The organism is Janthinobacterium sp. UMAB-60 (genome assembly GCF_900095235.1).
Lineage (GTDB): Bacteria > Pseudomonadota > Gammaproteobacteria > Burkholderiales > Burkholderiaceae_D > Janthinobacterium.
In genome coordinates, this window is sequence record NZ_LT607483.1 from 333,449 (window position 1) to 387,201 (window position 53,753).

62 protein-coding genes and 1 other RNA gene (1 of these 63 cut by a window edge) are annotated in these 53,753 nt (G+C 62.5%); 34 read left to right on the plus strand and 29 right to left on the minus strand.

All coding sequences use genetic code 11. The features are described 5' to 3' along the window. The 6 genes from K0F86_RS27355 to K0F86_RS04800 form a co-directional block, all read left to right on the plus strand. On the plus strand, window positions 1-320 hold a 320-nt coding region (locus K0F86_RS27355; protein WP_257571987.1), incomplete at its 5' end, for a general secretion pathway protein GspB. A 100-nt stretch (window positions 321-420) separates the two neighbouring features. Then, the gene (locus tag K0F86_RS04780; protein ID WP_219133215.1) at window positions 421-1,878 is read left to right on the plus strand and encodes an alkaline phosphatase family protein; all 1,458 of its coding nucleotides are present in this window, start codon (window positions 421-423) and stop codon (window positions 1,876-1,878) included. 82 nt (window positions 1,879-1,960) lie between these two features. After that, the gene (mobB, locus tag K0F86_RS04785) at window positions 1,961-2,497 is read left to right on the plus strand and encodes a molybdopterin-guanine dinucleotide biosynthesis protein B (RefSeq protein WP_219133216.1); all 537 of its coding nucleotides are present in this window, start codon (window positions 1,961-1,963) and stop codon (window positions 2,495-2,497) included. A 57-nt stretch (window positions 2,498-2,554) separates the two neighbouring features. Next, on the plus strand, window positions 2,555-2,755 hold the full coding sequence (locus K0F86_RS04790) for a YjfB family protein (RefSeq protein WP_219133217.1): 201 nt from the start codon (window positions 2,555-2,557) through the stop codon (window positions 2,753-2,755). Between the two features lie 241 nt (window positions 2,756-2,996). After that, a complete protein-coding gene (locus K0F86_RS04795) occupies window positions 2,997-3,299 on the plus strand; it encodes a DUF2282 domain-containing protein (protein WP_219133218.1) in 303 nt (100 codons plus the stop codon). A gap of 17 nt (window positions 3,300-3,316) precedes the next feature. Continuing rightward, a complete protein-coding gene (locus tag K0F86_RS04800) occupies window positions 3,317-4,939 on the plus strand; it encodes a DUF692 family multinuclear iron-containing protein (protein WP_219133219.1) in 1,623 nt (540 codons plus the stop codon). Between the two features lie 8 nt (window positions 4,940-4,947). Here K0F86_RS04800 and K0F86_RS04805 read toward each other — a convergent pair whose 3' ends face one another. The 3 genes from K0F86_RS04805 to fumC all read right to left on the minus strand — a co-directional run bounded on the left by K0F86_RS04805 (window position 4,948) and on the right by fumC (window position 7,069). Next, window positions 4,948-5,232, minus strand: coding sequence for a hypothetical protein (locus tag K0F86_RS04805; protein ID WP_035825472.1), 285 nt, complete (start codon window positions 5,230-5,232; stop codon window positions 4,948-4,950). 125 nt (window positions 5,233-5,357) lie between these two features. Continuing rightward, window positions 5,358-5,579, minus strand: a complete 222-nt coding sequence (locus K0F86_RS04810; RefSeq protein ID WP_071079051.1) for an RNA-binding S4 domain-containing protein — start codon at window positions 5,577-5,579, stop codon at window positions 5,358-5,360. Window positions 5,580-5,674: 95 nt separating this feature from the next. Then, window positions 5,675-7,069 carry a class II fumarate hydratase gene (gene fumC / locus K0F86_RS04815; RefSeq protein WP_219133220.1) on the minus strand — a complete coding sequence of 465 codons (1,395 nt, stop codon included), beginning with the start codon at window positions 7,067-7,069 and terminating at the stop codon, window positions 5,675-5,677. 172 nt (window positions 7,070-7,241) lie between these two features. Between fumC and K0F86_RS04820 the strand changes: the two genes are divergently transcribed. Beyond that, window positions 7,242-8,369, plus strand: a complete 1,128-nt coding sequence (locus K0F86_RS04820; RefSeq protein WP_219133221.1) for a FimV family protein — start codon at window positions 7,242-7,244, stop codon at window positions 8,367-8,369. A gap of 155 nt (window positions 8,370-8,524) precedes the next feature. On the opposite strand, the gene K0F86_RS04825 is transcribed toward K0F86_RS04820, so the two are convergent. The 3 genes from K0F86_RS04825 to K0F86_RS04835 form a co-directional block, all read right to left on the minus strand. After that, a complete protein-coding gene (locus tag K0F86_RS04825; RefSeq protein ID WP_157750943.1) occupies window positions 8,525-8,677 on the minus strand; it encodes a hypothetical protein in 153 nt (50 codons plus the stop codon). A gap of 116 nt (window positions 8,678-8,793) precedes the next feature. Further along, window positions 8,794-9,045: a flagellar protein FliT gene (locus K0F86_RS04830; RefSeq protein ID WP_306823178.1), complete on the minus strand. Its 252-nt coding sequence runs from the start codon at window positions 9,043-9,045 to the stop codon at window positions 8,794-8,796. A 224-nt stretch (window positions 9,046-9,269) separates the two neighbouring features. Next, window positions 9,270-10,097 (minus strand): HDOD domain-containing protein, encoded by an 828-nt coding sequence (locus tag K0F86_RS04835; RefSeq protein WP_219133223.1) that lies wholly within the window; start codon window positions 10,095-10,097, stop codon window positions 9,270-9,272. A 150-nt stretch (window positions 10,098-10,247) separates the two neighbouring features. Between K0F86_RS04835 and K0F86_RS04840 the strand changes: the two genes are divergently transcribed. The 3 genes from K0F86_RS04840 (at window position 10,248) to K0F86_RS04850 (ending at window position 13,360) form a co-directional block, all read left to right on the plus strand. Next, on the plus strand, window positions 10,248-12,311 hold the full coding sequence (locus tag K0F86_RS04840; protein WP_219133224.1) for a M13 family metallopeptidase: 2,064 nt from the start codon (window positions 10,248-10,250) through the stop codon (window positions 12,309-12,311). Window positions 12,312-12,378: 67 nt separating this feature from the next. Further along, on the plus strand, window positions 12,379-13,020 hold the full coding sequence (locus K0F86_RS04845; RefSeq protein ID WP_219133225.1) for a bifunctional 2-polyprenyl-6-hydroxyphenol methylase/3-demethylubiquinol 3-O-methyltransferase UbiG: 642 nt from the start codon (window positions 12,379-12,381) through the stop codon (window positions 13,018-13,020). Between the two features lie 154 nt (window positions 13,021-13,174). Then, on the plus strand, window positions 13,175-13,360 hold the full coding sequence (locus K0F86_RS04850) for a CsbD family protein (protein ID WP_071079044.1): 186 nt from the start codon (window positions 13,175-13,177) through the stop codon (window positions 13,358-13,360). A gap of 77 nt (window positions 13,361-13,437) precedes the next feature. Here K0F86_RS04850 and K0F86_RS04855 read toward each other — a convergent pair whose 3' ends face one another. Both K0F86_RS04855 and K0F86_RS04860 read right to left on the minus strand, forming a co-directional pair. Beyond that, entirely contained in the window at window positions 13,438-15,648 is a 2,211-nt protein-coding gene (locus K0F86_RS04855; RefSeq protein ID WP_219133226.1) for a S9 family peptidase, read from the minus strand. A gap of 215 nt (window positions 15,649-15,863) precedes the next feature. After that, entirely contained in the window at window positions 15,864-17,258 is a 1,395-nt protein-coding gene (locus K0F86_RS04860) for an MATE family efflux transporter (protein WP_219133227.1), read from the minus strand. 209 nt (window positions 17,259-17,467) lie between these two features. On the opposite strand from K0F86_RS04860, the gene K0F86_RS04865 reads away from it, so the two are divergent. The 4 genes from K0F86_RS04865 (at window position 17,468) to K0F86_RS04880 (ending at window position 20,307) form a co-directional block, all read left to right on the plus strand. Beyond that, window positions 17,468-18,199 (plus strand): beta/gamma crystallin-related protein, encoded by a 732-nt coding sequence (locus K0F86_RS04865; protein ID WP_219133228.1) that lies wholly within the window; start codon window positions 17,468-17,470, stop codon window positions 18,197-18,199. Window positions 18,200-18,376: 177 nt separating this feature from the next. Next, window positions 18,377-18,976, plus strand: a complete 600-nt coding sequence (locus K0F86_RS04870; protein WP_257571988.1) for a beta/gamma crystallin family protein — start codon at window positions 18,377-18,379, stop codon at window positions 18,974-18,976. 95 nt (window positions 18,977-19,071) lie between these two features. Next, window positions 19,072-19,992 carry a DnaJ C-terminal domain-containing protein gene (locus K0F86_RS04875; RefSeq protein WP_219133229.1) on the plus strand — a complete coding sequence of 307 codons (921 nt, stop codon included), beginning with the start codon at window positions 19,072-19,074 and terminating at the stop codon, window positions 19,990-19,992. 3 nt (window positions 19,993-19,995) lie between these two features. Continuing rightward, complete coding sequence (locus K0F86_RS04880) at window positions 19,996-20,307, plus strand: chaperone modulator CbpM (protein ID WP_219133230.1); 312 nt, start codon at window positions 19,996-19,998, stop codon at window positions 20,305-20,307. 11 nt (window positions 20,308-20,318) lie between these two features. Here the strand turns inward: K0F86_RS04880 and K0F86_RS04885 are convergent, their stop codons facing one another. Continuing rightward, complete coding sequence (locus K0F86_RS04885; RefSeq protein WP_070345622.1) at window positions 20,319-20,546, minus strand: hypothetical protein; 228 nt, start codon at window positions 20,544-20,546, stop codon at window positions 20,319-20,321. A 150-nt stretch (window positions 20,547-20,696) separates the two neighbouring features. Further along, window positions 20,697-21,611 carry a LysR family transcriptional regulator gene (locus tag K0F86_RS04890; protein WP_219133231.1) on the minus strand — a complete coding sequence of 305 codons (915 nt, stop codon included), beginning with the start codon at window positions 21,609-21,611 and terminating at the stop codon, window positions 20,697-20,699. 135 nt (window positions 21,612-21,746) lie between these two features. On the opposite strand from K0F86_RS04890, the gene K0F86_RS04895 reads away from it, so the two are divergent. The 4 genes from K0F86_RS04895 to pncB all read left to right on the plus strand — a co-directional run bounded on the left by K0F86_RS04895 (window position 21,747) and on the right by pncB (window position 25,285). Beyond that, window positions 21,747-22,352, plus strand: a complete 606-nt coding sequence (locus K0F86_RS04895; protein ID WP_219133232.1) for an FMN-dependent NADH-azoreductase — start codon at window positions 21,747-21,749, stop codon at window positions 22,350-22,352. A gap of 430 nt (window positions 22,353-22,782) precedes the next feature. Next, a complete protein-coding gene (locus tag K0F86_RS04900) occupies window positions 22,783-23,037 on the plus strand; it encodes a hypothetical protein (RefSeq protein WP_219133233.1) in 255 nt (84 codons plus the stop codon). Between the two features lie 116 nt (window positions 23,038-23,153). Continuing rightward, window positions 23,154-24,017 carry a cysteine hydrolase gene (locus K0F86_RS04905; protein WP_219133234.1) on the plus strand — a complete coding sequence of 288 codons (864 nt, stop codon included), beginning with the start codon at window positions 23,154-23,156 and terminating at the stop codon, window positions 24,015-24,017. Between the two features lie 77 nt (window positions 24,018-24,094). Beyond that, window positions 24,095-25,285, plus strand: coding sequence for a nicotinate phosphoribosyltransferase (gene pncB / locus K0F86_RS04910; protein WP_219133235.1), 1,191 nt, complete (start codon window positions 24,095-24,097; stop codon window positions 25,283-25,285). A gap of 130 nt (window positions 25,286-25,415) precedes the next feature. Here pncB and K0F86_RS04915 read toward each other — a convergent pair whose 3' ends face one another. Further along, window positions 25,416-25,715, minus strand: a complete 300-nt coding sequence (locus K0F86_RS04915; RefSeq protein WP_219133236.1) for an antibiotic biosynthesis monooxygenase — start codon at window positions 25,713-25,715, stop codon at window positions 25,416-25,418. 66 nt (window positions 25,716-25,781) lie between these two features. Further along, entirely contained in the window at window positions 25,782-26,123 is a 342-nt protein-coding gene (locus tag K0F86_RS04920; RefSeq protein WP_219133237.1) for a hypothetical protein, read from the minus strand. A 171-nt stretch (window positions 26,124-26,294) separates the two neighbouring features. Here K0F86_RS04920 and K0F86_RS04925 point away from each other — a divergent pair, with 171 nt between their 5' ends. The 4 genes from K0F86_RS04925 to K0F86_RS04940 all read left to right on the plus strand — a co-directional run bounded on the left by K0F86_RS04925 (window position 26,295) and on the right by K0F86_RS04940 (window position 29,710). Further along, window positions 26,295-26,876 carry a DJ-1/PfpI family protein gene (locus K0F86_RS04925; protein ID WP_219133238.1) on the plus strand — a complete coding sequence of 194 codons (582 nt, stop codon included), beginning with the start codon at window positions 26,295-26,297 and terminating at the stop codon, window positions 26,874-26,876. Between the two features lie 64 nt (window positions 26,877-26,940). Further along, window positions 26,941-28,173: a GAF domain-containing protein gene (locus K0F86_RS04930; RefSeq protein WP_219133239.1), complete on the plus strand. Its 1,233-nt coding sequence runs from the start codon at window positions 26,941-26,943 to the stop codon at window positions 28,171-28,173. Between the two features lie 38 nt (window positions 28,174-28,211). After that, complete coding sequence (locus K0F86_RS04935; RefSeq protein WP_219133240.1) at window positions 28,212-28,859, plus strand: response regulator; 648 nt, start codon at window positions 28,212-28,214, stop codon at window positions 28,857-28,859. Window positions 28,860-29,014: 155 nt separating this feature from the next. Beyond that, entirely contained in the window at window positions 29,015-29,710 is a 696-nt protein-coding gene (locus K0F86_RS04940; protein WP_219133241.1) for a Crp/Fnr family transcriptional regulator, read from the plus strand. Here the strand turns inward: K0F86_RS04940 and K0F86_RS04945 are convergent. Continuing rightward, a complete protein-coding gene (locus K0F86_RS04945; RefSeq protein WP_219133242.1) occupies window positions 29,707-30,897 on the minus strand; it encodes an MFS transporter in 1,191 nt (396 codons plus the stop codon). The two genes, K0F86_RS04940 and K0F86_RS04945, sit on opposite strands and share 4 nt — an antisense overlap. Window positions 30,898-30,988: 91 nt before the next feature. Here K0F86_RS04945 and K0F86_RS04950 point away from each other — a divergent pair, with 91 nt between their 5' ends. Next, complete coding sequence (locus tag K0F86_RS04950) at window positions 30,989-31,441, plus strand: helix-turn-helix domain-containing protein (RefSeq protein WP_219133243.1); 453 nt, start codon at window positions 30,989-30,991, stop codon at window positions 31,439-31,441. Then, window positions 31,438-32,649, plus strand: coding sequence for a D-amino acid dehydrogenase (locus tag K0F86_RS04955; protein ID WP_219133244.1), 1,212 nt, complete (start codon window positions 31,438-31,440; stop codon window positions 32,647-32,649). Before K0F86_RS04950 ends, K0F86_RS04955 begins: the two co-directional genes overlap by 4 nt. On the opposite strand, the gene K0F86_RS04960 is transcribed toward K0F86_RS04955, so the two are convergent. From K0F86_RS04960 to K0F86_RS04970, 3 genes are all read right to left on the minus strand, one after another. Then, a complete protein-coding gene (locus K0F86_RS04960) occupies window positions 32,646-33,725 on the minus strand; it encodes a hypothetical protein (protein ID WP_219133245.1) in 1,080 nt (359 codons plus the stop codon). The two genes, K0F86_RS04955 and K0F86_RS04960, sit on opposite strands and share 4 nt — an antisense overlap. A gap of 67 nt (window positions 33,726-33,792) precedes the next feature. Then, window positions 33,793-34,827 carry a MerR family transcriptional regulator gene (locus K0F86_RS04965; protein WP_219133246.1) on the minus strand — a complete coding sequence of 345 codons (1,035 nt, stop codon included), beginning with the start codon at window positions 34,825-34,827 and terminating at the stop codon, window positions 33,793-33,795. A gap of 79 nt (window positions 34,828-34,906) precedes the next feature. Then, window positions 34,907-35,821: a LysR family transcriptional regulator gene (locus tag K0F86_RS04970; protein WP_219133247.1), complete on the minus strand. Its 915-nt coding sequence runs from the start codon at window positions 35,819-35,821 to the stop codon at window positions 34,907-34,909. A 97-nt stretch (window positions 35,822-35,918) separates the two neighbouring features. On the opposite strand from K0F86_RS04970, the gene K0F86_RS04975 reads away from it, so the two are divergent. Further along, a complete protein-coding gene (locus K0F86_RS04975; RefSeq protein ID WP_219133248.1) occupies window positions 35,919-36,986 on the plus strand; it encodes an SDR family oxidoreductase in 1,068 nt (355 codons plus the stop codon). Window positions 36,987-37,049: 63 nt separating this feature from the next. Here K0F86_RS04975 and K0F86_RS04980 read toward each other — a convergent pair whose 3' ends face one another. The 3 genes from K0F86_RS04980 to K0F86_RS04990 form a co-directional block, all read right to left on the minus strand. Then, window positions 37,050-37,994, minus strand: coding sequence for an SMP-30/gluconolactonase/LRE family protein (locus K0F86_RS04980; RefSeq protein ID WP_219133249.1), 945 nt, complete (start codon window positions 37,992-37,994; stop codon window positions 37,050-37,052). A gap of 63 nt (window positions 37,995-38,057) precedes the next feature. Continuing rightward, window positions 38,058-38,300 (minus strand): hypothetical protein, encoded by a 243-nt coding sequence (locus tag K0F86_RS04985; protein ID WP_219133250.1) that lies wholly within the window; start codon window positions 38,298-38,300, stop codon window positions 38,058-38,060. A 43-nt stretch (window positions 38,301-38,343) separates the two neighbouring features. Then, window positions 38,344-38,742: a hypothetical protein gene (locus K0F86_RS04990; protein ID WP_219133251.1), complete on the minus strand. Its 399-nt coding sequence runs from the start codon at window positions 38,740-38,742 to the stop codon at window positions 38,344-38,346. Window positions 38,743-38,978: 236 nt separating this feature from the next. Between K0F86_RS04990 and K0F86_RS04995 the strand changes: the two genes are divergently transcribed. Both K0F86_RS04995 and K0F86_RS05000 read left to right on the plus strand, forming a co-directional pair. After that, complete coding sequence (locus K0F86_RS04995) at window positions 38,979-40,349, plus strand: hybrid sensor histidine kinase/response regulator (RefSeq protein WP_257571989.1); 1,371 nt, start codon at window positions 38,979-38,981, stop codon at window positions 40,347-40,349. Between the two features lie 233 nt (window positions 40,350-40,582). After that, window positions 40,583-40,825 carry a hypothetical protein gene (locus tag K0F86_RS05000; protein ID WP_035825558.1) on the plus strand — a complete coding sequence of 81 codons (243 nt, stop codon included), beginning with the start codon at window positions 40,583-40,585 and terminating at the stop codon, window positions 40,823-40,825. 33 nt (window positions 40,826-40,858) lie between these two features. On the opposite strand, the gene K0F86_RS05005 is transcribed toward K0F86_RS05000, so the two are convergent. Next, a complete protein-coding gene (locus K0F86_RS05005; protein WP_219133252.1) occupies window positions 40,859-42,013 on the minus strand; it encodes a sensor histidine kinase KdpD in 1,155 nt (384 codons plus the stop codon). 184 nt (window positions 42,014-42,197) lie between these two features. On the opposite strand from K0F86_RS05005, the gene K0F86_RS05010 reads away from it, so the two are divergent. Then, a complete protein-coding gene (locus K0F86_RS05010) occupies window positions 42,198-42,527 on the plus strand; it encodes a type II toxin-antitoxin system PrlF family antitoxin (RefSeq protein WP_219133253.1) in 330 nt (109 codons plus the stop codon). Then, a complete protein-coding gene (locus K0F86_RS05015; RefSeq protein ID WP_219133254.1) occupies window positions 42,524-43,030 on the plus strand; it encodes a type II toxin-antitoxin system YhaV family toxin in 507 nt (168 codons plus the stop codon). The genes K0F86_RS05010 and K0F86_RS05015 overlap by 4 nt, the downstream gene beginning before the upstream one ends. Before the next feature lie 42 nt (window positions 43,031-43,072). Here the strand turns inward: K0F86_RS05015 and K0F86_RS05020 are convergent, their stop codons facing one another. Together K0F86_RS05020 and K0F86_RS05025 are read right to left on the minus strand one after the other, a co-directional pair. Continuing rightward, window positions 43,073-43,441, minus strand: coding sequence for a hypothetical protein (locus K0F86_RS05020; protein WP_219133255.1), 369 nt, complete (start codon window positions 43,439-43,441; stop codon window positions 43,073-43,075). Window position 43,442: 1 nt separating this feature from the next. Further along, entirely contained in the window at window positions 43,443-43,907 is a 465-nt protein-coding gene (locus K0F86_RS05025; protein WP_219133256.1) for a penicillin-insensitive murein endopeptidase, read from the minus strand. A gap of 240 nt (window positions 43,908-44,147) precedes the next feature. Here K0F86_RS05025 and K0F86_RS05030 point away from each other — a divergent pair, with 240 nt between their 5' ends. The 3 genes from K0F86_RS05030 to K0F86_RS05040 all read left to right on the plus strand — a co-directional run bounded on the left by K0F86_RS05030 (window position 44,148) and on the right by K0F86_RS05040 (window position 47,186). Continuing rightward, a complete protein-coding gene (locus K0F86_RS05030; protein ID WP_219133257.1) occupies window positions 44,148-45,749 on the plus strand; it encodes a sensor domain-containing diguanylate cyclase in 1,602 nt (533 codons plus the stop codon). Between the two features lie 128 nt (window positions 45,750-45,877). Next, window positions 45,878-46,723, plus strand: coding sequence for a hypothetical protein (locus K0F86_RS05035; protein ID WP_219133258.1), 846 nt, complete (start codon window positions 45,878-45,880; stop codon window positions 46,721-46,723). A 13-nt stretch (window positions 46,724-46,736) separates the two neighbouring features. Further along, window positions 46,737-47,186: a GTP pyrophosphokinase gene (locus tag K0F86_RS05040; protein ID WP_219133259.1), complete on the plus strand. Its 450-nt coding sequence runs from the start codon at window positions 46,737-46,739 to the stop codon at window positions 47,184-47,186. 46 nt (window positions 47,187-47,232) lie between these two features. On the opposite strand, the gene K0F86_RS05045 is transcribed toward K0F86_RS05040, so the two are convergent. Beyond that, the gene (locus K0F86_RS05045) at window positions 47,233-47,652 is read right to left on the minus strand and encodes a hypothetical protein (protein ID WP_219133260.1); all 420 of its coding nucleotides are present in this window, start codon (window positions 47,650-47,652) and stop codon (window positions 47,233-47,235) included. A 287-nt stretch (window positions 47,653-47,939) separates the two neighbouring features. On the opposite strand from K0F86_RS05045, the gene K0F86_RS05050 reads away from it, so the two are divergent. After that, entirely contained in the window at window positions 47,940-48,209 is a 270-nt protein-coding gene (locus tag K0F86_RS05050; RefSeq protein WP_219133261.1) for a hypothetical protein, read from the plus strand. A 97-nt stretch (window positions 48,210-48,306) separates the two neighbouring features. Here K0F86_RS05050 and K0F86_RS05055 read toward each other — a convergent pair whose 3' ends face one another. The 6 genes from K0F86_RS05055 to K0F86_RS05080 all read right to left on the minus strand — a co-directional run bounded on the left by K0F86_RS05055 (window position 48,307) and on the right by K0F86_RS05080 (window position 52,081). Beyond that, window positions 48,307-48,609, minus strand: coding sequence for an HNH endonuclease (locus K0F86_RS05055; RefSeq protein ID WP_219133262.1), 303 nt, complete (start codon window positions 48,607-48,609; stop codon window positions 48,307-48,309). Window positions 48,610-48,938: 329 nt separating this feature from the next. Further along, window positions 48,939-49,299: a transfer-messenger RNA gene (gene ssrA, locus K0F86_RS05060) on the minus strand. An 83-nt stretch (window positions 49,300-49,382) separates the two neighbouring features. Continuing rightward, entirely contained in the window at window positions 49,383-50,087 is a 705-nt protein-coding gene (locus tag K0F86_RS05065; RefSeq protein WP_219133263.1) for an HAD family hydrolase, read from the minus strand. Between the two features lie 68 nt (window positions 50,088-50,155). Further along, the gene (gene ubiG / locus K0F86_RS05070) at window positions 50,156-50,851 is read right to left on the minus strand and encodes a bifunctional 2-polyprenyl-6-hydroxyphenol methylase/3-demethylubiquinol 3-O-methyltransferase UbiG (RefSeq protein WP_219133264.1); all 696 of its coding nucleotides are present in this window, start codon (window positions 50,849-50,851) and stop codon (window positions 50,156-50,158) included. A gap of 127 nt (window positions 50,852-50,978) precedes the next feature. Next, a complete protein-coding gene (gene ompA, locus K0F86_RS05075) occupies window positions 50,979-51,689 on the minus strand; it encodes an outer membrane protein OmpA (protein ID WP_219133265.1) in 711 nt (236 codons plus the stop codon). A 164-nt stretch (window positions 51,690-51,853) separates the two neighbouring features. Next, entirely contained in the window at window positions 51,854-52,081 is a 228-nt protein-coding gene (locus tag K0F86_RS05080; protein WP_219133266.1) for a hypothetical protein, read from the minus strand. Between the two features lie 264 nt (window positions 52,082-52,345). On the opposite strand from K0F86_RS05080, the gene gyrA reads away from it, so the two are divergent. Beyond that, a protein-coding gene (gene gyrA, locus K0F86_RS05085) for a DNA gyrase subunit A (protein WP_219133267.1) crosses the window boundary here: on the plus strand, window positions 52,346-53,753 show its 5' portion. It continues 1,271 nt past the right edge of the window; 1,408 of the gene's 2,679 nt are visible here — the first part of the coding sequence; it begins with the start codon at window positions 52,346-52,348; its stop codon lies off the right edge, out of view.

The window sequence follows — 53,753 nt, forward strand, 5'->3', positions numbered from 1 at the left end:
CGGAGCCGAAGCAGGAGACGCCCGGTCAGGCCGTGTCGCCGCCCGTTGCGGCCCCGGCGCCTGCAGTGCCGCCCACGCCCGCCGCCGAGGAAACCGTACCCGGCATGCGCGACCTGCCCGAGCCGATACAGCGGCAAATTCCCGCCATTGCCATCGGCGGCTATATCTATTCGAAGAATCCGGCCGACCGTCTGTTGCTGATCGACAAGGTGCTGCGCCACGAGGGCGAAGAGCTGGCACCGGGTCTGGTGCTGGAAAAGTTGCAGCCGAAGGCGGCCATCTTCAGTTTCAAGGGTTACCGCTACCGCGTGCCGTATTGACTTGTTGCGCATCAAGGCCGGGCCGCCATAGCTGAACCATACTGACCTGGCCTGGTCGAACCAGGGTCGCTGCGCCCGTGTGCGCGGCCGGGGAGTTCCCATGATTGCTGCCGCCAGTGAAGGCGTGCTTGATGCGGATGTGCCGGAAAACCTGGCGCGCATCGAGCATATCGTCGTGCTGATGATGGAAAACCGCTCGTTCGACCACATGCTGGGCTACCTGAGCCTGGAAGGAGGGCGCACCGACATCGACGGCTTGCAGGCCAGCCATGCCAATGTGCATGCGGGCGTGACGTATCCCGTGCACCATTTGCGGCGCACGGCCTTCGGCCCGCAACAAGACCCGTCGCATACGGGCCTGTCGGTGGCGCAGCAATTGCAAAACAATAACGGCGGCTTCGTCGACGACTATGCGCAAACGCATCCGGGCGACCCCGACATCGACCTGGTGATGGGTTACTACAATGCGGCCGACTTGCCCATGTATGATTTCCTGGCGCAGCAGTTCTGCGTCTGCGACCGCTGCTACAGTTCCGTGCCGGGCGCCACCTGGCCCAACCGCCTGTATGCCATCAGCGGCAAGGCGGCCGGCAGCTGCGACAGCAAGCGCGTGCCCCTGTATGCGAACAAGTCCTTCGTGCGCCACCTGGACCGGGCCCAGGTCGGCTGGAAATTCTATTCCGCCTGGAAACCCTGGAGTTTGGCCTTCAGCGACGACCATTACCGCTCGTCCGAGTGGTATGAGCCCTTCGGCTCCAGCGGTCGCCGCTATGGCTTCATCGGCGATGCGCTGGCGGGCACCTTGCCCCCGGTCAGTTGGATCGATCCGCATTTCTTCGACAATGACGACCACCCTCCGGCCGATATCCGCGCCGGCCAGGCGCTGGTGGCGCAGGTCTACCAGGCCCTGTCGCGCGGTCCCGCCTGGGCGCGCACCTTGCTGATCCTCAGCTATGACGAACACGGCGGCTTTTTCGACCATGTGCCGCCGCCCGCCGCCGCCGACGACGACCCCGCGTTTCGCCAGTACGGCGTGCGCGTGCCCATGCTGCTGGTGTCGCCGCTGATCGCGCCGGGCAGCGTCAGCCATCAGGTGGTCGATCACACGTCGATCATCAAAACCATCCTGCAGCGCTTTTGCCGCGCCGCCGATGGCGGCTTGCCCCAGATGGGCGCGCGCGTGGCGGCCGCCAGCGGCCTGGGCGCGGCGCTGACCCTGGCGCAGCCGCGCGCGGCACCCGTCGTGCCCTTGGCTGTGCTGGCGCAGCGGGCCGCTTGGGAAGCGGATGTGCGGGCGCACGACTTCGCCCCGCTGGAGCCAGCCGGCGAGATGGCTGCCGTTGCCGCCGTGCCCGTGCAATCCGATGCCGAGGCGGGCGCGATCGCCGCCCACCGGCAATTGGCGCGCATGGCCAGGAATGCGCAGGCGGTGAATGATAAAAAAGCGGGCAAACCAGCGGGCAAGACGGCGCCGAAGTCGGCGGGCCGGCGCGCGCGACAGGGCGGCAAGCCGGTGCCGTCCGACGCCAGGAATGGCGGGAAATCCGGCAACGCTTGACCTGTGTGACGAGCTGGGCAATGTCAGGCACTGGCGCCGGTAGGGCTGCGTATAATCACTGCTTCTCAATCAAGGAGTGATCATGCACGATGCGATGCCCGCCCACCCGGTACTGGGTGTGATCGGCCGTTCCGGTAGCGGCAAGACGACCCTGCTGGAATTTGTGGTGAAGGAACTGGCGGCGCGGGGCTTGCGCGTCAACCTGGTCAAGCACAGCCACCATGACCTGGCGCTGGAACCGCCGCAAAAAGACAGCGCCCGGTTGCGCCTGGCAGGAGCGGCGGAAGTGCTGGTGGCGTCGCCGTATCGCTTTGCCATCGTGCATGAACTGCGCGGCGCGCCGGAACCGAGCCTGGCGCAGCAATTGTCCCGCATGGGGCCGGCAGACCTGACTCTGGTCGAAGGTTTCAAGACGGACCCCATTCCCAAGCTGGAAGTATTTCGCCCGGAAGTGGGGCAGGCGCCCCTGTATCCGCATGACCCGCATGTGATCGCCGTTGCCTCCGACAGCCCGGCACCGGCCGACCTGCGCGAGGGCGTGCAATGGCTGGACTTGAATGCGCGCGAGCACGTGCTGGCCTGGTTGCTGCTGCAGTTGGAAAATAAGCTGGAAAAATAAGCTAAAGGTTTGCCGCGGCCATCCGTTAATACTGGTAGAACCTCATTGGAGAAACGTATGGACGTCGCAAGCATTGCTCAACTGTCAACCACGATGGCGGAGACAGGCACGCGGCAAGCCGTCGGTTTGACTGTCCTGAAAAAAGCTCAGGATATTCAAAGTTCGACCGCCACGGCCTTGCTGGAAGCGTTACCACCGGTACAGTCGGCGCCAAGCCTGCCGGCTCACCTCGGTAACCGCATCAACACGACAGCCTGAGCGCAGATCTGTAGCGCCCGTCTGGCGCTCGCACTACTTACGCCCACACCACCGCGTCATCGACGGTGGCGAGTGGGCGTTTTTGTCTGCCGTTTCGTCTTCCTTTTCGCCTTCCCTCCGTCTCCGTTCGCCATGACTCGGCCGATTCAGTAGAATGACGTCCATCACTTCGTGTTGCGCATGGCGCAGCCCGGGGCGTGCCCACTTATCGATTACATTGACTCATGCAAGAGGAATCCCCATGAACAAACGTCAAGCTCTCATCGCCGCTGCCCTCGCGGGCCTCTGTGCCGGTACCGCCGTCAACGCGGCCGCCCACGATGGTCCCGCCCCAGGCGACAAGGAAAAATGCTACGGCGTCGCCAAGGCGGGGCAGAACGATTGCGCCTCGTCCGACGGCGCGCATTCCTGCGCGGGCCAGGCGGAGGCGGACAACTTGCCCGCGGAATGGACCTATGTTGCCAAGGGCACGTGCGAACAGGCAGGCGGCTCCGTCAAGCCCATCAAGGCCGGCAAGCCAGCCACGCCAGCCACGCAGCCGTAAGCTGTCGCCGCTTGCCCATGCCGCAGCCACTTCGAGCGCTTGCCGGCGTCGGCTTGCGCGCCGCGCACTACCGCGACTTCCTGGCGCGCCGGCCCAAGGTCGGCTGGCTGGAAGTGCACACTGAAAATTATCTGCAGCCTTCGGGCTGGGATAGTCATGTGTTGTACGCCCTGCGCCAGGATTACCCGCTCAGCCTGCATGGCGTGGGCCTGGGCCTGGGTTCCGCGCGCGGCTTTTCCGAGACCCATTTGCAGCGCGTGCGCGCCGTGGTTGAGCGCATCGAGCCGGCCCTCGTGTCGGAGCACCTGTGCTGGGGTGCCGTGGCGCAGCAGCAACTCAATGATCTGTTGCCGCTGGCCTTGAATGGCGCGGCTCTCGACTTGTTATGCGCAAGAGTGGGGAGGGTGCAGGAGGTGCTGAAAAGGCCGATCTTGCTGGAGAATGTCTCCACTTACCTGCGTTTTGCCGACGATGCCATGAGCGAGGCGCAATTCCTGGCGGAACTGGCGCGCCGCAGCGGCTGCGGGCTGCTGCTCGATATCAACAACTTGTATGTGAACCAGTGCAACCACGGCGAAGATGCCTTGACGGCCATGCAGGCCATCGCGCCGGGCAGCGTGGGTGAGCTGCACCTGGGCGGCCATCTGCTGACGCCGCACGCCGTGATCGACCACCATGGCGCCGCCGTGGCCGAGCCCGTCTGGGACTTGTATGCGGCCGCCTTGCTGCGCTTTGGTGCCGTGCCCACCCTGGTCGAATGGGACACGGATTTGCCGCCGCTCGCTATCCTGCTGGGCGAAGCGGACAAGGCACAAGCCATGCTGGCGCAACACGAGCAACATTCGCCGTGGCGAGCTGTGCCGGTGCCGCCACCGCCACCGCCCGCGTCGCTTGACGCGCTGGCGGCTGGCCAGCAAACATTTGCCACGGCCTTGCTCGATACTGCGGCAACGTTGCCATCGTTCGCGGGAGAGGCGGTGCCGCAGCGTTTCTCTTTGTACCGCGGCAATCTGAGTGCCACCTGGCGCCGCAGCTTGGCGCAAGCCTATCCCGTCGTGCTGGCGCTGGTGGGCGCGGATTTCTTTGGCGGCCTGGCGCGCGCGTACGGCCGCCACTATCCGTCAGATAGCGCCGATCTGAACCAGTTTGGCGCCCGTTTCGCGGATTTTATGAGCAGTTTTCCGCCTGCGGCCGAGTTGCCGTATCTGCCGCACATGGCGCGTCTGGAATGGGCCGTGCACCTGGCCCATTACGCGGCCGATGCGCAGGGCCTGGCGCCCGAGGCGCTGGCCGCCCTGCCTCCCGATCAACTCGAAGCGCGGCGTTTTATCCTGCATCCCGCTTGCGCCTTGCTGGCATCCGACTGGCAAGTGGCGGCCTTGTGGCAGGCGCATCAGGATGGTGATGGGGAGAGAAGGTTTCCGCAAGAGATGCAATTGGCCAGCTGCGCGCTGGTCTGCCGGGCGCGCTGGAAGGCGCAGGTGCTGGTACTGGATGCGGCCGCGCACGCGGCCTTGCTGGCCTTGCAGCAAGGACAAACGTTTGGCGCCGCGCTCGATGCGGCGTTCGAGCGGGACCCTGCATTCGACCTGGCGGCACACTTGCGTCAGTGGCTGGCGCATGCGGTGTTGACGGCGTGACGGTTTTTTTATTCAAAGGCCCGCAGCAAGCGCGCTTCGCCCGTCTGATCGCGGTACAGGGCGTTCGCCGCCAGGGTGGCGTCCATCATGCGCGTCACTTGCTCCTCTTCAAAGCGGGCCAGTTCGGCCGTGGCCGCGACGAGGGCCAGTTCCAGCCTGGCGCGCGCGCTCTGGTACAGGCTGCTGGTGTATTTGTCTGTGTTACGCAGTAATTCTTCCGCGTTTTCTATTACCTGGCGCAAGTCGCCGATCAGGCGCTCCTGGCTGCGCGTACCTTGTTCGGGCTGGTCCATGGCGCTTCCCTTCCGCAATCGATATTTATCTGACAATAACGACGTGTTGCAGCTTGACTAGGGCAGCCGGGCTGGCAGCGGTGCTGGCTGGAAGCATGGGGCTGCTTTCGCGCCCCATGCCGGGATCAGGCGGGAGCGACGACCGTGATACGGATATCGCCCACGCTGACGACCTGGCCGGCGCGGATCTTGGCGGTCTTGCGCAATTCCTTCTTGCCATCGACCTTCACCACGCCGCTATCGACCATGACCTTGCCTGCGCCACCGCTGTCGCACAAGCCGACCAGCTTCAATAGCTGGTTCAGCTCGACGAACTCGGATGTTAAATCAAAGCTTACTTTTTGCATTGTATCCCTTATTGCAACGATGTGTTTTCAACACTTGATGACGACCTCAACTAATCCATAGTTTACCTGAAGCCGCCAGCAATGCAGGGTGTAAGTCAGCTTTTGTTGGGCCGCGTCATCTCCAGCGGCACGATCCACGCACCGAATTGCTCTTCCGTCACATAGCCCAGGGCCAGTGCCGCTTGCTTCAGGGTCGTGCCTTCATGCTGGGCCTGCTTGGCGATTTGCGCCGCCTTGTCGTAGCCGATGTGGGGCGCCAGCGCCGTGACCAGCATCAAGGAGCGCTCCATCAGTTCGGCGATGCGACCACGGTTCGGCGCGATACCGTGCGCGCAATGCGCGTCGAAGCTGCGCATGCCGTCGCCCAGCAGGCGCGCGCTTTGCAGGAAGTTGTGCGCAATCAAGGGCTTGAAGACGTTCAGCTCGAAATTGCCCGAGGCGCCGCCCACCGTGATGGCGACGTCGTTGCCGAACACCTGGCAGCACAGCATGGTCAGTGCTTCGCACTGGGTGGGATTGACCTTGCCCGGCATGATGGAACTGCCCGGCTCGTTTTCAGGGATGGTGATTTCACCGAGGCCGGAACGGGGACCGGACGCCATCCAGCGCACGTCGTTGGCGATTTTCATCAGCGCCGTGGCCAGGGTTTTCAAAGCGCCATGGGCGGCGACCAGCGCATCGTGGGCGGCCAGGGCGGCAAACTTGTTGCTGGCCGTCTCGAACGGCTGGCCCGTCAGGCGTGCCAGTTCTAGCGCGATGCGGCCGGCAAATTCCACGTGGGCATTCAAGCCCGTGCCGACGGCCGTGCCGCCGGCGGCCAGTTGCAGCAGCGGCGGCAACGCTGCAGTGATGATGTGCTCGGCAAAGTCCAGCTGCGCCACATAGCCGGAAAATTCCTGGCCCAGGGTCAAGGGCGTGGCATCCTGCAAATGCGTGCGACCGATCTTGACGATGTCGGCAAACTCCGTGGCTTTCGCGTCGAGCGTGGCGCGCAGCTGGCGCAGCGGCGGCAAGACCGTGTTGGCGACGCCCAGGGCGGCCGCCACATGGATGGCGGTGGGGAAGATGTCGTTCGAGGACTGGCCCAGGTTGACGTCGTCGTTCGGGTGCAGCAGGCGCTCTTCTCCCCGCAAGCCGCCGATCAGCTCGGAACCGCGGTTGGCCAGCACTTCATTCATGTTCATATTGCTTTGCGTGCCAGAGCCCGTCTGCCAGACGGCCAGCGGGAATTCTGCGTCATGCTTGCCGGCCAGCACTTCGTCGGCCGCCTGCGTGATGGCGATGGCTTTCTTGCCATCCAATAGGCCCAGGTCCAGATTGACGTGGGCGGCCGCGCGCTTGACTGTGGCCAAGGCTGCGATCAGTTCAGGCGGCATCTTTTCCGTGGAGATATGGAAGTGCTCAAGCGAGCGCTGCGTTTGCGCTCCCCAAAGCCGGTCGGCGGGTACGTCGATCGGGCCGAAACTGTCGCGTTCGATTCTGCTACTCATGGCATCCCTTTCATCGATGGAGGTGGATCGAGTGTACTCCAGACGTCAAAAAGACACAGGATGATGCTGTATTGCATCATTTTTACCTTGGCCCATCTATATTTTTGCGATTTCCTGCCGTTAAAGACAGACGAGTTCCCCTTATTTATCTTGTTATCAAAGCGATCAGTCCATGCAAAGCAGCATTGTTACCCGTTGGTCCCTGATCGCGTGCGCCGCCGCCAGCCTGGCCTTGCCGCCCGTGATGGCGGCCGAACTGGGCGAGACGGCGGTGCTATCGCATGTGGGGCAGCCCTTGCTGGCCGAGATTGAATTGACGGCGCTGGCGCCCGAAGATGTCAGCGGCGTAAGCGTGCGCCTGGCCTCGCCCGATGTGTACCGGGGCGGCGGCATCGGCATGGACCCGGCCTTGCAAACCTTGACGATCAGCCCGTTTGAGCGCGGTGGGCGCCACTATGTGCGCGTGGCCACGCGGCAAGCGATCCAGGCGGGTCATGTACATTTGTATTTGTTATTAGGCAATGGTAGCGGCGCCGTCGTGCGCCTCGCTACCTTGTGGCTGACGCCGGCACCGCCCGCCGCTGTTGCTACCGCCGCCGCTGCCAGTGTGCCGGTCCGGCCCGTCATTCCGGCGCCCGTGCCCGTGCCCGTGCCGCTGCCGCGCGCTGCGCCCGGCGCGCCGCCGCCCGATGCCGCCGTGCTGGCGGCCCGCGCGCGCGCCGAGGGTTTGGTGCGTCCGGCGCGCGTGTTCGTGCCGCCGCCCGCCGCGCCGAAGCCGGCCACCGCCGCGTTGCGCCCGCCGCGCCGCGCCACGGCACCCGTGGCCGCCTGCGCGCCCCAGGCGGATGCTGGGCAGGCGCAAGCGTGCGCGGCGCTGGATGAGAAAAACGCGGCCCTGAATGAAAAGCTCGGTGAATTGGAAGGCAAGATCGGCGCCCTGCAAAAGGCGCTGGCGCTGCCTGCCGCCGCGGCCGTGCCACCTGCCGCAGCGCCAGCCGTGGCGGAAGCGCCGCATGCCAGGCCCAAGCCCCTGACGCCGGCGGCGGGCGACAAGGAAAAGAAAGCGGGCGGCAATGGCTTGCTGTGGCTGGGGTTTGGCACCATCGCCTTCCTGCTGTTGACGGCGCTCATCGTGTATGTCGTGCGCAAGCGCAGGCAAGCGACGGGGCCGGGCGGGCCGTCGAAATACTGGGTCCTGCTGCGCAAGCCGTTCGGCCGCAAGAAAGAGGTGCCGGTGCTGACGGAGGCGGTGGAGGAGGGGCCGGACGCCGAGCCGGAAGCGGAGCCGTTCTCGCGTTAATGATGTTGTCAGGCCGCGCCCAGATTTGATATGAAAAAAGATATTTAAAAAATACATGAAAATGCATGTGTATCGCGTTGCCTGTTTTTCAAAGATGGTGATATGATTAACTCAGTGGACTTGCTCTACGACAAAACAGCCCCAGCCTGTCGCAGTCACCAACGATAGTGTGGCGCGGCAAAACAGGTGTAGCGTTGCATAAACGCCTGGGTCTGGAAGCGGTTTGCGATGCCGACGATGTGCTCGCGAACGCCGGATGCAACCGGCAGCGAGGCGACGCCAGGAGATACCTGGGGTTCGCCTTCCAAATTTCCCCTCCTTGCTTTTTGAGTGCCGCAGATGGCGCGCTCCCTGGCACGGCGGCAGACGTAAAAAAAGCACCCTCGGGTGCTTTTATCGTTTCTGGCATGGCAAGCTTGCTTATTTACATGCGGGCGCGCGATCCCGGCATGATGTTCGACAGCTGCGTCATCCACGGTTCCGTGATGGCGCGGATTTCGCGGTCATTGGCCAGGATTTGCTTGAGCAAGTCGATCTTGCGCAGGCGCGAGGCGCCAGCCTGGGCAGGCATGCTGCCCGTCATGGTCGCGCTGGCGGCGCTGGCGCACTGGTTTTCCAGGGTATTCAAGCCATCCCAGTCGCTCGAACGTGCGGCCACGACCATTTTGTTGGTCATTCCTGCAATATTTTCATACATCGAGAGAACGTCGTTGGAGGTCATGAGCACACCCGTAACTAGTGAATGGATTACCGCTTGTCCAGATTAGCGGCAGGTTCAGCGGGAACTTGAGGGTGTTTTTGAAAAAAAAGTGAAAATAATGTGCATGGTTTGGTCTGGCCGCCGGAATCGCCCGCCAAACCCGCATGGATGCTGGGATGACGATTCCGGCCGCGATCGGTTTATTTGACGAGTTCTTCCAGCCCCGCGCTCAGTTCGGCAGGCGGCGGCATCCTGTCCACCAGCACGGACGGCGGTAAACCGAGCGCTTCAGCCACTTCATTGGGGTAGCAGGCGATGATTTCTTCATTGCTCAACGCATTTTCCTCGATGCGCGCGCGCCAGGAAGCCAGGTGCACGATGGCGGCCAGGCGGTTCAACGGCGCCTTGGCCAGCGGATCGGGAAAGGCGGCGATGGCCTCGGCAAAGGCGGGCGGAAACTTCCAGCGGCGCGCCAGTTCGGCGCCCACCTGCGCATAATCGTAGCCCAGCGACACCCGTTCCGCATCGAGCCGGCGCGCATCGAGCGGCGGCGCGATCTTGTCGAGCTGCATGGCTTGCTCGGGCATGGCGGCATGGATCACCAGTTGGCCGATCGCATGCATCATGCCGATGGTGAACGCCAGGTCCTGGTTGTCGCCCGTCTGCCTGGCGATCCAGCGGGCAGACACGGCGCTGTGCAGGCTGTAGCGCCAGAACTGCGGCAGATTCAGGCCGGGTACGGCCTTGTATCCGCTGACCAGGCCCGAGCTGATGACGAGGGTGCGCACGGTAACAAAACCGAGCATCAGCACGGCGTCTTCGACCGTGCCGACGCTGCGTGAAACGTGGTAATAGGCCGAGTTGGCCAGCCGCAGCAGCTTGGCGCTCAGCACCGGGTCCGCTTCCAGCTGGCGTGCGATGTCCTCGGTGGCAATGGCGGGGTTATCGAAACTGCGCACCAGCTCATTGACGATCTTCGGGGCGGCAGGCAGGGCGTGGGGTTGCTGGAACAGCGCTTCCAGTTGCATGGCAATCTCCTTGGCGTACACGCGGCACGGGGTCGTGAAACTATAGGCCGATTTATTGTCCGCATGCAAAAAAGTTTGGGGACGGTTTTTTGGCCAAAAAAAGGTATGATTTCAGGCTATGATTTTCTTGTTTTCATCGAAAGGATCGCCATGCACGGTTTGCGTTTTTCCTGGTCCCGGACGCCAGTCCAGGCTGCCATCGTCCTCGCCCTGGCCGGCGCCTCGCTGGCCGGTTTGCCGGCCCGGGCGCACGGCCAGGCCACCGGTGCCACTGCCGTTGTCCCCGTCAAAGTCTTGCCTGGTGACGATTTCTATGACTACGTGAATGGCGACTGGCTGCGCAGCACGGAGATTCCCGCCGACCGCAGCAGCTGGGGCTCGTTCGCCATGCTCGCCAACGCCACCAACGTGCGCATCATCGGCCTCGTCGAAGGCCTGGCGGCGGTGCCACAGGCGGATGCCTCCGCGCGTCAGGTCAGCGATTTTTACCGTTCCTGGATGGATGAAGCGGCTATCGAAGCGAAAGGCTGGGCGCCGATCAAGCCCTTGTTGACAAAGATCAATGGCATACGCGACCAGGCAGGCCTGGCCCGCGCGTTGGGCGAGAGCCTGCGCGCCGATGTCGACCCGCTCAACGCCACCAATTTTTATACGGAAAACCTGTTCGGCCTGTGGGTGGCGCAAGACTTGAACGACACCACGCGCAATGTGGCCTACCTGCTGCAGGGCGGGCTGGGCTTGCCCGACCGCGCCTTTTACCAGGGCGACAGCGCCCGCATGCAGGGCTTGCGCGCGGGCTACCAGGCGCATATCGCCGCCATGCTCAAGCAGGCCGGCTACAGCGATACGGCGGGCCGCGCCGCGCGCGTGTTTGCGCTGGAACAGCAAATTGCCGCCAGTCACGCCAGCCGCGAAGATTCGGCCGATGTTGCCAAGGGCAATAATGCGTGGCGCGCCGCCGACTTCGCCAGCAAGGCGCCGGGCCTGGACTGGCAAGCCTTCTTCCAGGCGGCCGGGCTGGGCCAGCAGACGGATTTCATCGTCTGGCATCCGTCGGCCATGACGGGCAGCGCCGCGCTGGTGGCGAGCGTGCCGCTGGCCACGTGGAAGGATTTCCTGGCCTTCCACGCCATCAACCATTTCAGCACGATTCTGCCGAAGGCGGCCGCCGAGCAGCGCTTCGCCTTCTACGGCAGCACCCTGAGCGGCACGCCGCAGCAGTCGCTGCGCAGCAAGCGGGCGCTGGCCGCGACGAATGCGGCCCTGAGCGACGCCGTCGGCAAGCTGTACGTGGAACGCTTTTTCCCGCCGGAATCGAAAGCCCGCGTGCAGGATATGGTGACGAATATCGTCGCCGCCTTCTCGCGCCGTATCGACAAGCTGGACTGGATGGCGCCCGCCACCAAGGCGCAGGCGCAGGAAAAACTCAAGACCCTGTATGTGGGCGTGGGTTACCCCGAGCGCTGGGACAGCTATGCGGGCTTGCGCGTGGTACGCGGCGACGCGCTGGGCAATGTGCAGCGGGCCGAGCAGTTTCATTATCGCCAGGAACTGGCCAAGCTGGGCCAGTCGCCGGACCGCAAGGCCTGGGCCATGCCGGCGCAGCTGGTCAACGCCGTCAACCTGCCGCTGCAAAATGCGCTCAATTTTCCCGCCGCCATCCTGCAGCCGCCATTCTTCGACCCGCAGGCATCCGATGCGGCCAACTATGGCGGCATCGGCGCCACCATCGGCCACGAGATCAGCCACAGCTTCGACGACCAGGGCGCGCAATTCGACGCCCAGGGCAAGCTGCGCGACTGGTGGACGCCGGCCGACCTGGCGCATTTCCAGTCGGCATCCCAGCAACTGGTGGCGCAGTTCGCGGCCTACAAACCGTTTCCCGACCTGGCCGTGAATGGCCAGCTGACCCTGAGCGAAAACCTGGCCGACCTGGCCGGCGTGGCGGCCGCGCATGATGCGTTCACCCTGTCGCAACAGGGCAAGCCGGCGCAGGCGGACGCGGACCGCGAGTTCTTCATCGGTTACGGCGTCAGCTGGCGCAGCAAGGCGCGCGAAGCGGCGGCGCGCCAGCAAATCCTCACGGATGGCCATGCGCCGGCGCCATACCGCGCCGCCACCGTGCGCAACCTCGACGCCTGGTATCCGGCCTTCGACGTCCAGCCGGGGCAGCAGCTATACCTGGCGCCGGAGCAGCGCGTGCGCGTCTGGTAGTCATAAGCGGTGCCGGACGCTCAGCGCGCCGGCAGCGTAAAATGCGCGCATCGATGACAGGAGCGCCATGAAGCCGACCCCACCGCAAGACCCCATCCACGCCATCACCGGGCGCACCCTGGCCCATTACGACGCCAGCGCCGAGCAGTTTTTTGAAGGCACGCGCGACCACGACGTCAGCCAGAACATCGCCGCGCTGCTGAGCGCCATCGGCAAGCCGGCACCGCTGGAGATTCTCGACCTCGGTTGCGGCCCCGGCCGCGACCTGAAGGCGTTCACGGCCCTGGGCCACCATGCCACGGGCGTCGATGGCTGCCCCCGCTTCGTCGAGATGGCGCGCGCCTACAGCGGCTGCACCGTGTGGCAGCAGGATTTCGTCGACCTCGATTTACCCGCCGCGCACTTCGACGGCGTATTCGCCAATGCCGTGTTGTTCCACGTGCCCAGCGCCGCCTTGCCCGGCGTGCTGCGCGCCCTGTATGCCTGCTTGAAGCCTGGCGGCGTGCTGTTCAGCTCGAATCCGCGCGGGCAGAACCAGGAAGGCTGGAATGGCGCGCGCTACGGCAGCTATCACGACGAAGCGACGTGGGCCGCGTACGTGCAGGCCGCCGGTTTTACCTTGATCGAGCAGTACTACCGTCCGCCCGGCTTGCCGCGCGACCAGCAGCCGTGGCTGGCCACCGTCTGGCGCAAGGATTTGACGGCCTGATTGACGATGCTGGCACTGTGTTAGGAACCGTACAGAGCCTTTGATCCCCACTGCGTATTATGGACACATCGACACGCAACAAGCAGCGTGTGAGCCGCAGTACCGGCCCTTGCGGGCTGGATAACAGATGTACCAACTACAGTGAGGATTTATCATGAACAAAGATCAAGTCGAAGGTAAACTGAAGGAAGTCGGCGGTAAAATTCAGGAAGCCGCTGGCAAAGTCGTCGGCAACGAAGAACAGCAAGCCAAGGGCCTGGCAAATCAGGTTGAAGGCAAAGTGCAGAAGAAGGTTGGCGACGTCAAGGATGCAGTAGAGACCATCACCCGCAAGCCGTAATTCTTGCTGCAGTAATGTAAAAAAACCGCTGCCTGTCGCAAGACAGGCGGCGGTTTTTTATTGGATGCAGCGCAAGCTTACTGTGCTGGCTGCATCAGGTTCTGCTTGAAGAACATCTCGATTTTCCTGTACACGTGGCGCTGGCCCGCGCGCGACGAGATGCCGTGCTTGGCGCCCGGATACGTCATCAGGTCGAACTGCACGCCACGGTTCACCAGCGCGTCGATCAGTCGCGTGCTGTTGCTGAACAAGACGTTGTCGTCGGCCATGCCGTGCACCAGCAGCAGCGGCGACTTCAAGCCGTCCAGATGGGCGAACACGGTGCTGGCCTTGTAGCCGTCCACGTTTTCCTTCGGCATGCCGAGGAATTGTTCCGTGTAGTGGGTGTCATACAGCGACCAGTCGGTGACGGGCGCCACCGACACGCCCATGGCGATCTTGTCGGATGCTGCCGACAGCAAACGCAGGGTCATGAAACCGCCGTAGCTCCAGCCGAACACGCCGATGCGTTTCGCATCGACGAAGCTTTGCTTGCCCAGCCAGGCTATGCCCACCAGTTGATCCGCCACTTCGGCTTCGCCCAGCTTGTGATAGATGGCGTCCGTGAAGGCGCGCTCGCGACGCGACGAACCCCGGTTATCGAGGCGGAAGACGACAAAACCCTGCTGCGCCATGTACTGGTCGAAGTTGTTGCCCCAGCGGCGAGCCACGTGCTGCGAGTGCGGGCCGCCATACGTCGACAGGTAGACGGGATAGCGTTTGCTGGCATCGAAGTTCGACGGTTTCACCAGCGAGTAGTGCAAGGTCTGGCCATCGTTGGCTTTCAGGGTGCCGTACTGCGTCGGCAGGTGATCGGCCTTGTACTTGAAATACGGATGGCTGGCGTTGAGCGCGTTTTCTTCCAGCCAGCCCACCATGGCGCCGTCCGGACGGTGGATGCTCACTTGCGGCGGCGTGGCCGGGTCGGAATACGTGTCGACGAAGACTTCGCCATTGCGCGAGAACGTCGTGTCGTGCCAGCCGTCCGCTTTCGTCACGCGCTGCGGCTTGTCGGCCGTGCTGCCATCGAGGGCCAGGACGTAGGTCTGCTTGTCGATCACGGCGTCGCGGTTCGACGACACGAACACTTTACCCGCCTTCTGGTTCACGGCCAGCACGCTGTCGATGCCCCACTCGCCGGAAGTGACGGGGTGCAGCAGCTTGCCGCCCATGTCGTACAGGTACAGATGATTGCGGCCCGTGCGCTCGGACGACCACAGGAAGGTGCCGTTGGCCAGGAAGCGCAGGTCGTCATGGATACTGACCCAGGTTGTCGACGTTTCCGTCAGCAGGGTGCGCTGCGCCAAAGTGGCGGCATCGACGGCGACCAGGTCCAGCGTTTTCTGGTCGCGCGACTGGCGCTGGTAGACGAGCGACTTGCTGTCCGCACTCCAGTCGGCGCGCACCAGGTAGATGTCCGGGTTCGTGCCCAGGTCCACCTGGCGCTGCGCGCCCGTTTCCGGCGAGACGATCAGCAGTTGCACCAGCACGTTCGGATCGCCCGCGGCAGGGTAGCGCTGCTCGACGACGTCGGTGCGGTCGGCGAAGATTTCGAAGCGGCGCACGACGGGCACGGGCGCTTCGTCATAGCGTTTATAGGCGATGGCGGAATCGTCGGGCGCCCAGTAGTAGCCGGTGCGCTGGCCCATTTCTTCCTGCGCCACGAATTCGGCTTCGCCATTGTGGATCGTGCCCTTGCCGTCGGTGGTCAGCTGGCGTTCCTTGTCCGTCCTGAGGTCGATCACATAAATGTTTTGATCGCGCACGAACGAGACGTAGCGGCCTTTCGGCGAAATTTTCGGGTCCAGCACATTGCCCTTGGCGACCAGGCGCGCCTTGTCCGGGTGGGCCGCGTCGACCAGGTACAGATTGCCGGCCAGCGGCACCAGCAGCTGCTTGCCATCGGGCGACCAGCTGTAGCTGAGAATGCCGTTCAGGCTGGCCGTGCGCTCGCGTTCGCGGCGCGCCTGCTCTTCGGGCGAAATCGTTTCATTCGGCACCAGCGCCTTCGAGTCGACCAGGCGGTGCGTGCTCTTGTCCTTCAGCTTGAATTCCCACAGGTCGAGCTGGAACTGGTTGTCGGCGCGGCCGCGCAGGAACGTGACGCGCTCGCCGTCGGGCGAGACCTTCAGGTTGCGCACGCCGGGGCCGGCCAGCGCCGGATCGGCGTGGATGCGTTCCAGAGTCAGCTTTTCAGCCGAAGCGGGGACGCTGGCCATCGCGGCCAGAAAACAAAGAAGAAAACGCATGGATGTCTCGGTGATTGTAAAAGGATGGTCAAGCAGATGCTTGACGGCAAACGATACCAGAGCACGGCGTTTAATGCGATAGGGTCAGCCACGGAATAATCCGGCAATTGCCTTCTTTACTTTGGCGTAAAGAGTTGACTGGTGGTCCTTTGTATGGCGAAGCAGGGAAGGCGGCATGCATAAATTGTGTGCCGCCCTGTGTTCAATGCATTGTTTCAATACGTCATGCGCAGGCGCTGCAGCGACAGGCGGTTCAGATACCAGGTCAGCAGCACGGCGGCCACCGTCAGTCCCGTGACGAGGCCGATCCAGAAGCCGGCGGCGGCCATCGGCTCGGCCGGCGACCAGATGAAGCCTTGCGGCGCCAGGCCCAGCACGTAGCCGATCGGCAGCGAGAAGCCCCAGAAGGCCAGCAGCTGGATCAGCATCGGCTGGCGCGTCACCTTGTAGCCGCGGATGGCGCAGGAAGTGGCCACCTGCGTGGCGTCGGACAGCTGGAACAGGGCGGCGAACAGCAGCAGCTGCGCGCACAGTTCCTGCACCTGCGGATCGGACGTATAGGCTTGCGCGATCTGGTGGCGGAACACGGTGATGACGGTGGCCGAGACGATGGCCGCCGTCAGCGACATGGCCACGCCCACCCACGAAATGAAACGGGCGCGGCGCAGATTGGCTTCGCCCACGGCATGGCCCACGCGCGTCACCAGCGCGATGCCGAAGGTGAGCGGCACCATGAAGACGACGGACGAAAAATTGAGGGCGATCTGGTGCGCCGACACCTGGATCACGCCGAAGCGCGCCACCAGCAGGCTGATGACGCCAAAGGCGCTCACTTCGGCAAAGTAGGTGACGCCGATGGGCAGGCCCAGGCGCAGCATGGGGCCGATGGACGACGGCTGCGGCCATTCCCAGTGCGTGAACGGATACGTGGCATGGTAGGCGGGCGCGATCCGGATCCAGGCCAGCATGGCCAGCAGCATCATCCACACGCAGCAGGTGGTGGCCACGGCGCAGCCCACGCCGCCCATCTTCGGCATGCCCCAATGGCCGTAGATCAGCAGGTAGTTGACGAGAATATTCAGCGCCAGCGCGGCCAGCGCGATGACCATCACGGGCTTGGTCTGGTTGATGCTGGTGCTGTAGCCGTACAGCGCGCGGTAGGCGGCGAACGGCGGCAGCGCGCAGCTGATGATGTGCACGAACAGCTTGGCCTTGGATGCCACGGCGGGTTCGAGCATCAGGTGGTCGAACACCAGCGCCGCCATGTTCGTCAGCAGGCAGGCCACCAGGCCCACGAGCAGCGCCTTCCACAGCGACTGGCGCACGATGTGCGGCACCTGGTCGTGGCGCGCGGCGCCGATTTCATGCGCTACCAGGGTATTGATCGCCATCATGATGCCGCTCACGGTGACCAGCACGATGGACCAGATGGCCGCGCCCAGCGACACGGCCGCCAGTTCCTCGGGATTCGTATGCCCCGTCATCGCCACGTCGGCCGCGCCCATGCCGACGGTGGCCAGCTGGCCAATCAGGATGGGCCAGGCCAGCTTCCATAATGAAGACACTTCGGTGCGGACGGCGGGCAAGGTGAACGAGGTCGTGTGTGGCATGGGTGGCAAACGTGGCTAAACACGCGATTCTACTGATAATGTGCCAACTTGTCCGCGCGCCACGGGCAGCAGGATGGTGTTGCACGGGGGCATTTTCTTTCTTTTGGTAACAATTTATTGTTTTTTTCCGTATATTTGTTACACCGTTTTTTTGTCTGGCCGCTACACTGATAACTATTGATACCGACTATATCCACGGAGACTTTCCCATGAACCGCCCGCTTACCCACGCCCTGCTATGCGCAGCCTCACTCTTCATCCATGTTGGCGCGCAGGCCGGCGAGATCACGCTGTTCAAGGACGACAATTTCCGCGGCCCGTCGCTGACTTTGCGCGAACCGGCCGAGTATCTTGTCAACCAGGGCTTCAACGACAAGGTATCGAGCATCATCGTCCATTCCGGCACCTGGCAAGTGTGTGTCGATGGCGCCTTCCGCGGCACCTGCCGCGTGCTCGAACGCGGTGAATATCCGTCGATGCCGGGCATGAACGATGCTATTTCCTCGGTGCGCGAAGTGCCGCGCGGCAGCGGCGGCTACAACCCCGGCTATCCGGGGCGCGATCCCGGGCGCGATTCAGGCCGCAACCCGGGGCGCGATCCCGACCGTGGCCATGGTGGCTATGGCCGTGGTTCGACTCTGGAGATGTACACCAGCGACGGCGCCGCCGTGCGCATCAACCGCGATATCGAAGCCTTGAGCGATATCGGCTTCAATGACCGCGCCACCGGCATCTACATCGACCGCGGCTACTGGCAGCTGTGCAGCAACTGGCGCTACCAGGGCACTTGCCGCATCTTCGGGCAGGGGCGTTTTGAAAACCTGGGACGCGGCCTCGATGGCCAGGTGTCGTCGGTGCGCCAGGTCGATCCGCGCGATGCGCGCCGCCAGGAACACTTCACGGACCAGCGCGAGCCGTCGCAGGACGATTATTACCGCTGATGTACAGAGCGAGTGCCCGCACGGGCCAGTCGCGCGCAGCCGCCTGCCGGGAGTTTCCCGCCGGGCGGTTTTTACATGGGCAGGCGTGCGCTGACATTTGCTTGCCCTTTGTTACAGTCGCGTCCCGCCGTCCGCACTACACTGTCGGCCATGTCATGAAATTATCAGGAGTTTGCCATGTTGTCCCCGCTGAACACCGCACTGCTGTGCACCGCCGCCCTGCTGGCCCATGCCGGCGCCAGCGCCGGCGAAATGACGCTGTTCAAGGATTCCAGCTTCCGCGGGCCCGCCGTCAGCGTGCGCTCCGACGTGGTCGACCTGTCGCGCCTGGGCTTCAATGACAAGACCTCGAGCATCATCGTGCGCTCGGGCACGTGGGAAGTGTGCCAGGACGCGGGCTATCGTGGCCAATGCCGTCTGCTGCGCCCGGGCCGCTACAGCAGCATGCCGGGCATGAACGACGCCATCTCCTCGGTGCGCGAAATGAACCGGCACGGCCATGGCGGCGGACACCGTCCCGACATGAATGGCGCCGTGCTGCTGTTCCCCGATGCCGGCATGCGCGGCCGGCCCGTGCGCCTGGACCGCGAAGTGCGCGACTTGAGCCGCTATGGCTTCAACGACCGCGCCGAATCGCTCGTCGTCAATTACGGACGCTGGGAATTCTGCGTCGATGCCAACTTCCGTGGCCGCTGCGTGGTGATGGGCCCAGGCAGCTATGGCCGCCTGCACGGTGGCCTCGATCGCCGCATTTCCTCGCTGCGCCGCGTGCGCTGATACGCCGCCGGGCAGCGTTGTATTGTGCACACGCTGTCTGCCGCCTAATTCGTGTACTCTTCCCATAGGCAGTTCAACCATGGGGAGCAAGCGCGGTGGAATACAAGGACTATTACAAGGAGCTTGGCGTCGAGAAAACGGCGACCGAGGCCGAGATCAAGAAGGCGTACCGCAAGCTGGTACGCAAATACCATCCCGACGTGAGCAAGGAACCGGACGCCGACAAGCGCACCAAGGCCCTGAATGAGGCCTACGGCGTGCTGGGCGACGCGGAAAAGCGCGCCGCCTACGATGAACTGGGCCGCAACCAGGGCGCGCAGGGCCAGCCCTTCCGGCCGCCGCCGGACTGGGGTTCGGGCTACGAATCGTCGGGCGCCGACGACAGCGACTTCTTTGCCGACCTGTTTGCCCACGTGGGCGGGCGCCGCCGCGCCGGCGGCAGTTTCCAGATGCAGGGCGAAGACAGCCACGCCGCCATCACCATCGATTTGCACGACAGCTACCACGGCGCCAAGCGCCACATCGTCATGCGCGTGCCCGAAGCGGATGCGCAAGGCCACGTGGTGACGCGCGAGCGCACGCTGGAAGTGACGATACCGAAAGGCGTCACGGAAGGGCAGCAGCTGCGCATGAAGGGGCAGGGCAATCCCGGCAGCGGCGGCGCGCCCGCCGGCGATTTGTACCTGGAAATCCGCTTCCAGCCCGATGCGCGCTACAAGGTGGAAGGGCGCGACGTGTTCGAGACGGTGCCCGTCACGCCATGGGAGGCGGCGCTGGGTGGCGACATCGACGTGCCCACGCCATCGGGCACCGTGAGCGTCACGGTGCCGCCCAATTCGCAGACGGGGCGCAAGCTGCGCCTGAAGGGGCGCGGTATTCCCGCCGCCCAGTCGGGCGACCTGTATCTGCTGCTGGAAGTGGTGCTGCCGCCGGCGAACGATGACAAGGCGCGCGAATTGTATGCAACCATGGCGCGCGAGATGGCTTTCAATCCGCGCCAGAAGCTGGGAGGGTAAATCATGACAAACAAGGTAATTGGCGAACTGCTCGAAGACCGGGCCCTGAGCCTGGAGGAACTGGCGCGCGCCTGCGCCGTGGAGCCGGACTGGGTGGTGCGGCATGTGCAGACGGGCGTGCTGCTGCAGGACGGCCCGCCGCCCGGCCAGCTGACGGCCTGGCGCTTCACCAGCCTGGACCTGGTGCGCGCGCGCCGCCTGCACGAAATCGAATCCGTGTTCGATGCGAACGCCGAACTGGCCGCGCTGGTGGTCGATCTGTCGGAAGAAGTGGCGCGCCTGCGGCGCCGCCTGCACGTGCTGGGCGTCGATTAGACCATTAGCCCTTATGCCGGCTCGCCGTGGCGTGTCACGGTGAGCCTGGCTATATAAAACTGCCCGTCGACGACCACCCGGTGCGGGATGCCGGCCACGTCGAAGCCGGGGCCGCCGTCTTCCATCCATTCCTGCGCCACGCTGTCGAACTGCTGCGGCGTCATGCGCAGCATCTGCGCCGTGATGACGAAGCGCGCGCCTGGTTTCTGTTTGTTGACGAAGTCGTCGATGCCGGCCATGGTGAATCCTTGTAATTGAAAGTTGACCCAAGTAAAGGCCGGGGTCGGACCCTCAGGGGCAGCCCGTCCCAATGGGACGGGTTGCGATCCCGCAGGGACTGACCCCAGTGTCTGCCGTTGGGGGCTAATCATACCTGTGGCTCACTTTTTCTAGAAGCCCTGCGTCAGCAGCGGCAACTGCTCCGCAAACCGTTCCGTCAGCCACTTGCCCGCCTGGCCGGGCGGCGTGTCGGCGCGCTGGATCAGGTAAATCGGGTAATTTTCGCCCTTGTCGACGGCCAGCGGCAGGTGCACCAGCCGTCCCTGCGTCACATCTTCGCGCACCATCGCTTCGGGCATGTTGCCCCAGCCCAGGCCCGCGCGCAGCAGCGCGTGCTTGGAACCGAGGTCGCCCAGGCGCCAGTTGCGCAATCCCAGCACGCCGAAATCCTGGCCTTGCGTCAGGTCGCTGCGGTCGCTGAGCACCAGCTGCACGTGTTCGCGCGCCACGTTGGACGCTATCGGCCCTGCCAGCTGCGCCAGCGCGTGGCTGGGCGCGGCCACGGGAATCAGGCGCACGTGACCGACGGCCAGGCGCTCGAAGACGCTGGCCGTGGCCGTCATCCAGCCACCGAGGCCGATGTGGCAACTGCCATCCATCACCAGCTGCGCCACGGCGCCCATGGCTTCGATGCGCAGGCGCAGGGCGACGGTGGGGAACTGCGCCTGGAACGCTTCCAGAATGCGCACCAGCACGCAGGTGGGAAACATCACGTCGACCACCACCGACACTTCCGCCTCCAGCCCGCCGGCCAGCGCCTTCGCGCGCGCGCGCATGCCATCGACCTTCAGGGCCACGGCGCGCGCATCGGCCAGCAGGGCCTTGCCCGCGTCAGTCAGGGTGGGCTTGCGCTTGCCGCGGTCGAGCAGCACCACATTCAGTTGTTCTTCCAGGTTGGCGATGGTGTAGCTGATCACCGACTGCGTGCGGTGCAGCTGGCGCGCCGCGTGGGCGAAGCCGCCCGCGTCGATGACGGCGACAAACACGCGCAACTGGTCGAGCGAAGGCTGGCCCGGTTCTCTCATGACAACTCCCTATCTAGAAATTCGATGCTAACCATTGATATTTATACGGTTTCATCGATGGTAGACCCGAACTATGCTGTGTGCAAGGGCTGCGATGCGGCCATTCCCCGTCACCCGTTTTCCCAGGAGCACTTCATGAGCAAGGTTTTATACATCAATAGCAGCGTGCGCAACAGCGGTTCCCTGTCGCGCCAGTTGTCGGGCGAATTCGTCGCCAAACTGGCCGCGCAGGGCGCCAGCGTGGTCGAACGCGACCTGGCCGCGCAACCGGTGCCGCACCTGACGGAAGAAGCGATGGGCGCCTTCTTCACGCCAGCGGAGCAGCGCAGCGCGCAGGCGGCGGCGGCCGTGCAATTGTCCGATACCCTGGTTGATGAATTGCTGGCCGCCGACGTGCTGGTGCTGGCCGCGCCCATGTACAACTTTTCCGTGCCGTCGACCCTGAAGGCGTGGATCGATCACGTGGCGCGCGCGGGCCGCACTTTCCAGTACACGGCGACGGGCCCGGTCGGCCTGGCCACGGGCAAGAAAGCGGTGATTTTCACGGCCAGCGGCGGCGTCTACAGCGCAGGCCCGGGCGCCGCGTATGACTACCTGAGCACCTATCTGCGCACGGCGCTGGGCTTCATCGGCATCACCGACATCGAGTTCGTGCAAGCCGAAGGCGTGGCCATGGGCGAGGATGCCGTCGCCAGCGCGATCGCCAAGGGCCGCGCCTCGATCGAAGCCCTGGCGGCCTGACGCCGGCCTGCAGAGGGGTTGCCAATATGCCATGATTGACATAAGCTTGCCGGCGGCACGCCCCGTGCCAGCCTGGCGAGCGGTTCGCCATGACAACTTCATCCAGCGCTAACCACAGCGTACTCCAGCATGCCACCCGCGTTCAGTACAGGGTTGCACTGCAATAATTTTTTCGCATCGTCTATACTTTCAGCTTGCACAAGTAGATAGCCCGACAAGTGTGCCTGCACCGGCCTGGCCGTTGCAAGCAGATGCTTGTGTGTCGTCATGCATGCAGATGATGTAGTCATTCATCTTTTCTCCTGTGCCGCGTGATAAAAAGAGAGCTGAATTGAGTATCCTGAGCAATCGCGAGCGCATGGTTTTACCCTTTACCGCGTCAGTCCGTAGAGACAAGCTGTCCGGCCATGTCATTTTTGGAGCGCACATCGTGCCGATAAAGTATGTTGATTTTTATGAAGTGAATTACACGGCAGAGCGCTTGCGGGGCTGCAAACTATGGGGCGCGTACGTCGCCATCTATGCCCCCTCGGCCAACCCCATGCACCGGGTGAATCTGCTGCGCAAGCACCGGGTGTCGGCCGACCACCAGTTTACAACGGAAGCGGACGCCATGGCGGAAGCGGGCGAGGTGGCCGTCAAGCTGGTCGAGCGGCGCCGGCGCCGCTATGTCTTCCACCCCTGACCTGGCTTGTCCAGGCGCAAGTTATTGCGGATGAGCACAGTCCTGGCGCCGGCGAGGTAGGCGCGCCAGCGAAGTTGCCCGTATTATGCAAGATATCGTCACGCCAGAGGACTGCCATGAAACGCCAGCTGCACCTGCTCGTCATCGACCCGCAAAACGACTTTTGCGACTTGCCCGCCACCTGGCTGCCGCCGGATGCCGCACCGGCCCTGGCCGTGCCCGGCGCCCACGCCGACATGCTGCGTGTGGCGCAGCTGATCCGTGAAGGGGGCGGCGGGCTGACGCAGATCAGCGTGACCCTCGACGCCCACCACCGCTACGACATCGCCCATCCCGCCTTCTGGCGCACGGGCGATGGCGGCCCCGTTGCGCCGTTTACGCAGATCAGCGCGCAGCAGGTGCGCGACCGCCTGTTCCTGCCCGCCGCCAGCGGCGCCTTGCCGCGCGCGCTGGCCTACCTCGATGCCTTGCAGCAAGCGGGACGTTACCAACTGATGGTGTGGCCCGTGCACTGCGAAATCGGCAGCTGGGGCCAGAATATCCACGCGGCCGTGCGCGCCGCCTACAACGCCTGGGAAGTGGCTAACTTGCAAGTGGTGGCCAAGCTGAGCAAGGGTTCGAATCCGTGGACCGAGCATTACTCGGCCGTCATGGCCGAAGTGCCCGATGCGCAGGATGCGGCCACCCAGCTGAACCGCGCTTTCCTCGATACCCTGCTGCCGGCGCAGCAGATTTATGTCACGGGCGAGGCGGGCAGCCACTGCGTGAAAGCCAGCACCGAACATATCGCCGACTATCTGCAAGCCCAGCACGGCAAGCCGGCCCTGTCGCGCCTGGTGCTGCTGACCGACTGCATGAGCCCCGTCACGGATTTTGAGAGGCAGCAGCGCGACTTCCTGGCCGCCATGCACGAGCGCGGCGCGCGGCTGGCCACGTCCGCCGACGTCTTGCCCGAATTGCTGGCCAATGCGCTGGCCTGAGCCATTGTTGAGCGTGGCCTGCTGAAATGCTTGCGGTGGCGTACTATTCTGGCTTCAGGAAGTTGGAGAAAACACACATGACCCCGATAGTGCGCAGTTTGCTGGAAACCGATCTGTATAAATTTACAATGTGGCAAGCCTTGCTGCATGGTCATCCGAATACCCATACCGAATACGAATTTGTCTGTCGCAACGCCACCGCCTTTCCCCTGGCCGAACTGAAGGTCGAGCTGGAAGAACAGCTCGACCACCTGTGCTCGATGTCGTTTGCCGACGACGAACTGGCCTATTTGCGCACGCTGCGCTTCATGAAGAGCGATTTCGTCGACTTTTTGACGGTGTTCCGCTTCCAGCGCAAGTTCATCGACGTCAGCACCGATGGCGATACCTTGCTCGTGCATGCGGCCGGGCCGCAGGTGCACGTGATGGGTTTCGAGATTTTCGTGTTGTACATCATCAACGAACTGTATTTCCGCCGCTTCGACCTCGATGCGGCCATGCGTGAAGGGCGCCACCGCCTGGGCTTGAAAGTGGCGGCCGTCAAGGAATTCGGCAAGCTGCCGCGGCGTAAACACCCGTTTGAATTTTCCGACTTCGGCGTGCGCCGGCGCTTTTCCGGCGCCTGGCACGACGAAGTGGTGCAGCGGCTGGCGCATGACGTACCCGAATATTTCAAGGGCACGTCGAATGTCTACCTGGCGAAAAAGCTCGGTATCGTGCCGATCGGCACCATGGCGCATGAATACATGCAGTCGTTCCAGTCGTTCGGCGTGCGCCTGCGCGACTTTCAAAAGGCGGCCCTGGAAGACTGGGTGCAGGAATACCGTGGCGACCTGGGCATCGCCTTGACGGACGTGGTCGGCATGGACGCCTTCCTCGCCGACTTCGACCTGTATTTCGCCAAGCTGTTCGACGGCTTGCGCCACGATTCGGGCGACCCCGTCGAATGGGGAGAGAAGGCGCTGGCCCATTACGCGGCCCTGCGCATCGACGCCAATACCAAGCGCCTCGTGTTTTCCGACGGCCTGGACCTGGACAAGGCGTTCGCCCTGTACCAGCACTTTGCCGACCGCATCATGACGGGCTTTGGCATCGGCACCAATCTCACCAACGACGTGGGTTTGACGCCGCTCAACATCGTCATGAAACTGGTGCGCTGCAATGGCCAGTCGGTGGCGAAATTGTCGGATTCGCCGGGTAAAACCCTGTGCAAGGATGAAACCTTCCTCGCGTATTTGCGGCAGGTCTTCCATCATCCTGCCGTCTAAGCTGCGCCCAGGCGTCTAGTCGTGGCGTAGGTCTGATTAGCGCGGCAAGGCCGCGCGTAATCGGACAAGTTCGCGGACAAGTTCGCCGACAAGCTCGGCGGGCAGACGGTGTGCTGTGTAAAACCCCGACTTAAAACCCCGTCAGCACCGTGTTCATGTGCTCGACCTGGGGCGGGGCGGCAAAGAATTCACCGACCAGGCCACGCCATGCCTGGAAGTCCTCGCTGCCGCGGAAATGCACGGTGTGGTCTTCCAGGGTGCTCCAGCCGACCACCAGGCGGTAGGCATCGCCGTTTTCGATCGAGCGCTCCAGGCGCATCGATTCGCAGCCGCGCGCGCGCTGGAACAGGGGCACGGCTTTCGCTACGGCCGCTTCGAAGGCGTCATGCGTGGCCGATTTGATCTGGATGTGGGCAATTTCATAAATCATGGCAAGTTCCACTGTGGAATGAAGGAAGCTTGATCTTGCCATAATTTCGCCGCGCGGGGGAGGGTGTCAGCCCGCCAGCGCTTGTGTCCCCACATGCCGGCTTGCCACATGGCTGGCTGTGCGCTGTTCGATATCGCAGCCGTTGCAGGCCTGGACGATGGCGTGCGCCCGCTCCCGTTCCTGTGCATTGCCGATGGCGACGACGAGGCGGAACATGCCGCGCCACGCCGCCTTGCCCTGTACGGGCACGGCTTCGTCGTCGACCGTGTCGAGCTGCACGGCGTGCGCGGGGAACCCGTCGTCGAGCAGGGCGCTGCGGGCCTGCTGCGCATCGCTGAAATGGTCGAAGATACGGATCAGGGCCGACGCGACAAGAGGGTTGGCAAGGGGGCTGGTGGAGGTGCTCATGGCCAGGCTTTCAAAGAGGGTCTTCTGGATTTGACCTGCGAGCCTTGAAATAATTCTGGCTCAGCCTCTAAATGCCTGCATTCAGTGGCAAAAGTTTGATAAATATCCAGTATGGCTGCCAAGTCGCGCTAAGATACGGCTTGCGGGATCAATCTTTCATAGGAGAACTAAATGGCAGCGAAGAAAATTCTGTTTTTGACCGGCGATTTTGCAGAAGATTATGAAACGATGGTGCCATTCCAGGCCCTGCTGATGCTCGGCCATACCGTGCACGCCGTTTGTCCCGGCAAGAAAAGCGGCGAGACGATCAAGACGGCCATCCACGATTTCGAGGGCGACCAGACCTACACGGAAAAACCGGGCCATTTGTTTACCCTGAACGCCAGCTTCGACGAGATCGATCCGGCCGACTATGACGCGGTGATGATCGCCGGCGGCCGCGCGCCCGAATACCTGCGCCTGAACGAGAAAGTCATCGCCGCCGTGCGCCATTTTGCCGACGCGGGCAAGCCTGTCGCCGCCGTCTGCCACGGCGCGCAATTGCTGGCAGCCGCCGACGTCATCCGCGGCAAGCGCATTTCCGCCTATCCCGCCTGCGCGCCGGAAGTCAAGCTGGCGGGTGGCACGTATGCGGACATCGCCGTCACGGACGCCGTCACCGATGGCCAGTTCGTCACGGCGCCCGCCTGGCCCGCGCATCCGGCGTGGCTGGCGCAGTTCGTCAAGCTGCTCGGTACCGAGATTCATTTGTAACCTTCACCAGCCCGGCAGGCCGCAGCGCTTGCCGGGCGCCCCACTTTTCAGATTCGAGTTCGTCATGCATGCGCCGCGCAGTCAACCTTCCCGCAAACAACTTCCAGCGTCACGCTGGCGCCAGCGCCGCCTGGCGCAAGCCACATCGGGCCTGAGCGCCGCGCAGGAACGCCAACTGGCCACTCTGCATGAGATTTCCACCCTGCTGGCGGGCCAGCACGCCATCGATGCGCTGTGCCGTGGCTTCCTGCACCACGTGATGCAGTTCGCGCAAGCCGAAGGCGGCACCGTGCGCATCCTCGATCCGCAGCACGATACCGTGCACATCATCGTGCATGAGGGCATTTCGGACGCCATGGTAGAAGAGGAACATTGCATCCGCAATAACGATTGCCTGTGCGGCGCTGCCGTGGCGCAGGGCGTGATCCAGATCCGCGATTTCCGCCAGGTCGAAGCGCTGCAGCGCTTTCGCTGCCAGGACGAAGGTTTTGTTGCCATCGCCGTCTTTCCCATCCTCGCGCGCGACCAGGTGGTGGGTAGTTTTTCGCTGCACTTCGCGGGTCCGCAAGCGGTGCATGCGCAGCAGCAGGGCTGGCTGGAAACGCTGGGCCAGAGCCTGGGCATCGCCATCGAAAACCAGCGCCTGATCGCGCGCGAAAAGGAGTTTGCCGTCGCGCGCGAACGCAGCCTGCTGGCCGAAGGCTTGCATGACAGCATTGCGCAAAGCCTCAATTTCATCAGCCTGCAAGTACAGATGCTCGACGATTCCGTGCGCCGGGGCCAGCTCGACGAAGCGGCCGAGGTGCTGCCGCTGATGCGCATGGGCGTCGAGCAAAGCTACCAGGACGTGCGCGAATTGCTGGTCAATTTCCGCACGCGCTGGCATGGCAGCGACCTGGAAAGCAAATTGTCGGAAGTGCTGGCCAAGTTCGAGCTGCAGACCGGCGTCGCCGGCACGCTGGACATGAGCGGCAATGGCGCGCCGCTGGCGCCCGAGCAGCAGTTGCAGATCCTGTTCATCGTGCAGGAAGCGCTGTCGAATATCCGCAAGCACGCGCAGGCGAGCAACGTGGCCCTGCGCGTGGAAAACGGGCGCGATTTTGCGCTGCAGGTGCGCGACGATGGCGAAGGCTTCGCCGCCAACCTGCGCGACAAGAAAACGGAATTGCAGATCGGCTTGCGTATCATGCAGGAAAGAGCCGAGCGGCTCGGTGCGCAATTTGCCATCGACAGCACGCCCGGCGGCGGCACGACGATCTCGCTGGCCTTGCCGGCAGCCCGGCGCCAGGCCGCGTAACAGAAGATTTATTCCTACCAGGTAGAAGATACAAATACGTGAACGCTCCAATCAAAATCCTGCTGGTCGACGACCACACCTTGCTGCGCAGCGGCGTCAAGCTGCTGCTGCAGCGCAATCCTCTGTTCCAGGTGGTGGGCGAGGCTTCGAACGGGCTCGATGGCGTGCGCCTGACGGCCGAGCTGCGGCCCGACGTGGTGCTGATGGACTTGAACATGCCCGGCGTAACGGGTGTCGAAGCGCTGCAGCTGATCTTGCAGGACATGCCGCAGATGGTGGTGCTGATGCTGACCGTGTCGGAAAACGCGGCCGACCTGGGCGCGGCCCTGCGCGCGGGCGCGCGCGGCTATTTGCTGAAAAATATCGAAGCCGAGCAGCTGGGCCAGGCCATCTGCCGCGCCGCCGCCGGTGAATCCGTGATTGCCGACGCCATGACGGCCAAGCTCGTGTCGCAGTTCCGCGCGGGGCAGAACGCACCCCAGGCCGACTACGATAAATTGACGCCGCGCGAACGCGAAGCCATGGCTTGCCTGGCGCAAGGGCTGAGCAACAAGGAAATCGCGCGCCAGCTGGACGTGGCCGAAAGCACGGTGAAAATCCACGTGCAAAACATCCTCAAAAAGCTTAAGCTCAGCAGCCGCGTGCAGATCGCCGTCTACGCCGTCGAGCGCGAGTTAAGCAAATAAAGATCAAACAAAGCGCAAATAGTGCGCAAGGAATGCGCGATTGTTTGATCTGCATGGCGTTCCGGCCTAGACAACCCTAGTTCCTTTGACGTATGGCCTTGACGGTGCCTGCGCATTACACTCTTAGTCATTCGCTAATCTAATAAGAGAGTGTCATGCATAAGGTCAACGTCGATGGCTTGCTATCGAGCCAGGCTCTGTTCCGCCATATTTCCCCTTCGCAATTAGAGCAATTGCGCCAGGATGTCGTGCGCGTCGAAGTGGAAAAAGGCAAAGTGCTGTTCCGCAAGGGCGAAGTGCCGGAAGGCGCCTATGTGGTGGTCTTCGGCCTCGTCAAGCTCAGCGTGTTTTCCATGGAAGGTACCGACAAGGTACTGGAATTGATCCGTCCGGGCCAGAGCTTCGGCGAAGCCATGATTTTCCTCGATGAACCGTATCCGTTCTGCGCCGAAGCGCTCGAGCACTGCCTGCTGCTGCGCATCCCGCCGCACGCGCTGCTGCGCCTGCTGGACCAGTCGCCGCGCATCGCGCGTCAGATGATGAACAGCCTGTCGTACCACCTGATGGGTTTTATCCGCAACGTGGAACGCTGCTCCGTGCAAAACGCCACCCAGCGCGTGGTCGAGTACCTGCTGCAGGCATCGGACCAGCAGCGTTCGAACGAGGTCAAGCTGGACCTGAAGAAAAGTTTGCTGGCATCGTTCCTGAACCTGGCGCCCGCCACCCTGTCGCGCGTGCTGCACCAGTTGACGGACTTGCATTTGATTAAAGTCAGCGGTTCGCTGATCCAGATCCAGCCCGATGCGCTGAAGACGTATCGCCATGGTTCCGCCACGGCGCTCTTGAACTAAGTTTTTTCAGCAGGCAAGGTCAGCCGCCAGAACAGCAGGGCGAGCAAGCTGACCGCCGCGCCCAGCGCGCATACTGCATGCCAGCCCGCCAGCGCATACACGCTGGTGGCGGCAATCGCACCGAGTCCGCTTCCCACCGCATAAAACAGCATGTAGCACGCCACCAGGCGGCTGTGCGCGTCGCTGTCGTCCTTGAAAATCAGGCTCTGGTTCGTTACGTGGATGGCCTGGCCGGCCAGGTCCAGTGCGATGATGCCGACGACCAGCGGCCACAGGGCCGTGCCGGCAAAGCCGAGCGGCAGCCACGCGGCCAGCAGCAGCAGCAGGGCCGCGCCCGTCGTCCACTGCGCCCGACCCTTGTCGGCCTGCGCCCCGGCCCGTGCCGCGCCCAGCGCCCCGATCACGCCCACCAGGCCAAACGCGCCGATGGCCGCATGGCTGTAGCCTTGCGCCGTCAGGGGCAGCACCAGGGCGCTCCAGAAAATATTGAAGACGGCAAACATCAGCAGGGCCAGCATGCCGCGCACGCGCAGCACCTTGTTGTGCAGCAGCATCTCCAGCATCGAAGCGAGCAGGGCGCCGTAGGCCAGCTTCTGATTGGATGCCTGCGCTGGCGGCAGCTTGCGCCACAGCAGCAGCAACAGGGCGCAGGCGATGGCGGCCGAGACGAAATACACGGCGCGCCAGTCGGCCAGATCGGCCACCACGCCGGACAGGGTGCGCGCCAGCAGCAAGCCGATCACCACGCCGCCCTGCGCCATGCCGACGACCCTGCCCCGCTCGTGGCTGGCCGCCGCGCTGGCCGCGTAGGCGATCAAGCCCTGCGTCATGGCCGTGCCCAGCAAGCCCACCAGCAGCATGCCGCCCAGCAAGGCGGCCGTGGAACGGGCACAGCCCAGCGCCGCGAGCGTGATGGCAAGCAAGCCCAGCTGGAACAGGGTCAGCCGGCGCCGGTTCAGCATGTCGCCCAGGGGCACCAGCAGCAGCAGGGCCAGCGCGCAGCCGAGCTGCGTGGCCGTGATGACCATGCCGCTGGCCGCGTCCGTCATGCCGAATTCCCGCGCCAGGGTGGCCAGCAAAGGCTGGGCGTAATACACATTGGCCACGCTGAGGCCGGCCGCCGTGGCAAACAGCCAGACGAGAGTGGAAGGAAGTGCTGTTGTGAGGGGGATGGTCGTATCGCGCATGGGCTCGCCTATAAGTGGTTGCAAATTAAAACCAGTTGGAGTCTACGGTGATTAGTTTTAAAATGCAACCACTCAATCCTGGAGCATGCCGATGGCCAAGCGCAAGAGCCTGAAAACCGACCCCTGTCCCGTGGCGCGCGCGCTCGACGCGATCGGCGAGCGCTGGTCGCTGCTGATCGTGCGCGACGCCTTCGACGGCATGCGCCGGTTCGGGGAATTCCAGAAAAGCCTGGGCGTGGCGAAGAACATCCTGGCCGACCGCCTGCACACGCTGGTGGAAGAGGGCATTTTTACGGTCGCGCCCGCCTCGGACGGCACGGCCTACCAGGAATATGTGCTCACGCCCAAGGGGCTGGCGCTGTTTCCCGTCGTGGTCGGCTTGCGCCAGTGGAGCGAGGCGCAATTGTTTGAACAAGGTGAGGCGCATTCGACCCTGCTGCAGCGCGGCTCCGGCTTGCCCGTGCGCCGCATCGACGTGCTGGCCGACGATGGCCGCGTCCTGCAGGCGGGCGATACCGTCGTGCACAAGGTAGAGGCGCCATGAGCCGCACGGTGGCCGTCATCGGCGGCGGCATCACGGGCGTCACCACGGCGTATGCGCTGGCGAAACGGGGCGTCGATGTCACCCTGATCGAGCGCCACCGCTATGCGGCCATGGAAACGTCGTATGCGAATGGCGGGCAATTGTCGGCCTCGCACGCGGAAGTGTGGAACCACAAGGCAACGATTCTGAATGCGCTGAAATGGATGGCGCGGCGCGATGCGCCGTTGTTGCTGCATCCCTGGCCCAGCTGGCACAAGCTGAGCTGGTTTGCGGAGTTTCTCGCCGCCATGCCGGACTACGAGCGCAATACCATCGCCACGGCGCGCATGGCGATTGCCGCGCGCGCACATTTGTTTGCGTGGGCGGAAGAAGAGAAGATAGCTTTCGATCACCGCCGCGCCGGCATCCTGCACGTGTACCGCGACCGGCGCGGCTTCGAACGGGCGGCCGGCGTGTCGCGCCTGCTGGCCAAGGGCGGTCTTGAGCGGCGTGCCGTGAGCTTGCTGGAAATGCGCGCCATCGAGCCGGCCCTCACCGGCGACTTTTACGGCGGCTACTACACGGACAGCGATTCCACGGGCGACATCCACAAATTTACCAGCGGCCTGGCCGACGCCTGCGCGCGCCTGGGCGTGGCGTGCTGCTTTGGTCAGGACGTTACTGCGCTGGCGCGCGAGCACGGCAAGGTGCGTGTCTCCATGGGCGAGGACAACAGCGTATTCGACGCCGTCGTCATCTGCGCGGGCACGGCCAGCCGCGCCCTGGCGGCAATGCTGGGCGACCATGTGAACGTGTATCCCGTGAAAGGCTATTCGATTACCGTGCAGCTCGACGACGCCGCCAGCCGCGCGGCCGCGCCCCAGGTCAGCCTGCTCGACGATGCGACCAAGCTGGTCAGCAGCCGCCTGGGCGAGGACCGGCTGCGCGTGGCAGGGACGGCGGAATTCAATGGCGTAAATCACGACATCCGCGCCGACCGCATCCGCCCGCTATTGCAGTGGGTGGAGCAGTGCTTTCCTGACGTGAATACACGCAAGGTGATCCCGTGGGCCGGCTTGCGCCCCATGCTGCCGGCCATGCTGCCGAAAGTGGGGCCGGGCAAGGCGCCGGGCGTGTACTACAACACGGGCCACGGCCACCTGGGCTGGACCCTGGCGGCCGCCACGGCGGAGATGGTGGCCGAGCTGGTGGACAAGGCGGGTACTTAGTTCTTCGGCAGCAGATCGCTGAGCGCGGCACGGCCCTTGACGGTGAGGAAGGGGCCGACCTTGCTGTAAGGCAGTAAAAAATCGTTTTCGCAGCCGCTGCCGTTCGAGTCTTCCCAGAACGACACGCCTTCCGGTTTCAATGACAGGTGGAAGCGGCCGTGGCCGTCGTAATCCGTGCCTTTGCACTCGGCGTCGATTGTCACGTCCTTGAAGAGGGCCTGGCGCAGGCGGTCCGGCAATTCGGCCTTGTCGTCGCCATCGCTGGCGCTGGCGCCAAACCAGTTCCACACGTCCGTTTCCTGGCCCGTTTTCACGTCCCAGGTGCGGAACCGGATGGAAATGCCGCTGGCGCCATAGCCAGCCGCCCAGCGGTAGAACTTGATCGTTACCCAGCGCGGCGACCAGTAGGTGGGCTCCGCATACACTTCGTCTTCCGTCGTGAAACCGTTGCGGCCCAGGTATTCGCGGCGCGTGGCATAGAAGTCGGCCAGGTCTTTTTTACTTTTTGCCAGCACGGCGCGCAGCTGCGCGTTGATTTTCGCCACGCCGTCACCGGGCGCTATCAATTCCACCGTGATGGTGTCGCCCACTTGCAGGTTGCGGTATTGCTTTCCTTCAACGGTAACGGGTTTGCTGACCTTGGTGTTGGGAAAGTCTTCCAGCGCCAGGTTGTAGGCATCGCTGGCGCAGGATGGATGTTCGCGGTCGCCCGCCGCTTCCAGCAGGGCCAAGGCCAGGGGCAGGGTCTTGCCGCTTTTCTGCTCCGTCCAGGTGCCGGTGAGCTTGCCGCCCTGCGGCGCGTTGAGGCGCCACGTGCCCGTCGTATCGCCCTTGGCGTCGGATTCGCTCCAGTCGCTCTTGCCGTTCGGCATGGACAGCATGATCGGTGTCTTGTAGCGCGTGTAGTAATAGTTGCCGCTGCGGTCAGACCCTTGCGTGGGGCTGGGCTGGTTGAAGCAGGCGACGATATTGGCCTTGCCCAGAGTGCCCTGCCACACGCCTTGCACGGGCGGCTCGGCCGCCATGGCGATATGGAAGGCGGGCAGGGTCAGGCAGGCAAACAGAAAGCGGCGCATCGGTGGTTCCTCTCATGGGCGATGGCCGATTCTACATGGCCCCGCCCACGAGATGCCGCACGTTAACCTATGCGCCGGGGCGCTCCTGCGCCACCACGGCCATCGCCGCGCCCAGGTATTGCAGCATGGCCCCGTCGACGAAGCTGCCTTCCATCAGGCGCGGTTCCTGCTGGTGCGCCTGGCGGAATTTCAGCTGCGTGGCCGGGTCCGTGCCCGCATACGAACGGAACAGCTCCAGCCACTGCCGCGCCAGTTGCAGCACGGCCGGGTCGGTGGGCGGCGTGCGCGCATCGATGGCGGCGCGCACGGCGGCGATCAGGGCCGGCCATTCACCCGAGCGCTTGCCGTAGTTTGCCACCAGGTGCGCGTATTCCTGCTCATCGAGGAAAGGCCGGTACAGCGCCATGCGCGAGGCATTGAAGGCGGCGAGGATGAACTGCATCAGTTCCGCATCGATGCTGGTGGTCGCCTGCATGGATGGCTCCTGTTCGTGCATGCTGTTCAGGCGCGCGAACAGGCCCGGATGGGCGCCCGTGTCGCGCACCAGCTTGACCATCCATTCCGTGGCCAGCGCCTGCGCCTGCGCATCGTTCGGGTTGGCGCCCGCATCCCTGGCGGCGCGCACTCTCGCTACCAGTTCTTTCCATTCCTGTTCCACGGCCGCATCGGACAGCAGCGGCATCCGTTGCAGTTCTTCCTGGGTAAAATATTTGTCGTACATGGTCATCAACTCCATTGTGGTGAGCCACTCGGCCAGTTCCGGTGCCTGTCCCTGCGCCAGTTGCGCCTGCAGGGTGCGCAGGCGTACACGCAGGGTGGAAGCTTGCGCGATCTGGCGCTCGAGCATGGCGATCTGCCGCGCCACGATGGAGGAGAGCGGCAGATCCGGGCCGGCGAGTGCGTGGGCGATATCGGCCAGCGACAACCCGAACTTGCGCAGCGCCATGATCCGGTGCAGCCGGTCCATGTCGCCGTGCTGGTACAGGCGGTAGCCAGCTTGCGTGCGCGCCGAAGGCGAGAGCAGGCCGATGCTGTCGTAATGGTGCAGGGTGCGGATGGTCAGGCCCGTGAGCCTGGCCAGTTCACCGATTTTCAACAGCATTGCTTGTTCCTTTCCTGGTGCGTACGGACAGCATCGATCCTGACGTCACGTCAGGGTCAAGCGATATATTCAAACTGAGTCAACTGATTGTCAGCCGCTGCCGCAATTCCTGCAACAGGGTGCCCGTTTTCGGCGTCAGCTGGCGCGCCAGCGGCCAGGCCAGGTACAGGGGCAAGCCTGGCGTGGCCAGTTCCGGCACGATGGCCACGATGGCGCCCGTGGCCAGGTGTTCCTGCACCAGCCAGGTGGCCAGCTGCGCCACGCCCAGGCCCGCCAGCACGGCGGCCGTGCGCGCTTCCGCGTCGCCCACCGTCATGCGCGGCGACGCCAGGCGGTATTCCAGCTGGCCGCCCTTGTCCTCGTCCGGGAACAGCCACGGCATGGGCGAGCCGTCGCCGCGTCCGTAGGCGATGCAGTCGTGGCCATCGAGCTGCGCGATGGATGCGGGCGTGCCGCGCCGCGCCAGGTAGGCGGGCGCCGCGCACAGGATCAGCTGTTCGTCGCCCAGGTGCATCTGTCCCAGCGCGGCCGGCCAGTGCGAGGGCGCGCCGATGCGCACGGCGATATCGATGCGCTCTTCGAACAGGTCGACGAAGCGGTCGCTGAAGGCGATGGCCGGCTGCAGGCGCGGATATTTTTCGCACAGATCGATCAGCGCCGGCATCACGCGCAGGCGGCCATACGCGGCGGGCACGCCGATGCGCACCTTGCCGGCCAGTTCCGTCGCATGTTCGGCCAGCACGTCTTCCGCGTCCGCCAGTTCCTGCAGCACGCGCTTGCAGGTGGCGTAGTAGGCGCGGCCCGCCTCGCTCAGTTTCAGCCGGCGCGTGCTGCGCTCGAACAGCAGCACGCCCAGCCGCTCTTCCAGCCGCGCCACGCTCTTGCTGACGGCCGAGCTGCTCAGGTGCAGGCGTTCGGCCGCCTTGGTAAAACTGCCCGCGTCGGCCGTGGCGAGGAAGGGCGTGAGGCCCTTTAAATGTTCCGATGAAAACATGATTCGCGAATTCTATTCATGAATAAGGTGAAATAGTATCGTGGATAAGAATTTCAGTCGCGGATATGATGGTTTTTTCTTTCGGAGGCTTTCTCACATGCAAAAACACGCACTCATCATCGGCGCCAGCGGCGTCATCGGCAGCAACCTGGCCACGCATCTGCTCGGCGAAGGCTGGCAGGTGACGGGCGTCTCGCGGGGACGCACGCCCGTGCCCGCCGGCTGCACCGCCCTGCAATTGGATGCGACGGATGGCGCCGCCGTCGCCGCCGCGCTGGCGGGCCTGGACGCCAGCCACGTCTTCTTCACGGCCTGGGCGCGCCAGGAAAACGAGCAGGAAAACATCCGCGTCAACGGCGCCATGGTGGCCAATGTGCTGGCCGCGCTGGGACCGAACGGCCACTTGCGCCACGCGGCGCTGGTGACTGGTCTCAAGCATTACCTGGGACCGTTCGATGCGTATGGCAAGGGAACGGTGCCTGTGACGCCGTTCCGCGAAGAGCAGGGCCGCCAGCCCGTGGAGAACTTTTATTACGCGCAGGAAGACCGCTTGTTCGAAGCGGCCACCCGGTACGGCTTTACGTGGAGCGTGCACCGCCCGCACACCATCATCGGCTACGCGCTGGGCAATGCGATGAACATGGGCTTGACCCTGGCCGTGTATGCGAATTTGTGCAAGGCCAGCGGCGCGCCCTTCGTCTTTCCCGGTTCGCCCGCGCAGTGGCACGGTTTGTCCGACATGACGGACGCGGGCCAGATCGCGCGCCACCTGGCATGGGCGGCGGACAGCCCTTGCGCGCGCAACGAGGATTTCAATATCGTCAATGGCGACGTGTTCCGCTGGAAGTGGCTGTGGCCGCGCCTGGCCGCGTATTTCGGCGTGGCGGCGGCGGACTTGCCCGAGACCATGGCGCCTTTGGCCGACCGCATGCAGGACGCCCCCGCGCAATGGCGCGCCATCGCGCGGCAGCATGATCTGGCGGAAGCGGACATAGCCCGCCTGGCCTCATGGTGGCATACGGATGCCGACCTGGGGCGGCCGATGGAAGTGATGACGGACATGGGCAAGAGCCGCAAGGCGGGCTTTCTTGATTACCAGGATACGCAGGATGCCTTCGTCAATCTGTTCGAGCGCCTGAAGGCGCAGCGCATCATTCCCCAGTGACCTGGCTGCGGCCAACGATGTTGTCGGCTTACGCCGTTCCGGCTAAGCCGACATCCCGACATGCTATTCGGCCTTGCGCCGCTCCTGCGCCCGCTGCCATTCGAGGCCCGGGCGGTCGACGCGAAATTGCAGCAGGCGCCCCTGCACCACTTCCGTCACATACGCCGTGCGGCCGTCGGGACCGCCGAAGGTGATGTTGCTGGGCTTGGCGCCGGGCACGCTGATTTCGCGCAAGATGCGCCCCTGCGGCGACAATTTGACCACGCTGCCCTTGCCGTAGCGCGTCACGTACAAATTGCCATCGACATCCACGCGCATGCCATCCATGCCGAAATCGTCGAACTTGATCAGCAAGCGCTTGCCGCTCAGGCTGCCGTCCGCGGCGATGTCATACATCCAGATATTGCGCTGCACGCTTTCATTCACATACAAGATCTTGCCGTCGGGGCTCACTTCAATGCCGTTGGCCGTGCCCATGGTGTCGAGCGCCAGCGTCACCGTGCCGTCCTGCGCGATGCGCCACACGCGGCCCGTGTTTTCCTTCCAGTTCGGGTCGCTCGCATACAGCACGTCGTCGGCCGTGATGGCGATGTCGTTCGGCTGCGTCATGCGCGGCTCGCGCGCGTGGATGGTGAGCGCGCGCGTGGCCGGATCGACCAGGTAAATCGTGTGTTCCATGTAGTCGGCCAGATACATCTGGCCACGGCTGCCGAAGCGGATGCCGTTGGCGATGCTGGTGCCGGGCAGGGTCAGCCACACTTCGCCGCTGCCATCGGGACGCACCTTGCCGATGGTTTGCTGGCGCGCAAAGTTGACGGCGTAGATATTGCCATCCGCATCCACGGCCGGGCCTTCGATGCCCTTGGTAAAGGAATGCGCGGGCGTGAAGGTGGTGGTGAGAAACAGCGCTTCGTGCGCGGGCGGGCTGGCGCAGGCGGACAGATTGGCCAGCGCGGTGGCCAGCACGGCGGCGCGCAGCGACGGCAGGGCGAATCGGGAATGAGGCATCAAGGTTCTCTGTATGGCAACGGTGGCGTATGTTACCCGACGCGCGCCGACCGGGGCGCCAGTCTATGCCGCCACGACCACCAGATCGGGGAAGTCGTCCTGCCAGCCGGCCCATGCGTCCTGCAGGTGCGCGTGCATGCCGGCCCGGTCTTGCACCAGATCAAAGGCGTCGGCGCTGGCGAGCAGAAAATGGGCGATGGCGCGCAGGGTGGCCGGGTCGGCCTGGATGGTCACGTCGGAGCAGGGCAGCGCTTGGTCCGAAGGCGTGTCTTGCAGATAGCAGTGCAGCGATAAATGTGGGGTCATGAGCTTCGGTGGTTGATGTAGGCGCCCAGCATGGCGTGTGCGTTCAGTGCGGCGCGGGCCGCGCAGCGTCGAACAACAGCGCCAGCGCAAGCTTGCTGGCGCGTATGGACAGAACCAGCTCCGAGCCCGATGAATACATCGCCTGCGCGTCGCAGTTGACGGCCTCGTCAGCTTCGTCGGGCGGCACGATGCGCGGCGAAAGCAGTCCGATGCTTTCGGTCTCTGGCGCGAACAGCATCTTCTCGTAATTTCGCTGTGAGAACTTGACGATCTTGCCGCGCTTGTTGCCGTAGCGCTCGACGGATTCGCCGATGTGCGCGAACCAGGCAAACAGCTGTGCGCTGGCCGCGGCGGGATTGAAGGGGCTATTGTTCTTGAGTTCGCCGACGAGGAAATGGTATTGGTCCATTGGCAATGCGGGGAAGGGTTGCGACAGGCGCATTTTTGCACGGAATGCAATATGTTGCCAATGCGTGCGCGTGACTATTCCGTCAGGCGGCCTGATCGATAAGTAAGCTAATGCTATCATTTCATAAGGAAAATAGAGTATCGTGCTCAGCTAGAAAGTAATACACCGTATGCAGCAATAGAGCTGGCGTGCGCGGCGAGGTCTGAGTGAACGCCGCGGAACGAAGAGTTGTCCTTGAGGCCGGCCCCCACAGGCCGCACACCGTCACCATGCACCACACAGCACTCTCGCCGGATCCTGAGGATGCGCCAGCCCAGCAGTTGCCCTCCGAGCAAAATCTGCAGGCCTTGCATCACCGCGAAGTCAAACTGCTGCGCGAGACGATCAATCAACTGTTGATCATGGCCAAGATGCAGTTGCAGGAAAAGGATAAATCCGACGCCTTTGGGCTGTTGATCATGCAGTTGCGCGAAGCCAATCAAAACCTGGTGCTGGCGACGTTTGGCGCGCAGGATATGCAGGCGTCCGCCGAAGCGACAACCGTGCGCCAGACAGAATTTCTGGCCATGCTTGCGCATGAGTTACGCAATCCCTTGCAGCCGCTGGCGATGGCCAATGATTTGCTGGCCAAGAAGGTCGACCTCGATCCCCAGCTGGCGCACGTGCATGACGTGATCGGCCGCCAGGTGGCGCATATGGCGCGCCTGATCGACGACTTGCTCGACGCTTCGCGCGTCAGCAGCGGGAAGATCACCTTGCAGCTGGCGCCCATCCTGCTGAGCGACATCATCGCCAGTGCCGTGGAAGTCGGCCAGGCCAGCATCAGCCAACGCCAGCAAGTGCTGAGCGTGAGCATGCCGAAGGAAGCCCTGGTGATCGAAGGGGACCTGGTGCGCCTGACGCAGGTGTTTGCCAACCTGCTCATCAATGCCAGCAAATTTACGCACGAGTTTGGCCACATCGATATCGTCGTCAGGCGCCACGATGATCTGGTGGAAATTGCCGTCAGCGACGATGGCGCCGGCATCGCCCTCGATATCCAGCCCTTCATCTTCGACTTGTTTACCCAGGGCTTCCGTTCGCTGGAACGGGCGCAGGGTGGCCTGGGCATCGGCCTGTCGCTGGTGCGCATTATTACCCAGCTGCATGGCGGCACCGTGGATGTCTTCAGCGCCGGGGTTGGCTTTGGCAGCCAGTTTGTCTTGCAGCTGCCCCTGTCGTCGCTGGCGCCGCCATCGCAGGACATGCAGGCGGCACCTGCGGCGTGCGCACTGCCACGCCGCATATTGCTGATCGAGGATAATGCCGATGCGGCGGAAATGCTGGCGCTGCTGCTGACGCAGGACGGTCACCATGTCGACGTGCGCAACGACGGCCCCAGCGGCTTGCGCGCCGCGCTCGATGCGCCCTACGATGTGATCGTGTGCGATATCGGCTTGCCGGGCATGGATGGCTTCCAGGTCATCAGTTCGGCACGCGCGGCCTTGCCGGCGCCGCTGCCGTGCTTTGTCGCCGCGTCGGGTTACAGCCAGCTTGGCGAGTTCGACCGCGCTGGCCAGGCAGGGTTTGACCACTACCTGGTAAAGCCCATCAATATCGACGCTTTGTCGAAAATAATCACGGCAACGGTTCCTCACTGATGGGGCGGAAATGGTCGCCTTGACCGACATCGTCATGCCGTGCCACATCGAGCTCGAAGGCCAGTTCAAGCGCATGGGATCGGTGGTGACGGTGCGCGGCCTGGACGCATGCTGTTGGTGACGGTTGAGTTGAGGCGTATGATGGAAGTGCGGCCATGCCGACGGCGATGGCTGTACCCAAGGGGACGGATGATGCGTCTTCTGGGTTTCCCAGCTGATCAAGAGGAGATATGATGGACAAACCCGAATTCATCCTGGCCGCGAAAGCCATGGAAACGCTGGAGATGTATCAAACGTTTTATGGTCACTCCAGCGAATACCAGGCGCACCAGCAAGAAGTGCTGAAACTGCTGCGCCACAAGGGCGCCTCCCTGCTGGTGTCGGAACATGGCCCGGCGAAGTTTTTGCTGGCATTTGCCGATGCGCTGGAAGTGGCCAGCTTGCCGGGCGAGTATGTGCCGCTGAGCCGCAGATAAGGCGACCCCGGCCCGGCAGGCTAGGGCGCGCGGCTAGCCGCCGTTCGCTCCGTCGTTCAGCGATACCCTGGGTAGCCGCACGGTAAATATCGTGCCGCTTTCCAGGCTCGACTCGGCGCCGATGGTGCCGCCGTGCGCGCTGGCGATTTCACGCGCGATAAACAGACCCAGGCCGATACTGGTGGCGTTGGGTGCCTTGTGATCGTCGGAAATGGCCAGCTGTACCAGGGGATCGAAAATGCTCTTCAGCGAGGCTTCCGGGATCTGACGGCCGAAATTCTTCACTTGCACCACGGCCGTATCGGCGTCGCCGCAGGCCGTGATGCTCACCGGCTGGTCGTCGGTGCGATATTGCGCAGCATTGTTGAGCAAATTGGAAAACAGCTGGGCCAGGCGGGCCGCATCGAAGTCGCCGATCATCTCGCCCGTAGTACTTAGTTCAAACTTGCACTGCGGGTGAGCGGCTGAGGCATCCTCGACGGCTGTCTTGCAGATTTCCCCCAGGTCGCCCAGGCTGGGCGAAATGGGCATGCGTCCCCCCAGTTGCGTCCTGGCAAATTCCAGCAGATCGTTGACCATGGTTGTCATGGTGGCCGCGCTGCGGGCAACCCGTGCCCCGATCTGCACCGTGGAAGCCGAGGTCGCGCTCGGCCGGCTCAGCAGCGCACCGGCCATCGTCATCGTGCTCAGCGGACTGCGCAAATCGTGGCTGAGGATGGCGAGAAAGGTATTGCGGGTGCGGTCGCTCTGCTGCGAGTAGCGTATCGCCGATTCCTGCAGCGCCTGGTCTATCGCTTCATTGAAGCGCAAGATGTCGTCCGTCGCCGTTTTCGTCGTCACCGACACCTGTGCCATCCACAGGCGCAGAACGCTGGCCCGCATCGCGCGAAATTCCGCCGTCAGTTGCGGCAGCGTAAAGCCAATCTGCTGGCGCAGCGAGCCATGCGTGGCCGCTGCCGTTTCCTTGCCCGCTATTTCCGATACGCCCGTGGTCGATTTCTTTTTCCGCTGCGCCGCGTTCTCGATGACATCCATGTCGCGCACGATGGTTTCCAGCATCTGCTTTGCATGATCGCGTAATTCGGCTTTCGAGATGGTGGCACCAGGAATGGGAAGCGACCTGGCGAAGAGTTCCCACTCTTCCAGGATCGGCTCCAGATGGCCGGTAATAAAGCGCGATAGTTTCACTGTGGACCAATGCGGTGATGGAAGAGGCGCCAGTGTACGCTGTTGAGGTGAGGGATGGGGGATTGGGTTCTGCTACGGGGGAGGGCATCTGCGTATGCCCCGGCAATTCAAGACCAGGTAAGGGTATTGACTTGGTAATGCACTCGCATTACCATATGAGCATCCCTTTTAACCGGAGAGCATCATGTCCGCTAACCACGACATCGAATCCACGCTGACCGACCGCTACCAGACCACTGTGCCGGAAACCGTGCGTCGCGCCTTGCGGTTGGGCAAGCGGGACAAGATCCACTACGCCGTTCGCCCGAATGGCGAAGTGGTCATGACGCGCGCCGACGCTTCTGCAGGCAATGACCCGGTGCTGGGGCAGTTCCTGGGCTTCCTGGCACGCGACCTCGCCAGCCATCCGGAACGTCTGATGGCTGTGGATGCTACCCTCGTCCAGCGCCTGCGATCGCTGGTAGGTGATATCGAAGTCGAGCTCGATGCTGCGTTGCCGGCAGACGATGAATGAGCACAGACCAGACTGCGCCGCTGGTCATTCACGGATGGACAGTCTTTGTCCATCCTCTATTCCTTGCGCAGATTGAGGCGCTGGTTCTGCAGCTCGAGTCGCTCAAGCAGAAGGATCCGGTTGGCTACGTGAAGAAGAACGCCAGCAAGCGGCTGGCCGCTATCACGAAGTTGGCGTTCGATGTCATTCCACAAGATCCCACACGCCCCGAGTATCGGCAAGGCGGTACTCTCGGCGATGCGCATAAACACTGGTTCCGGGCCAAGTTTTTCCAGCAATACAGACTGTTCTTCCGCTATCACGCAGCTGCCAGGGTACTCGTGTTTGCATGGGTTAATGACGACGACAGCAAGCGTGCCTATGAGAGCAGCGACGACGCTTACCGGGTGTTCCGCAAGATGCTGGAGGGAGGGTGCCCGCCCGATGATTGGGATATGCTGCTGGCGGAAGCACGGCTGGAGGACGCGCGCCTGCGGAGCCTGTTTGCAGGCACTGGGGAGTAGTGCAGGATTGGCTGAGCTAAGGCCCCGGTCACCCCAGGCGATCTAGCAAATCGATCCCGCAATGCTTTTGCCACTGCGCAGGTTAAAGCCGAAGTGGCACCTATAGCCGTCATGATCCCGGACGCAGGAAACATTTTCCTTGTCGCGCTGCCGATAGCCTTTCTCCAAACTGCAGCGCTCTTTCGAGTCCGGCCCCATGGAGTCAAACATGTCCTTGGCCACGGTCCCCGTGACCATGAAAGAAATCTTGCGGTCATGCGGTGTGGGCGGCTGTTGCTCGCCCAAGGTATTTGAATACATCAGATAAGAACCCTTGAAAGGTTTGTATTCGCCCCAGTCGCTGTCGCTAGCCGCATAAGCCAGTGAAAACAGGGTGAAGGCGCCCCACGCCAGAGCCCACTGTTTTTTCATGTCAAGCTCTCAGTTCCAGATGAAAGTGATGGTCGTGATTTTTGAATGGCGTCACGAATGGAATGCCGGTATCGTTAAACAGCACCCGGCGTACACTGGCATGGGCGCGAAAAAGTGCGATGAGCTTTGCCGTCGCGGCTTGATCGTAGTCTTTGTCATACCAATAAACAGGGAGTTGAAGGCCGTCCTTGCGCAGTGGACGAATGTCTACCTCCAGGCCGGATTTGTGCGTTGAGTGTTCCCCATACGCAGTGCCGTTAGCCAGACTGATGTTGCCGATGCCAAATTTTCGTGTATCGATCGCTTGCCATTCGCGCTCTACATACAGCAGTGCCATCATCATGTTTGGATGCGCGTACTGGCCCGCCCCCCTGCCGGGAGTGCCATAGACGTAATACCCGGCACCTTCCGGAGCCTGGGGCAGGATAAAAAAACCGCGCTTATCCCTGGCCTGAACTTCAAGCATGGTCGACTCCGCTAGGCGCAACGGTGTGGGAGCTGGCATTGTTTCGCATTCCGTTCCATCTGGGATTGCGCTTCCGCAAACAATTGCGGGCTGGAACAGGATTCACCGCCGCCATGGCGGAAAGAACACGTTGCCCGGCCAGTGTCGCGGTAGCTTTTTTATATCTTTTGTGACGATGTGTGAATATGTCGCTGCCTATTTGGTGCACACTTCACTGGATATCAAACCGGGAGTTAATCCATGACCAGGTCACGCAGCTTGCCGTCACGCCTGTTGGGAGCTGGCTACCGGGAATTCTCCTTGTTGCCGCTGGCCATTTCATTTGTCGTGCTGGTGTGCCTGTCGCTGCTGGCGCTCCAGCTATGGATGACCTTGCGCGCGCGGGAAGTGCAGCTCAATGAAGCGGCGCGGGAAAGCGCCAATCTGGCGCAATCCGTTGCGCAGCATGCTTATGACACCATCAAGGACGCCGATACGGTGCTGGTCGGACTGGTGGAACGGGTGGAGACAGATGGTGTCTCCGACCTTGAGCTGGAGCGTATCCATAAATTGCTGGTCACCCGTGTCGGCGAGCTGCCGCAGCTGCACGGCATCTTTATTTATGCCAAGGATGGCAGCTGGCTGGTGAACTCTCAGAAAACGCTGTTGAGCAATCTGAATAATTCCGATCGAGATTATTTCAAATACCATCGAACGCATGATGACCGGGGGCCTTATGTCGGCCCGCCCGTGCGCAGCAAATCGACCGGGGACTGGATCGTCACGGTATCGCGGCGGATCAATATGCCTGACGGCAGTTTCGGCGGCGTGGTGCTGGCGACCATCGACATGCATTATTTCAGGCAGTTTTACGAACGTTTTGCGATAGGCGAAAAAGGCGCCATTTTCATTGCAAATGGAGCGGGCATTCTTTTGTTGCGGCGGCCGTTCGATGAGAGCTTGCTGGGACGCGATATTTCGCAGTTCCCGGTGTTTCATGATTATTTACCCAAAAGTCCGGTTGGCACGGCCGTGATCCGGTCGCGCGTCGATGGCGTGACGCGTATCAATAGCTACCGCAGAGTCGAGGAATACCCGCTGGTGGTCTCTGCCGCGTTGTCACAGGATGAAGTGCTCGCTTCGTGGCGTCTCGATACGTTGATGCAAAACGCCGTGGGCGGCGTACTGGTACTGCTGATTGCCTTCATCGGATACCGCGTGGTGCGGCAAATCGATTTGCGGGTCAAGAGCGAGGCGGGACTGGTCGCGGCGCGCAACGAGCTGGAATTGATCAATGAAACCCTGGCCCGCCTTGCCAACCAGGATGGATTGACGGGGCTGGCGAACCGGCGCCATTTCGATCAGGCACTGCTTGCCGAGTTCAGCCGTGGACAGCGTGAAAAAAGCGCTCTGGGACTGGTCTTGATCGATGTCGACTTCTTCAAGCAATACAACGATATCTATGGCCATGTGGCCGGTGACGAGTGCCTGAGAAAAATTGGCAAGGTGGTGGCCTACAGCATGCGCAGACCGGGCGACCTTGCCGCGCGCTATGGTGGCGAGGAGCTGGTCATTTTATTGCCCGGTACGGATCTGCAGGGCGCGTTGGCGGTGGCGGAAGGCGTTCGCCATGCCGTGCAGTCGCTGGGAATCGAGCATCGGGGCAATCCTCTTGGCGTGGTGACGGTCAGCGTCGGCGTGGCGGCGTTTACGCCAGTGCATCTGGAAAATCAGGCAGTGGAATTGATTGAGCTCGCTGATAAGGCCTTGTACAAGGCCAAGGCAGCCGGGAGAAATCAGGTCTGTTATGCGTCTGCATGCGAAAGTGCCGAGCAGCTTGCGGCTGTTTTTGCGTTTCGATAGCGATTTTTGAATGTAGAGGGTCACCGTCAGCTTGGTGCTGCGTCCTGAGTGGCGCGTGCGCCAGCCTCGTCCATGTAGAATCGGCAAGATCCGGATCGACGTATCCGCCCCTTCATTGCGGAGTACGCTTGAGCGTGACACAAACATTGCAAACCTGGCTGCTGGCCTGGCGGGAAGCTTTCACGTGCATTGGCCTGGGACTGCGCGATGCGCGTCATGCGGGCTTGTGGTGGCGCTCCGCGCTGTGGTGCATGGCGGTCGTGGCGCTGTGGCTGGGACTGTATGGCTGCTTCGGTCGTTTTTTTGTCGAGCTGAGCGCCATGCTGGCGCTGGTGTCCGTCACGGGCTTGCTGGGTCTGGGCGTGATGGATGGCGTCGGGACACTCGCCAACGGGCCTGCCACGCTCTCGCAGATGGGCAATATCGCCGGCAGCCTGGGCAGCGCCGCCAAGGCCCTGCTGTCGATCGGCCAGATCGCCCTGGCGCTGCTGGCGCTGGCTGCTTTTTTCTATGTGATGGTCTTTATCGTCGGCGCCATCGGCACGGCGCGCTTGCCGCTGCGCTGGTTGTTGCTGGAGCGCGCCAAGGCTGTGGCGGCGCGCCGCTATGTTGCGTGGCAAGCGCCGGCCGGCCTGGATGCATCCACCGCGCGCCCCGCCTGGCGCAAGCGCCTGTTGCTGCTGCTTTCCCTGTTAATTCCCGTGTGGGCGATGTGCGTGCTGATCTCGTACTTGCTGGCCTGGAATGTGCAAATGATCTACGGCGCGGCGGCCGCAGAGGTGCTCAGCATGGAACAAGAAACGGCGTTGCGCCGCGAGCAGCACCCGGCGATCCTTGCGCTGGGTCTGCTGTTGTGTTTGCTGATGCTCATACCGGTCCTCAATTTATTGTTGCCAGCCGTGCTGTGCAGCAGCGTTTGTCACTTGCAGCGCCGCGGCTGGCGCGCAACGGGCACATCAATCCAAGTGGAGTGAACAAGGAGTGAATATGAGTGAACCCGCAAGACGCGCCACCCTGGAGCGCGCGATTGAAATCGCCGCCGCCACCCATGCCGGCCAGACGGACAAGGGCGGCGCGCCGTACATACTCCACCCCTTGCGCGTCATGCTGCGCGTCGCTCCCGGCGTCCAGCAGATTGTCGCCGTGCTGCATGACGTGGTGGAAGACAGCGACGGCAAAGTCACCTTCGACGACCTGGTGCGCGAAGGATTTTCCCAGGAAGTCATCGACGGTGTGCGCGCCGTGACCAAGGTCGAGGGCGAGTCGTATGAGGATTTCATCGCCCGCGCGGCCCTCGATCCGGTGGGCAAGGCCGTCAAGCTGGCGGATCTGGCGGAAAACAGCGATTTGTCGAGGATAGGGGCGCCGACGCAGAAGGATCTGGAGAGGATAGAGAAATATCGGAGGGCGATCAAGCAACTGATATCGCAGCAGTAATTCTTGCGTGCTGAATTGTGTACGAATGGCAGGCTTGCCCCCGGGGTCACCGGCTACGAGCAAGAGCCTTACGGATGGCCTGCTCGACGGGACAGTCTATGAGCGCCAGGATGATGACCACGATAGCGGTAACAATCAGTCCCTCCAGTAAATCAGGACCGGGGAAAAGTTGCTGATTGGCGATGGCCTCAGGCACTGTTGCACGCTTCCAGAGAAGGAGCACCAGGGCGGTGCCGGCGGCGAGCAGCATCGCCGCTCGACGCTGCTGCAAGCGGGCCATCTGCCCCATCAGCAGCAGCGCGATACCCCATGCAAAAGGATAGAAGCCGTGGTCGAACAAGATCATGTGCTCATCGTAGTAGGCGCCGGTGTACCAGGCAAAACGGGAGAAGCCGAAAAGGCCATAAGCGACGAGGGCCACGGCCAGAACGAGGAAACTGGAGGACAGGAGGCGGGCAATTTTCATGGTTTGGATTTCTGTGGCAATGCATCGAGATCGCGCCACCATGGCTTGTCGGTTACCCTTGCGCATGATTTCACCGGCCGTGAAAGGTCATGTTTCCGCAATTAATAAATATAGCATATTTACTAATTTCCATATTGGGTTGGTGCCCGGCCACAGGAAAAACCGCCTGCGGTGCAAGAGCTGGCCAGAGGAATCGGGGAGGGTTGCGACCACCGATTGAATCCGCAGCCACAAGCGCTTACTTACTCACTCACTCACTCACTCACTCACTCGTGCGTGCAAGAAAAATGGAAGATAAAATAATGCTCTTGTGGAAGATTCAATCAGCTATTCAGCAGATTCAGTCTCTGGCAGCGAAAGGCTGGCCGCCTGGACAATCTATCCTGCGACAACCAGGTTGGTGCGAAGGATTTGTGTCCGGATGTCCTTGCGACCCAGCGCCAGGGCCGCTGTCCATGGGATTGATTGCCACTCGTGAACTCGACATGCACGGCGACAAGGCCGATCTCGCATTGTTGATCAACGATATCCAGGACGCTGTGAATTCACTTCATTGATCCGCCTACTTCGGTAGTTCTATGACCGCTTCGGGGCGTAAGCGGACGGGGCCGATTACCGCTCTGAATCGCCATCAGTAGCTTAAGATCGCGATTCTCAGCGCGGGAATTTATACCGTACCAGAAGGGTAGGTCCTTTGCCGCCGGATGGCGCCAGCAGTATCTCGTCACCCGGCTGCATCTCTTCATACATTACCGTGCAACAGGTCGGCATCGAGTGGCCGCGCGCGGGATAAACGCCAACGTCGGTGTGCAGGGTCGCAGCGCGTACGTCCACGTCGGTCTTGCCGGCCTTTCCTGCTTCCTGCAGCAGCTTGCGCAGTGCGGTGACGAAGTCCCCTTTGCTGAGTCTGGCAGGTGCCTGGTTTGCTTGCGGGCGAGCGGTTGCGTCGTTTTTCATGGTGTTTTCCTTCAGTGAGTACATTCCCGGCACTATATCATTGGCCCCTGACACAGAGCGAGGGGCAGGTCCGGCATTTGCATACAGCCTGAGCCGCTAAGCTTGTCGTTAGGAAAAACCGCCTGCGGCGCAAAACTTGGCCAGAAGAATCGGAGGGGGTTGCGCTTGCAAGCGCAACCCGGTTTTGCGGCGCCGAGCTGCGCTCGCCGAAGGCCCCGCAAAACCCCCGCGCCCGTACCGGACGCGGATTCAATGCCCGCGCGCTGCATGCATGGAATAAATAAAAAGGGCCTCCCCGCCAAAACGGGGAAGCCCTTTTATTTATTCAGTGGTGGAGACGGCGGGAATCGAACCCGCGTCCGCAAGCACTCCACAGACAGTTCTACATACTTAGCACTATCATTTAATTTAACTCAGCCAGCACGGATGTGCACGTTATGGGCAAGCGAGTTACCTATTATTTAGTCGGACGCTAAGTAACCCAGCATCAGACGAGTCCCTGTAAATGACTCTAGAGCTTTTAACGGCCCACCCCAGGGACGAGGTGTTCTAGAGCTAACAGCAATTAAGCTGCCAGTGCGTACGAGTTATCGTTTGCAGTTAAGTTTTTTCAGGTTGTATTTACGAGGTAGCCCGCCCTCGGTATGCCCTGCGCTGCTTTGCAACCCACGTCGAAACCAGGTCGTCCCCACAGAACCTTCATTGTAGCGCAATCTTCACACTCTTGCATGATGCATTCGTTTGTTGGCGCGCCAGATCAAGAGGAGGCCGATTTATGCCGCCAGCTGTCGCGCCTGCGCCGCCTTCACCACGCCAGTCACCAGTTCGAGCAGGGCCAGCGGCGTGTCCAGCAGGTGGTCGGCTTTCCAGTGTTGTGGCTCGACGGGGCCGCAGTAGCCCCAGGCGCAGGCGACCGTGCGCATGCCGGCGGCGCGGCCTGCCTGGATGTCGCGCAGGTCATCGCCCACGTACCAGCAGTCTTGCGGCGCCAGCTCCAGGCGGCGCGCCGCTTCCAGCAGGGGGGCGGGGTGCGGTTTCGGGTGCGCCATGGTGTCGCCCGAGATCACGCAGCCGGCGCCGCCCAGGCCGATCTGGCCCACCAGCGGGTCGGTGAAGCGGGAAGCCTTGTTGGTGACCACGCCCCAGGCCAGGCCCAGTGCTTGCAGGCCATCGAGCATGGCGGGGATGCCGTCGAATAAACGGCTTTCCACGGCCAGGGCCGCTTCGTAATTGTTCAGGAAGCCGTCTTTCAGGGCTTCGTAGCCGCTTTCGCCAGGTTGCACGCCATACGACGCGCCTATCATGCCGCGCGCGCCGGCCGAGGCGGTGGGGCGCAGGATGTCATACGGGGTCGGCGCCAGGCCGGCGCGCGCGCGCAGCAGATTGATGGCCGCCGCCAGGTCGGGCGCGGTGTCGGCCAGGGTGCCGTCGAGGTCGAACAGGATGGCGCGCGGGGCTGGCAGATGGTCTGTGATCATGGCGGGCAAAAGGTGTCAAGTAAGAATGAAAAATGGCGGCCGCAGCCGCCTTGTATTGTGCGTGATGGTTACAGCGGCCGGGTGCAGGCCACCAGATAATTGACGCTGGTATCGCTATTAAGTGAGTAAATCTTGGTCAGCGGATTGTAGCCCATGCCGCGCATGCTGTTGACGTCCAGGCCGGCGTTGCGCGCGTATTGCGACAGTTCGGATGGGGTGATGAATTTGTCATAGTCGTGCGTGCCTTTCGGCAGCAGGCGCAGCAGGTACTCGGCGCCCAGGATGGCGAACAGGTACGCTTTCGGGTTGCGGTTCAGGGTCGACAGGAAGATGTGGCCGCCCGGCTTGACCAGCGTGGCGCAGGCTTTCACGATGGCGGCGGGGTCCGGCACGTGCTCGAGCATTTCCATGCAGGTCACGACGTCGTACTGGCCCGGCTCTTCCTCGGCCATGGCTTCGGCGGCGATCAGCTTGTAGCGTACCTTGGCGCCCGACTCCAGGCTGTGCAGGTCGGCCACTTTCAGGGCCTTGTCGGACAGGTCGATGCCCGTCACGTCGGCGCCCTTGCGGGCCATCGATTCGGCCAGGATGCCGCCGCCGCAGCCGATGTCGATCACGCGCTTGCCGGCCAGCGGCACTTTCGCGTTGATCCATTCCAGGCGCAGGGGGTTAATTTCGTGCAAGGGACGAAACTCGGAAGTGGGGTCCCACCAGCGGTGGGCCAGCTCACTGAATTTTTGGATTTCGAGAGGGTCGGCGTTCATAGGTCGAATAATAGCGGCAATTTTACAATCGGGCAGCCACGGACGAAAAAAAACCCCGCCTTGGCGGGGTTTTTCATGCTGTCCTTGACTTGCGCGATGACTTGCGGCAAGTCCAGGGGCTCAGCTATTACTTGTTGCGGGTACCAACAACTTCGATTTCCACGCGACGGTTTTTCGCACGGCCTTCGGCAGTTTTGTTATCAGCAACAGGTTGTTTCTCGCCTTTGCCTTCGGTGTACACGCGGTTGCTTTCAACGCCTTTGGTGACCAGGTAGGCTTTGACAGCATCAGCACGACGTACCGACAGTTTTTGGTTGTAAGCATCGGTGCCGACGGAGTCAGTGTGACCCACAGCGATGATGACTTCCAGGTTGATGCCGCCCAGTTGTGCGGTCAGCTCGTCCAGCTTGGCTTTGCCTTCTGGCTTCAGCGTAGCTTTGTCGAAATCGAAGAATGCATCAGCAGCGAAGCTGACTTTTTCCGAGGTAGGAGCCACAACGACTGGTACTGGTACGACAACGACTGGTGCCGGTGCTGGTACGACTGGCGCTGGTGGAGCCACGCATTTGCCGTCTTGCAGGGTTTCTGGCTCTACGCACAGTGGCACGTCGCAACCTGGCACTGCGTCAGCAGGTGTCCAGTAGCCGGTGCGCCAGCACAGACCGAATGGATCGCGCACGATCACGCCGCGGGCATCTTGCACGTAAGCGCTTTTCGGGCTTGGTGCTTTGATGTCAGTGGTAACTGGCGCGAATGGTGGGGAGGTTGGGGTTTGGGCCGAAGCCGAGCCAGCAATCACTGCGGATGCAGCGAAAAACAGCGTTACAAATTTATTCATTCTTTTTTCCTTTCGGGGGGTGATATCCGCAGAACAACACTGCGCTACTGGTGCTACGTGCCAAGATTTTATCATGTAGACCATATGCGCTCGTTTCAGATTGCGAAACTAGCAATTAACTTCCCAGTCATTTTGCCACACGCATCAGGGGCACACGACGGTGGTTAAATCAAAGCTTGCCCGATTTTAGACCGCGCGTTGTTTTTGCGCAACGAAAATGCCCATTTGTAACGCATCTGTAACAATTGATCGTTTTTTTTGCCACTTTGAAGGGCAGGCGTATTGAACTGATATTGCCATTGTGCATTATCGGCCGGCCGGCGTGCGTGGCCCTGGTGCAATCTGACAATATTGTCGGCATGGCCAATTTGTACAGGTAGCTGGGCGCGCATGCTAAAATCGTGTGCTTGACTGTCAAGAGTGTCGAGCAAATGCCCACGGCGGCACTGCATGGCCAGGACGTACCCCTGTGGTACGCGTACTGACCGTGCCGCCAGCCCGCCGATTTGCTCGGGCACTCTGCGACATGGAAGCCGGGCCGGGCCAGCAGCGCGCGGTGCGGCGTCCACGACGACAGCCACCCAGGATATGCAGTATTGCGTCATACATTGCGTAACAGATAAGTTAACCACAGCCTGAGATCAGTCGAACCGCCAATGGATCAATTCGCAAAAGAAACAATTCCTATTTCCCTCGAAGAAGAGATGCGCAAGAGCTACCTCGATTACGCCATGAGCGTGATCGTCGGTCGCGCCTTGCCCGATGCGCGTGATGGCTTGAAGCCAGTGCACCGCCGCGTCTTGTTCGCGATGCATGAAATGAATAACGTGTGGAACCGCCCTTACGTCAAGTGCGCCCGCGTGGTCGGCGAAACCATGGGTAAGTACCATCCCCACGGCGATGCCTCGATCTACGACACACTGGTGCGCATGGCGCAAGATTTTTCGCTGCGCTACATGCTCGTCGATGGCCAGGGCAACTTCGGTTCCGTCGACGGCGATGGCGCCGCGGCGATGCGTTACACCGAGTGCCGCCTGGACAAGATCGCCGGCGAGCTGCTGGCCGATATCGACAAGGACACCGTCGACTTCCAGCCCAACTACGATGGCAAGGAAAAGGAACCGACGGTCTTGCCGACGCGTATCCCTAACCTGCTGATCAATGGCTCGTCCGGCATCGCCGTCGGCATGGCGACGAACATTCCGCCACATAACATCACCGAAGTCATCGACGGCGCGCTGTATGTGTTGCGCAACCCGGAATGCACGATCGATGAATTGATCGAGATCATTCCCGCCCCCGATTTCCCGACCGCCGGCATCATCTATGGCGTATCGGGCGTGCGCGACGGCTACCGCACGGGCCGCGGCCGCGTGGTCATGCGCGCCAAGACCCACTTCGAAGAATACGGCAAGGATGGCGGCCGCATCGCCATCATCGTCGACGAGCTGCCATTCCAGGTCAACAAGAAATCCTTGCTGGAACGCATCGCCGAAAACGTGCGCGACAAGAAGCTCGACGGCATTTCCGACATTCGCGACGAATCCGACAAGTCGGGCATGCGCGTGGTGATCGAGCTGAAACGGGGCGAAGTGCCGGAAGTGGTGCTGAACAACCTGTACAAGCAGACCCAGTTGCAAGACACCTTCGGCATGAACATGGTGGCCCTGGTCGATGGCCAGCCGAAGCTGCTGAACCTCAAGCAGATGCTGCAATGCTTCCTGTCGCACCGCCGCGAAGTGGTCACGCGCCGTACCGTGTTCGAACTGCGCAAGGCGCGCGAACGCGGTCACGTGCTCGAAGGTCTGGCTGTCGCGCTGGCCAATATCGATGACTTCATCGCCATCATCAAGGCCGCGCCGACGCCGCCGATCGCCAAGGTCGAGCTGATGGCCAAGGCCTGGGATTCGTCCGTCGTGCGCGAAATGCTGGCCCGCACGGGCGACGGCACGACGCCAGGCGGCATCGATGCCTACCGTCCGGAAAACCTGCCGAAGCACTACGGCATGCAGACCGATGGCCTGTACAAGCTGTCGGACGACCAGGCGCAGGAAATTTTGCAGA

Excerpts from the sequence above, each read along its gene's own strand:
- K0F86_RS04780 (WP_219133215.1), top strand. The coding sequence starts at position 421 with ATGATTGCTGCCGCCAGTGAAGGCGTGCTTGATGCGGATGTGCCGGAA.
- mobB (WP_219133216.1), top strand. The coding sequence starts at position 1,961 with ATGCACGATGCGATGCCCGCCCACCCGGTACTGGGTGTGATCGGCCGT.
- K0F86_RS04790 (WP_219133217.1), top strand. The coding sequence starts at position 2,555 with ATGGACGTCGCAAGCATTGCTCAACTGTCAACCACGATGGCGGAGACA.
- K0F86_RS04795 (WP_219133218.1), top strand. The coding sequence starts at position 2,997 with ATGAACAAACGTCAAGCTCTCATCGCCGCTGCCCTCGCGGGCCTCTGT.
- K0F86_RS04800 (WP_219133219.1), top strand. The coding sequence starts at position 3,317 with ATGCCGCAGCCACTTCGAGCGCTTGCCGGCGTCGGCTTGCGCGCCGCG.
- K0F86_RS04805 (WP_035825472.1), bottom strand. The coding sequence starts at position 5,232 with ATGGACCAGCCCGAACAAGGTACGCGCAGCCAGGAGCGCCTGATCGGC.
- K0F86_RS04810 (WP_071079051.1), bottom strand. The coding sequence starts at position 5,579 with ATGCAAAAAGTAAGCTTTGATTTAACATCCGAGTTCGTCGAGCTGAAC.
- fumC (WP_219133220.1), bottom strand. The coding sequence starts at position 7,069 with ATGAGTAGCAGAATCGAACGCGACAGTTTCGGCCCGATCGACGTACCC.
- K0F86_RS04820 (WP_219133221.1), top strand. The coding sequence starts at position 7,242 with ATGCAAAGCAGCATTGTTACCCGTTGGTCCCTGATCGCGTGCGCCGCC.
- K0F86_RS04830 (WP_306823178.1), bottom strand. The coding sequence starts at position 9,045 with ATGACCAACAAAATGGTCGTGGCCGCACGTTCGAGCGACTGGGATGGC.
- K0F86_RS04835 (WP_219133223.1), bottom strand. The coding sequence starts at position 10,097 with ATGCAACTGGAAGCGCTGTTCCAGCAACCCCACGCCCTGCCTGCCGCC.
- K0F86_RS04840 (WP_219133224.1), top strand. The coding sequence starts at position 10,248 with ATGCACGGTTTGCGTTTTTCCTGGTCCCGGACGCCAGTCCAGGCTGCC.
- K0F86_RS04845 (WP_219133225.1), top strand. The coding sequence starts at position 12,379 with ATGAAGCCGACCCCACCGCAAGACCCCATCCACGCCATCACCGGGCGC.
- K0F86_RS04850 (WP_071079044.1), top strand. The coding sequence starts at position 13,175 with ATGAACAAAGATCAAGTCGAAGGTAAACTGAAGGAAGTCGGCGGTAAA.
- K0F86_RS04855 (WP_219133226.1), bottom strand. The coding sequence starts at position 15,648 with ATGCGTTTTCTTCTTTGTTTTCTGGCCGCGATGGCCAGCGTCCCCGCT.
- K0F86_RS04860 (WP_219133227.1), bottom strand. The coding sequence starts at position 17,258 with ATGCCACACACGACCTCGTTCACCTTGCCCGCCGTCCGCACCGAAGTG.
- K0F86_RS04865 (WP_219133228.1), top strand. The coding sequence starts at position 17,468 with ATGAACCGCCCGCTTACCCACGCCCTGCTATGCGCAGCCTCACTCTTC.
- K0F86_RS04870 (WP_257571988.1), top strand. The coding sequence starts at position 18,377 with ATGTTGTCCCCGCTGAACACCGCACTGCTGTGCACCGCCGCCCTGCTG.
- K0F86_RS04880 (WP_219133230.1), top strand. The coding sequence starts at position 19,996 with ATGACAAACAAGGTAATTGGCGAACTGCTCGAAGACCGGGCCCTGAGC.
- K0F86_RS04885 (WP_070345622.1), bottom strand. The coding sequence starts at position 20,546 with ATGGCCGGCATCGACGACTTCGTCAACAAACAGAAACCAGGCGCGCGC.
- K0F86_RS04890 (WP_219133231.1), bottom strand. The coding sequence starts at position 21,611 with ATGAGAGAACCGGGCCAGCCTTCGCTCGACCAGTTGCGCGTGTTTGTC.
- K0F86_RS04895 (WP_219133232.1), top strand. The coding sequence starts at position 21,747 with ATGAGCAAGGTTTTATACATCAATAGCAGCGTGCGCAACAGCGGTTCC.
- K0F86_RS04905 (WP_219133234.1), top strand. The coding sequence starts at position 23,154 with ATGAAACGCCAGCTGCACCTGCTCGTCATCGACCCGCAAAACGACTTT.
- pncB (WP_219133235.1), top strand. The coding sequence starts at position 24,095 with ATGACCCCGATAGTGCGCAGTTTGCTGGAAACCGATCTGTATAAATTT.
- K0F86_RS04915 (WP_219133236.1), bottom strand. The coding sequence starts at position 25,715 with ATGATTTATGAAATTGCCCACATCCAGATCAAATCGGCCACGCATGAC.
- K0F86_RS04920 (WP_219133237.1), bottom strand. The coding sequence starts at position 26,123 with ATGAGCACCTCCACCAGCCCCCTTGCCAACCCTCTTGTCGCGTCGGCC.
- K0F86_RS04925 (WP_219133238.1), top strand. The coding sequence starts at position 26,295 with ATGGCAGCGAAGAAAATTCTGTTTTTGACCGGCGATTTTGCAGAAGAT.
- K0F86_RS04930 (WP_219133239.1), top strand. The coding sequence starts at position 26,941 with ATGCATGCGCCGCGCAGTCAACCTTCCCGCAAACAACTTCCAGCGTCA.
- K0F86_RS04940 (WP_219133241.1), top strand. The coding sequence starts at position 29,015 with ATGCATAAGGTCAACGTCGATGGCTTGCTATCGAGCCAGGCTCTGTTC.
- K0F86_RS04945 (WP_219133242.1), bottom strand. The coding sequence starts at position 30,897 with ATGCGCGATACGACCATCCCCCTCACAACAGCACTTCCTTCCACTCTC.
- K0F86_RS04950 (WP_219133243.1), top strand. The coding sequence starts at position 30,989 with ATGGCCAAGCGCAAGAGCCTGAAAACCGACCCCTGTCCCGTGGCGCGC.
- K0F86_RS04955 (WP_219133244.1), top strand. The coding sequence starts at position 31,438 with ATGAGCCGCACGGTGGCCGTCATCGGCGGCGGCATCACGGGCGTCACC.
- K0F86_RS04960 (WP_219133245.1), bottom strand. The coding sequence starts at position 33,725 with ATGCGCCGCTTTCTGTTTGCCTGCCTGACCCTGCCCGCCTTCCATATC.
- K0F86_RS04965 (WP_219133246.1), bottom strand. The coding sequence starts at position 34,827 with ATGCTGTTGAAAATCGGTGAACTGGCCAGGCTCACGGGCCTGACCATC.
- K0F86_RS04970 (WP_219133247.1), bottom strand. The coding sequence starts at position 35,821 with ATGTTTTCATCGGAACATTTAAAGGGCCTCACGCCCTTCCTCGCCACG.
- K0F86_RS04975 (WP_219133248.1), top strand. The coding sequence starts at position 35,919 with ATGCAAAAACACGCACTCATCATCGGCGCCAGCGGCGTCATCGGCAGC.
- K0F86_RS04980 (WP_219133249.1), bottom strand. The coding sequence starts at position 37,994 with ATGCCTCATTCCCGATTCGCCCTGCCGTCGCTGCGCGCCGCCGTGCTG.
- K0F86_RS04985 (WP_219133250.1), bottom strand. The coding sequence starts at position 38,300 with ATGACCCCACATTTATCGCTGCACTGCTATCTGCAAGACACGCCTTCG.
- K0F86_RS04990 (WP_219133251.1), bottom strand. The coding sequence starts at position 38,742 with ATGCGCCTGTCGCAACCCTTCCCCGCATTGCCAATGGACCAATACCAT.
- K0F86_RS04995 (WP_257571989.1), top strand. The coding sequence starts at position 38,979 with ATGCACCACACAGCACTCTCGCCGGATCCTGAGGATGCGCCAGCCCAG.
- K0F86_RS05000 (WP_035825558.1), top strand. The coding sequence starts at position 40,583 with ATGGACAAACCCGAATTCATCCTGGCCGCGAAAGCCATGGAAACGCTG.
- K0F86_RS05010 (WP_219133253.1), top strand. The coding sequence starts at position 42,198 with ATGTCCGCTAACCACGACATCGAATCCACGCTGACCGACCGCTACCAG.
- K0F86_RS05015 (WP_219133254.1), top strand. The coding sequence starts at position 42,524 with ATGAGCACAGACCAGACTGCGCCGCTGGTCATTCACGGATGGACAGTC.
- K0F86_RS05020 (WP_219133255.1), bottom strand. The coding sequence starts at position 43,441 with ATGAAAAAACAGTGGGCTCTGGCGTGGGGCGCCTTCACCCTGTTTTCA.
- K0F86_RS05025 (WP_219133256.1), bottom strand. The coding sequence starts at position 43,907 with ATGCTTGAAGTTCAGGCCAGGGATAAGCGCGGTTTTTTTATCCTGCCC.
- K0F86_RS05030 (WP_219133257.1), top strand. The coding sequence starts at position 44,148 with ATGACCAGGTCACGCAGCTTGCCGTCACGCCTGTTGGGAGCTGGCTAC.
- K0F86_RS05040 (WP_219133259.1), top strand. The coding sequence starts at position 46,737 with ATGAGTGAACCCGCAAGACGCGCCACCCTGGAGCGCGCGATTGAAATC.
- K0F86_RS05045 (WP_219133260.1), bottom strand. The coding sequence starts at position 47,652 with ATGAAAATTGCCCGCCTCCTGTCCTCCAGTTTCCTCGTTCTGGCCGTG.
- K0F86_RS05050 (WP_219133261.1), top strand. The coding sequence starts at position 47,940 with ATGGAAGATAAAATAATGCTCTTGTGGAAGATTCAATCAGCTATTCAG.
- K0F86_RS05055 (WP_219133262.1), bottom strand. The coding sequence starts at position 48,609 with ATGAAAAACGACGCAACCGCTCGCCCGCAAGCAAACCAGGCACCTGCC.
- K0F86_RS05065 (WP_219133263.1), bottom strand. The coding sequence starts at position 50,087 with ATGATCACAGACCATCTGCCAGCCCCGCGCGCCATCCTGTTCGACCTC.
- ubiG (WP_219133264.1), bottom strand. The coding sequence starts at position 50,851 with ATGAACGCCGACCCTCTCGAAATCCAAAAATTCAGTGAGCTGGCCCAC.
- ompA (WP_219133265.1), bottom strand. The coding sequence starts at position 51,689 with ATGAATAAATTTGTAACGCTGTTTTTCGCTGCATCCGCAGTGATTGCT.
- K0F86_RS05080 (WP_219133266.1), bottom strand. The coding sequence starts at position 52,081 with ATGCGCGCCCAGCTACCTGTACAAATTGGCCATGCCGACAATATTGTC.